A 52,344-nucleotide genomic window follows, 5' to 3' on the forward strand; every position below is an offset into this window, starting at 1 on the left:
CGTCGCTCCGAACCCACCGGACTGCGGCCCCGGCGCCTGCTGCGCCGCGGCAGGAGCCTGCGGCGCGCGCGCGGTCGCGTCCGGCGCGCGAAAACGCACCGAGTGCTTACCCAGCGTCAACATCGCGCCGTCCCACAGAGAGACCTCCCCGCTGACCGGCTGCCCGTCCACCGCGGTAAGCCCCCCGCGGGAGAGCACCACCAGACGGTAGTTACCGCCCCCCTCCTCTACGATCAGCGCGTGCTGACGCGAGACCGTCGGGTGATCCAGAATAAAGTCCGAGCCGCGGTCGCGACCGATCGTCACGGACTGGCTGTTAAACGAAGCGTTCTGCGTCTGACCGTTATGGTCGAACTCTAACCAGAAGGAGGACATGGAGGATTCTTCCGCAAGTGCAAGTCGTGGACAGGTGATCGCTGCCGGGGCTCCTCAATCAGAACCCGGTCCCGGAGACCTTAATGATCATCGCGCCCATGATCACGATCATGACCGCGCCGAAGATAAAGAGCAGCGGGAAGAGGATCTTCACAGCCGCCTGACTGGCGGCCTTCTCGATCTTGGCGGTGCGCTTGTTTCGGATCGTGTCGACCTGAATCTCCAGCACGTTCGCCAGCGGCGTACCGCGACGCTCCGACTGAATGATCGCGCCGACCATTGAGTTGAGGTACTCCGAGTTCACGCGCTCACACAGGTTGATCAACGCATCGGTACGCGCCGTACCCACGCGCATCTCCTGGAGCACAACCCCGAGCTCCTGAATCATCGGATCGTCGGGGTTCTGGATCTGCCCGCGGGCAACCACGCGGTCCAGCGCCGACATAAAGTCGAGACCGGCACGCATCGAGAGGACCAGCAGGTCAACGGTGTAGGGCAGACGACGGTCGATCTCGATGAGGCGGCTGCTGATCGCCCCGCTCAGAGAGAGCCAGGGAAAGCCCAGCGCCAGAAAGCCCGCCACACACGCCAGGCCGATGTTGGGAAGCCCCGTCATCAACTGCGTAAAGAGCAGCACGAAGACGAACGCACCGAGCCCGGAGACGCAGCACATCCCCAGAAACTCATTCGGCGTAAACGAGCCCATAAAGCCCGAGCGCATCAGCTTGTCGCGCAGCGAGGAGCGCAGCTCCTCCATGTCCACAAAGGGCAGGTTCGGCAGGCTACGGATGTAGTGTGCAAAGAGCTTCACCAGTGGAAGCACCAGCGCGTAGAGCGCGTCCTCTTCCAGCATCCGTTTGCGCCGGGTGAGGCGGTAGCCGTAGATCTCGTCCTCTTCGATCTCTTCGGGAACAAAACCCCAGACGAAGAGCGCAAAGGCCAGAAAGATAAGTCCCAGCGCGCCGAACAGAATGATCGTCGAATTCACACGTACCTCGCTCAAGTTGAGCAGACCGCAGCAGGCCCGCCTGCGGCTCGATCAAACGTCGATCTGAACAATCTTCAGGATCATCACCACGCCGATGATGTTACAAACCCCGGCCAGACCCAGGACGATGTAGCCCACGAAGGTCTCAAAGAGCGGCTGAATCAGCGTCGGGTCCATCTTGTAGAAGACCGCGATGACCACCGCCGGCATCAGACCCATGACCCACGCCTGCATCCTCCCTTGAGCGGTCTGCGTGTCGATGACTCGCTCCAGTCGGAAGCTCTCACGGATCGTGCCCGAGATCTGGCTGAGGATCTCCGGGATGTTGCCACCGACGGTACGACCGATGACCAGCGCCGAGATCGCCAGCTCCAGGTTACGCGATGGCACACGACGCTGCAGATTCACCAGCGCCTGATCCAGCGGCGTGCCGAGGCGATACTCCTTGAGCAACACCCCGAACTCCTGGCTGATCGGCGGCCCCATCGCGTTGCACACATCCTGAATCGCTTCGGGCATCGATGGGTTGGCCTTAAAGCTGTTGGCCATGTAGACCATCGCCTCTTCGACCTGCTCATCGATCGCCGCAAGGCGCTTCTTCCAGGCGCTCTTCAGGTAGATGCGCGGCGCGAAGATTCCCACGAGCACCCCGCCGATAATGCCGAGGATGGGGCTCTTGACCAGCAGGCCACCGCCCAACACGCAGATCAGCAGAAAACCGGCGTGAATGAGCACGAACTCCTGCGGGGAGACCGGCAGGAAGAGACGGTGCAGCTCTTTGCCAACGATCCGTTCGTAGACGCCACGTTCGGCGGCCAGGCGCTCGGCGATCCAGTCACCTCCGGCCCAGATCGCAAGAAACCCGGCACCAAACCCCAGCGCCAACGCTAACCATAAGTATAACACGGTGTGTTTTCCTCGCTGTAGGTGCCCTGTTCAACCCGGTCGGCCAAGGCCCCACCGGCTTGAATCGGTCGACCTGACGCCAATCCAGCCCTTTCGATGCTACGCAAACTCTAACGAGCAGCCCCCGAGTCTGCAACCGCCCACTTCACCTGAGCGCGGCAAAGCCTGCCGCTTAGAAGAAGTCTTCCGGGTTTGCCAGACCCTTGATCAAGAACTCATCGAGGAAGCTCGGCAGATAACCCGTCGCCAGGTGGTAGCCGTAGACCTTGCCCTTCTCGTTGACCCCTTTCTGGCGGTAGCGATAGATGTCTTCGAGCTTCACAAAGCCGTCATCATCAATGCCCACCACCTCGGTGATGTAGGTGATACGACGGCTGCCGTCCATGAATCGGGACTGCTGAATGATCACGTCGACCGACCCGGCGATCTGCTCGCGAATCGCGCGGGTGGGAAGCTCCATCCCGCTCATCAGGACCAGCGTCTCCAGACGCGCAATCGCCTCGGTAGGGCTGTTGGAGTGAACGGTGGTCATCGAGCCATCGTGACCGGTGTTCATGGCCTGAAGCATGTCCAGCGCCTCACCGCCACGACACTCACCGACGACGATGCGGTCCGGACGCATACGCAGGGCGTTCTTCACCAGCTCGCGGATCCCGATCTCGCCCTTGCCCTCCAGGTTGGGGGGCTTGGTCTCCAGGCTGATCACGTGCTCCTGGTAGATCTGAAGTTCGGCGGCATCCTCAATGGTGACCACTCGCTCGGTCGGCCCGATAAAGCCCGAGAGCACGTTGAGCAGCGTCGTCTTACCGGAGCCGGTACCTCCGGAGATAATGATATTTTTCTTGGAGCGGACCGCGCGCGCCAGAAACTTCGCCATCTCGTCGGTGAGGCTGCCGAAGTTAATAAGATCTTTGACCGAGAGACGCTCGTCGGGAAACTTACGAATCGTCAGGCAGGGATCTTTCAGCGCCAGCGGCGGGATCACCGCGTTGACACGCGAGCCATCGGCAAGACGCGTATCGACCAGCGGGTTGGACTCATCAATACGTCGACCACGCGGGATGACGATACGCTCGATGACCGTCATCATCGACTTCTCGTCATTGAAGATGCGGTCGGTGAGCACGATCTTGCCGTTGAGCTCGGCGTAGATGTGCTCGCGGTCGACGACCATGATCTCCGAGACACCTTTGTGTTTTACGAGATCTTCGATGGGGCCCAGACCGCAGACCTCGTCCATCATCTCCTTAAAGACCTCGTCCGGCGTATAAGGCGGCGGAATCTCACGCTGGCGCCGGCTGATCAGCTCTTTGAGCTTCTCGGAGACCTGGCGAATAACGCGCGGCGAGCTGTAATCGGTGATCTGGAAGCTGTGCAGGTCGAGGCGCTCTTTAAGCTCGTCGTGCAGCTCGGATTTAAAGCCGATGAAGGCGTTTCGAATCTTGCGGTCGTGGATCACGACCTCTTCGCCGCGAAGGCTGACGCGCTGCTCCTGATACTCCGGATTCGGCGCCAGGTCGCCCAGGAGCTCCTCGACGGTCTCAGCTTTCTTCTTGGCGTCGCGGGGAGCCACCGGACGGCGCTCCGGCCGCGAGGCGGTAGCCACCCCACCGGAGGCAGCCTGCCGGGCCGGTGCGGCCGCAGGTGCTGGCGTGGCGCGACCGTTGGGAGGGATCGTCGCGCGGTTATTACCCGGACCGTAGCCCGCCGGCGAGGGCGATGGGACCGCCCCCGGCCCGGCCGGCTCGACGCAGAATCGGTAGGGCTCAATCGCCGCGTACTCGCCCAGTCGCAGCTCGCGCACCCGCTCCACGCGCTCACCATTGACGAAAACGCCGTTGGCCGACTGATTGACCAGCATCACGCGCTCACCCATCAGCTTGATGATCGCGTGACGCCGGCTCACCGTCTTGCTGTTCAGAACAATGTCGTTGTTCTGACTGCGGCCAATACTGACCTCCATCACCGGCTTATCCAGCGGGAAGAGGTACTCCTGGCCGCGGTTATCGAGGACGCGGATCTGCTTCATGGGCCTTGCCTCTTATTCACCCTGAGGCTGTGCGTTGGAGAGCTCCGGCAGATCGTCGGCCTGAGCGCCTCCGTCAAGCAGGTGCTGGAAGACGCCCTGCACCAGGGTGCGGTGATAATCGGTTCCGGGCTCGTAGACCCGCGGGGTAATGAAGAAGGCGTTGTTGGTCTGCTGGTTGAACATGTTGCGACTCTTAAACGCCCACCCAAGGATAGGGATACGGCTCAGAAGCCACAAGCCCCGCTCGTTGGAGGTCATGCTCGTGTTGTCCTGCGCGCTCACCAGCACCGACTGACCTTCGAGCATGTTGACGGTGCTCGTGATGTCGTTGTTGCGGAGGCTGGGGACCTGACCGACGGCGTTGGCGTAGTCGAGCTCGCTGAAGCTGAGGTCGACGGTGAGCTTGACGCGGTTCTCGAAGTCGAGCACCGGCGTGATCGCGAGCTTCAGACCGTAGGGGATCGCCTCGTAGCTCGACGCATTGGCCGTGATCGCCGGGACCAGCAGCGTGCCACCGGAGTGGTAGGTCGTTTCGGTACCGGCCTCGGTCACCAGCGTGGCGTTTTGAATGGTTTTGATCATGCCGCTGTCGACGAGCAGGTCCAGGGCGAAGTTCAGGTTACCGACCAGCGAGGAGTAGGTCGTCAGGCTGCTTCCACCGGTGAGCGCCATCGGGCGCGGCGGCACACTCGATTCGGCCGGAAGCACGCCCGGGCCCAGATCGCCGGCGTCGTAGTAGAGGGGCACATCGCCCTGACCACCGGTGAGGTTGTAGCCGATGAACTGGTTCCAACGCACCCCCAGGTTGTCCTGGTTGGTGGTCGCCAGCTGAATGAAATAGACGTCGACGGCCACCATGCGCGCGCCCTCCACGAAGGCTTCGCGGTAGGTGGCGAAGTTGAGCACCTGGTTGGGGTAGAGCTCGGTGAGGCGGTCGTTCTTGCGCTGGAAGATCTCGCTGGCCACCTCGCCCTCAATGAGCACGCGACCTTTTACGACGCGAATGTCGACACCAGCGCGATCGCCGAGCACCGCCCGAACTTCTTCGGCCAGCGAGGTCGGGTTCACGCCGACGACGCGAATCAGCAGGGTGCGCTGATCGTCGCCCGAGCCCGAGAAGATGTTGACCGTGGTCACGCCTTCGCGTTTGCCGGAGATGAAGAGGTACTGAGCGTCGTTGCTGGTCTGCGCATCGGCCACATCCGGAAGGCCGATGGAGACGCGGCGAACCCCGCGTGCGTTGATCGTCAGCGTCTCACCCACCGCGATCGTAAACTCATGGTCGGGGACGACCGTCTCCTGAGCGTGCGCCGAGTCCATCGGCCACACAAGCAGGGGCATCACCACACACAAGACCGCCCACAGCGCGCCAACCCTTACAAGCGTCTTCATGGTTCTCCTTACAGCTGCATACCAGTGCATTCACTTCAGCAATCCGCACACCAGGACGGTCTGCCGGCTCGACTAGGCTATAGAACGTGGGCAGTCTCGCGCGAAGTCGCAGAAAACGCAATCGAAAAACCCGCGGGCTTCCACCTCGCAAACCCGGTGCTCGTGGTGGGCCCGATCCCCATCAAAAAAGAGGGCGCGCCTCCGGATGTGGAGGCGCGCCCTCGAGAAGGCCCAGCGTCGTGCGCTCAGGTCACTTACTGACCGCCACGCAGGAACTCGATGGTGTCGACGCACTTGCCGCCGCTCAGCTTCTGGTTCGGGCCGCAGTTGGGACGACGCTCCACCCGCTTCTGGCGATCGCGGTTGATGACTTCCAGCTCTTCAAGCACCTCGCGAAGGGTCGTCTTGGTGACGGTGACCGCTTCGATATCGTCGCGGTGACGGAGCAGCAGCATCAGCTTGCCGCGGGTCTGCGAGATCACCAGCAGTTCGGCTTCGCTCGGGGTCAGCGAGAGGGTCACCGTGCTGTACTGTCCGCGGTTGCCGCGGGCATCACCGCTGGGAATGTCAGAGACCTCCTGACCGACGGCCAGCAGCGTGACGTTCTGAAGCAGGTTCATCGTCACATAACCAATGCTGTCGTTACCGGCGGCCTCGGGGATCAGGTTGTCTTCGGTGCCCACCGGGAAGGTCCCGAGAATGTCCACGCGGTCACCCGGGCGCAGAAGACCGGACACACCGGAGATGGCATCCACCGGGATGGTCATCGCGCGCTCGCCAGCCGGGATACGGCCGGAGAGGGTGCGCGCCACCTCGGCGACGGCGAAATCGCTGGTCAGGATCATCGACCCCTCGCGGATCGACTCGCTCACCGGCATGTCCAGATAGATCTCGAGATCCTGGCTCAAGAGCGGGTTGGCCGGAAGGAATTGCCCGGGCACCGTCTTGGTGTTGACGTGCTCGCGCGTCAGCATCGTGCCGGCGGCGATATCACGCGCTGCCACGATCACCTCGCGCGGGTTCGCCATCAGCTCGTCCTTCTCCTCCTGAATCTGCGCCGTGTAGAGGTAGAGCAGGAAGGCGGCAAACGCGCCGACAATGACCGCCGCGATAAGTAGTTTCTTCTTGGCCATTCTAATTTCTCCTCGCCGAGAGCCCTGAGCATCGCAGCGCGCGCCGCGCGACTGCCGGTTAGCCTTCATCTATGCTTAACTGCATTCCCTACACCAACTCACCCGCCGGGGGCAAGTCGGACCCGAGCCCTGGACCTATCCATCTCAAACCTTTGGCCGGCCTCGATGACAACGTAGCTCGTGTGGAACGCAAGACTAACAGATGCACTCCAGAGCTTCCAGTGTCTGAGACGTGTCTAAAAGAGCAGCCATCCGGCGCGGCGGTACCACCGGGCGGCGTCTCGCAGCGTCAAGGCCAGAGGCCGGGAGCGAACCCCAAGCTCACCGGCGGCAAGCTCGCTTTTCAGCGCCTGCGGATGCTCCGCCCACCGCGGCGGCCAGTCTGCCTCGGAGCGTATCGGATCGCCGGGCCCGGCGTGATCGCGGCGCAGGGCAACAAAACGCTCCGAGGTGACGGCCTCGCCAATAAAGGGGTAGCGTCGCCCGGCGCGGCCTCGGCGCGCGGCGTTGATCACCGCCTGGGCCACGTCGCGGGCATCACCGAGATGAACAACGCCCTCCCACCCTCTGAGCGGTCGAGCAAACGCGCCCACATGCTCGGCGCGCACATCGCCCGGCCCCAACGCCGGGGACGCAATCACGGTGCAGATCTGCATCCCGGCGGCCACATAACGATAGATCTCGGACTCCACCGCGATCAACGCCTCGCGCCTCGGCGCCCCGGCCTCATCGGGTCTGGCGGGTGGCCCCTCAACGCCACCGGGATCCAACGCGCGCTCACAGCTCAACACCACCACACGCGGGACCTGAGCGGCCATCGCGGCGTCGAGCCGCATCCTCAACTCCCGCACCGCGATGCGACGGGCGGTCGGTACGTCGGGTGCGCCCCGGGCGTGGCGCGCCACGTCGGCGATGAAAAAGACGCCGCATCCTGTAAGTGACGCCTCCAACGATCGTGCGTCATGCTGCGCACGCGACGCCACACGCCAGTCCACCTCGATGTCGTGCAGATGCCAGCGGCGCGCCTCGGCGTCGATGAGCGCCCGTACCTCCACGCCCTCCTCCACCAGGCGGCGCGCGATCTGTCCGCCGACCAGCTCATCGACCCCGCAGATCGCTGCTCTGCCACCTTGTTGACTTGCCATCTGCGTCTCACTGTTCAAACTCCCCGTCGACGATACGACGCGAGGACGTCGCTCGACATCCTCGCCACAACGGAGTTGGATATGGAAGAGCCGCTCACATCACCCGACCAGGCCGAAGCGCTCTTAAGGCTACTGAGTCGCGCCGAGCGTCTGGAGGCGCTGCCCCGGACCGGATGGCACGTCTGCGGGGTGGAGCGCCCCGAGTCGATCGCCGCGCACGTGCATGGCGTCCTGGTGGTCGCCCTGTGGCTGGCCGATCACCACCCGGATCCTAAGCCCGACGCCGAGCGCGTCATGCGCATCGCGCTGGTCCACGACCTGAGCGAGGCGATGCTCACCGACCTCCCTCGCCCGGTCAAGCAGCTCATCGGCAAAGACGCCGTCGACAGGGCCGAAGATCGCGCCGCCGATCGCATCCTGGCCGCCGTGCCCGCCTGGCGCGACGCCTTCGCCGAATACCGCCAGGGTCAGACCCTGGAGGCGCGCATCGTCAAAGTCGCCGATCGCATCCAGATGCTGGCCAAAGCGCTGGCCTACCGTCAGCAGAAACGCGGCGACGTCGACCGCTTCTTCGACGACCCGGAGACCTTCAACGATCGCGGGATCGCCCCGGCCCGCGCCGTCTTCGATGCCCTTCGCACCCGTTATGACGAAGGGCGTTGGTTCGACGCGCACTTCGATTGAGCCCGTCCTTTTCACAAACCCACCGCCGGTCATCGCGCCAACGAAGCACCGTCTTTACAGGGGTGCGACATTAGGCTAGTTCGATCGGCGGTCTATCCCCCCGGCACGTTGAGGCAACGCTTTTTCAGGCTGTACGCGCAGCGCTCAACGGCTTCTACCCCTCACACTCTGGAGGCGCACATGTCGCAAATTAAGAACCTCGGCATCACCGGCTACGACGGTCTTCGTTTTGTCACGCTCGATCTGGAGCGCAGCCGCAAGTTCTACGTCGATATGCTGGACTTCACGCTCGTCGCCCGCTCCACCCCGGCCTGGGAAGAGAAGACCGGTGATAAGGCGGAAGTCTACTCGGCCGGCGACATCATCATCGAGTGCGTCGAGTCGCAGCGCGAGGACAGCTGGGCGGCCTACCACCGCAAGTTCCACACCGCTGGCATCGGCACCGTCAACTTCGCCGTCCAGGACATCGAAGAGGCCTGGAAGCGTCTTGAAGAGCGCGGCGCCACCTTCATCGACGAGATCCGCACCGAGGATGCCGATGGCGGCACCCGTCGCTCCTTCGAGATCGCCACCCCCCTGGGCAACACCACCTACGGGTTTGTCGAGAAGAAGGGCTACACCGGCTACGACGCTGACTACGAGATGGTGAACACCGGCGGCAACAACCGCTTCAACTTCACCACCATCGATCACCTCACCTCCAACGTGCGCACCCTCAAGCCCCTGGTGGACTGGTTCCGCGACGTGCTGGGCATGGAGCAGTTCTGGGACATCGCCTTCCACACCAGCGACGTTGACCCCACCCGCCAGTCGGGCTCCGGTCTGAAGTCGATCGTGATGTGGGATCCGGAAGGCGGCATCAAGTTCGCCAACAACGAACCGCAGAAGCCCTTCTTCAACGCCTCCCAGATCCAGAAGTACCTGGAAGACTTCGGCGGTGGCGGTGTGCAGCACGCGGCGTTCAACCTCGACGACATCATCGGCTCCATCAAAGAGATGGAGGCCAAGGGCGTGGAGTTCCTCTACACCCCGCCCAGCTACTACGACGCCGCCCCGGGCCGTATGGCCGAGCAGGGCGTCTCCAAGATCGATGAGGACTACGACGTGCTCAAAGATCACGGCATCCTGGTCGACGGCGCCGATGAGAAGTACCTGCTGCAGATCTTCATGAAAGAAGCGGCCATCTACTACGATCAGCCCGAAGCCGGCCCCTTCTTCATCGAGCTGATTCAGCGCAAAGGCGATCAGGGCTTTGGCGGTGGTAACTTCCGCGCCCTCTTTGAGGCCATTGAGCGCGACCAGGTCGAGCGCGGCCGCGTCTGATCGAGCACGGATCTGAGCCGCACTGCGGCTCGGAGCCCGCTCGAATCATCTGGCACAGGCCGACATCTCGATGTCGGCCTGTGCCGCTCTGGGTCCACGCCGGAGCCCCCTAATTGAAATCAATTATCAATTTCTTGTTGACGACCGACGCACCAGCGCCCATCTATGGGCGCCTGATCTGGTGCGCCGGGCGGTGGTCGCCTGAGGCGCTGTCCCTCTCTTAAGTAACGAGGATTTCCTATGATGGCACACATCCACCGACTTCATCGCCCCTCCCTGGCCCTTCTTCTGGGCGCCAGCCTCGCGCTCGCTGCCTGCGAAAAGGAAGAGGCCGAGCCGGCAGAGACCACCGAAGAGGCCGCTCCCGAGGCTACCGAGGAAGAGGCCGTCGAGGAGGTCGAGCTGACCTTTGCCTTCCAGCCCCAGGAGAACCCCGAGGGTCTGGAGCTCGACGCCGAGCGCATGGCGGAGTTCATCGAGGAGCAGACCGGCTACGAGGTCGAGATCTTCCTGCCGACGAACTACTCGGCGGTGGTCGAGGCGCTTCGCTCGGATAACGCTGACGTCGCCTACTTCAGCGGGCTGCCCTACCTGGTCGCACACGAGAACGCCGGCGCCGAGCTGCTCGTCGTCGAGGAGCGCGGTGGAAACCCCTTCTACTACTCGCAGTGGTACGCGCTGGCCGACAGCGACATCGAGTCCATCGCCGATCTCAAGGGCCGCTCGATCGCGTTCACCTCCCCGACGTCGACCTCCGGCTACCTCTTCCCGCTGGGTAAAGTCATCGATGAGGGTCACCTGACGGCCGATCAAGATCCGACCGAATTCTTCAGCAACGTCACCTACGCCGGCGGCTACCAGCAGGCGCTGCTCGCCCTGGTCAACGGCACGGTTGACGCTGCGGCCGCTTCCGATTACGCGCTTGAGCAGTACCTCGATGAGGAGCAGCGCGCCAAAGTCAAAGTCATTGAACGCCAGGGCCCGGTGCCTACTCATGGCATCGCCATCCGCGGCGACCTCCCCCAAGAGGTTAAAGATAAGGTGCGCGACGCCCTCCTGGCCCTTAACGAACCGGAGAACGCCGAGCTGCTCAAGAGCGTCTACGGCGCCGAGAGCCTCATTGAGCGCAGCCACGACGAGCACGTCGGCGAGCTGCAGCGCATGCGCGATCTGGTCGGTTTTGAGGCGCGCTTCTAAGCAAGGCGCGCCCCACACACTGCAGGACAAACCCTTTGAGCGTAGTACGGGTTGAACATCTCCATCTGAGTTATGAGCGCGCCGCGCAGCGCGTCGAAGCGCTGCGCGGCATCTCCTTCGAGGTCGACGCGGGAGAACGCGTGGCGATCATCGGTCGCAGCGGCGGAGGAAAGTCCTCGCTGATGCGCGTCCTCAGTGGACTTCTCAGCCCGAGCTCGGGGTCTGTTGATGTGGCCGGCTTCCGCATGGAGGCCGGCCACCTCCCACCGCGCGCAATGTACGAGCAGGTGGGGCTGGTCTTTCAGAACTATGGGTTGGTGCCCCAGCTCAGCGCCCTTCAAAACGTGCTCTGCGGCCGACTGCTGCATCAACGCTCCGCAACCAGCCTGCTGCACTTTCCCGGCGAAGATCGCGATCAGGCTCGCGCGCTGCTCGAAGAGCTCGGGCTCGAAGAGCGCATCAACACGCGCAGCTCTCGCCTCAGCGGCGGCGAACAACAGAGGGTGGCGATCGCGCGCCTGCTTCATCAAAACCCCCGGGTGATGCTCCTCGATGAGCCGATCGCCAGCCTCGACGTGCACTGGGCCCGGCAATCGATTGAGCGCCTGGCCGGCAGCGACGCGACGTCGTCGGAGCGCGCGCTGATCATGGTCATGCACGACTTGAATATGGCGCGCCAGTTTGCCACGCGGGTCATCGTGCTGCACCACGGCCAGCTCCTCTTCGACGGCGATCCCGACCAGGGCTGCCGCTTGCTCGAAGAGCTTGAGAGCCGCGGCGAGACCGATGGCGACCTCGGCAGCGAGCCCCACATCGCCACACCGGAGGCGGACGGCGACGAGGAGCGTGCCAGCGCCCCGGCTCCTCCCCCCCTCCCGATCGACGGGCTCTGGGGAAAGACCTCGTTTTACGTGGTGCTCATGCTCCTGATCGCGGGCCTGTATATCTGGTCGGCGATGGGCGTGGACTTTTCGGTCGCTCGCATCTTCGGAAACGTCGATCACGCCGCGAACTTCCTCTCCCGGATGCTCCCGCCAGACTTCTCGGTGAGCAAAAACGTGGGCAAAAGTCTCCTGGAGACGGTGCAGATGGCGCTGATCGGCACCACCCTGGCCGCGATCGTTTCACTGCCGATCGCCACGCTCGCGGCGCGCAACATCTCGGCGCGCCCTTTTCAGGTGGCGGCGCGCCTGGTGTTAAACCTGCTGCGCACCATACCCAGCATCATCTGGGGGCTCTTTTTTGTGGCGATCGTGGGTCTGGGACCCTTCCCGGGTATTCTGGCGTTGACCTTCTATGCGTCCGGCTACCTGGGCAAATTCTACTACGAGGGCATCGAGTCGATCGATCCTCGTCCCCTGCAGGCGCTGCGCACGGTGGGGGCGACCCCGCTGCAACGCTTTCGCTTCGGGGTCTTCCCCCAGGTGCTCCCGCTGATGCTCGGCTACACGCTCTACATGCTTGAGTACAACGTGCGGGCGGCCTCCATCCTGGGCGTGGTGGGTGCCGGCGGCATCGGGTTTTATCTGTACACCTACATCAACAACTTCCAGTACGACCGGGCGGCCACCGCCCTGCTCTTTCTGCTGGCGGTCGTCACGCTGCTCGACGCGGCGAGCTCCCGGCTGCGCGCGCGCCTCTCAAGCTAACGAGTGTTCACATTCAGGGTGGAATAGGGGTCGCGACCTCTTACCTTCAAAGAGAGGTTACGATCGTTTGATACGCGCGCCGTCAACGGGCGCGACTCGGGCGAGCGCGAGGTGCCGGGCAGCGCAACAGCTGGCCTGCAGCTCGTCCGAGGCGCGCTACGCACGGGCACCGTTTGAGCCCTTGATGTCGCCGGTGCGCGCGCCGTCAACGAATGCAGATCGCGTACATGTTTTGTGGTGAATTGAATCGCGCGAAGGTTGAGATGCGACACATCGTTTTCACAAGTTGGTCCGAGGATACGCGAGCCTCCCGGCTCCGTGAACTTCTGGCCGATCGTTGCGTCGCGCTCACCCACCTGAACCCTGAGCATATCGACGGGGAGGCAGACACCCTGCTTCAGAGCGTCGACGTGCTCATCATGGACGCCACCGAACGCTCCGAAGCCTCCTCAACCCTGGCCGAAAGGCTCGTCAGCGCGCATCCGCATCTTCGCATCGTCGCGCTGGGTGAATGCTCGCATGCGAACCTCTGCCTGCCTGCCGGAAGCTCCGCGGAGGCCATCTTGAGCGCGATCGACGAGACGCTCGAGCCCCACCCGCCACAGGAGGGAGCGCTCGGCTCGCTCCATGAAGACTCGGTGGCGGTGTTGGAGGAGGGCTCGCGTCGGCTGGATTTCGTCGCGCGGCTCGACGAAGAGGTCGCGCACCTGAGTCTTCTGGCGGAAGACGTGGCGAGAGATGCGCACTCCCCCCGCGTGCTCGCGCAGGCGGCCCGCCCCGTGCTCGACGCCGCTCAAGGCCACGGGCTCGACGAGGTCGCGCGCACCCTGGAGGTGCTCATCTCCCAGGCCTCCAACACCCCCGCGTTTCGAGAGACGGCGCCGTCGATTCTGGAGACGTTGAGAGCGCAGGTGCGCGCCGCCCAGCTCGAGAGCCCCTCCACGACGCTGAGCTCGGAGAGCCAGAGTCGCGCGCTGACCGTCGTGGTCATCGACGAGGATCCGGACTACCTGCGCCGCGTCACCGGATTTGCCGATCAGTTCATGATCCCGATTCGCACCGCGACCTCGGTGGCGGAGGCTTCTGGCAAGGTACAGACCCCTTTGCTCGCCGGCGTGATGTTGACCCCGGGGGCCGGCGACTCCCAGAAGTCGCTCTCCGAGAGCATCGCGACGTTGCAAAACGCCTCCGGGCTGCCCCATCTCCCGCTGGCTCTGGTGAGCGATGTCCCCGGAACGCTGGACCGCGTCCAGGGGCTGTGGGCCGGCGCCTCCCACGTGGCACCGCGCCCGGTCAGCGCGGTGAGCTTCTCACAGATCGCGCGGCGGCTGGCCACGCTTCGGCGTTCGCTGCAGGCGAGCGTGCTGGTGGTGGATCCACGCGGCGACTTTGCCTCGAGGGTCGCCGAGCATCTTGGTGAGCGTGATATGGCGATTCAGTATCTCCCCGACACGCGCACGATCTTTGAAGCGCTGGAGCACCACCGCCCCGACCTGGTGCTGCTCAGCACCGAGCTTAGCGAGATGGATGCCAACGACGTCTGCCGCTCGCTGCGGGCCGTCGCTAGCTGGCGCGAGATTCCCATCGTGCTTTTTTCGGGCCGATGCACACCTGAGACGCGCATCGCGGCGTACCGAGCGGGAGCCGACGACGTGATCGAGACCTCCATCTCTCCGGATGAGCTGACCGTTCGACTGAGCGTTCGCCTTGAGCGTGCCCGGCAGGCGGCCGAACGCTCCGATCGCGATCTTTTGACCGGGCTTCTCACGCGGCGGCCCTTTCTCGAACAGCTCGCCGCGCGCCTCTCCGAGGTGACCCGCCGCCAACGCCGGCTGGTCTTTGCGATCCTCGACGTCGATCACTTCAAACGCGTCAACGATCGCCACGGCCACCTGGTGGGCGACCGGGTGCTCGCCACTCTGGGACGACTTCTCCAGGACCGCTTTCGCATTGAGGATTTACGGGCGCGATGGGGGGGCGAAGAGTTCGTCGTGGTCCTGGTCGATGAGGGGCTTGAGACCTCGGCGCTGGCGCTTCGCCGCGTCCTCGACGAATTCAGCGCGATGGTCTTTGAGGGCGACCAGGGGACCTCGTTCTCGGTGAGCTTCAGCGCGGGTCTGGCCGCGTTTCCCCACGACGGCCAGGACGCCGAGACGCTCTTCAGCGTGGCCGACGCGCGACTTCTTCGCGCCAAACAGAACGGGCGTTGCCGCATTGAGGTGGGCCGCACACGCTCTCCGATCGACTGAACGCGACGTCGTCTCGAAGCCGCGCCCTACCCTCGCGTCAGGACATGCGCGGCGCGCCTTCCTGGCGTTCCCCGAGCTTGAGGTCGTGATGTGCACGCGCGCTGCTGACCCACTGCCCTCGTGACACAATCGCATGGTCGCGGGGACGTTCAGAAGCAGCTCCAAACCAGCGCGATGTGCGCGGCGAGCCCCACCCCTCAAAGACCTCGCCGGCGACGGTGTTTTTCCCTCCGATGATGTAGCGCTCGCCACTTCGCCCGTGTTGCAGCGCCTGGGCGGTGGCAAAAGCGACCTGACGCACGTCGACGATGTTCAGTGGCTGCTCGGCCAGAACATCGAGCGCCGCGAAGGGGCTTAAGTCGATCCCCGGCCCGACCATCAGGGTGGGCAGCACCATCACGATATCCATGCCATCGGCGAAATAGCGGTAGCACTCCTGTTCGACGGCGTACTTGCTCTCCTGGCGAGGGTCATCGCTGGAGCCGGGCAGATAATGACCACGCTCATCGGCGAACTTCCCCGGGGCCACACGGGCCAGCGTGCTCGCGCAGCTGACGACGACCACGCGGTCGACCCCCGCGCCACGCCCGGCCTCCAGGGTGCGTCGAATCCCCTCCACCGCCCGCCCCATCCAGGTATCCCCCGGATGCTCGGGCCGGGGTGCCACGCAATAGAAGACGTGGTTGACCCCGGCCAGCGCCTGATCAAGCGAGACCGGGTCGAAGATATCGCCCACCGCGTCTTCGACGCCCCGGAGCTGCGCGGAGGGAGGGGCCGAGCGCCATCGTCGCAGCGCGCGGGTCGGCCAGCCACGTCGGCTCAACTCGGTGACCAGGTGGCCTCCCAGCCTCCCGCCGGCCCCCAGCACCAACGCGCGCTGGGTGCGCATATCAACATCCTGCAGGGTCGTGGCGAGGGGGTGGGTCACAACAAACCTCATGAAGGGTGAGCGCCTCGTGCAGCTGGCGGGCGATCTCCAGGTCCAGCAGCGGGCTGGCGTCGATGAGGGCATCGACGGTCCAGCTCCGCGAAGGGTTGCGCTGGAGCCACCGGCTCACCTCGGCGCAACGTTCATTATAGGTCAGGGCCGATACCAGCCTCAATGGCCCTGAGGGAAGATGCGTGCGCAGCGCGCGAAACTCATCGGCGTGTTGGGCGGCGCGTAAGATCAAGGTGGGCAGCGGATCAAACTGCGCCACGCCCAGATCGGCCGGGCCCGGCGCGCCCTCATAGAACGCAAATGTCCCGGCGGCCTCTTCCACCACGCGCAGGGCTCGAAAGAGCGCCTTTTCGCCCCACAGGCCGCGACTGGCCCGTGCGCCCAAAAGCACGCCGCGCTCCAGCCAGACTGTAGCGCTGAGGCGCTCGGTGCGCACCAGAAGCTCGCCGGAGGCGCGCTGCTGGTGGAGGAGCATGAGCACCTCACTCAACCCGGCCACCCCGAGGTCGCCGCAAAGCCCCGGCGCGCTCCTGGCACACGCTCGCGCCAGCCGGGCCAGAAGCTCCGCACCGGCCAGGGGACGCGCGACCACATCCCCCACGCCCGCCTCCACAAGCCGCACCCGCAACCCCACCTCACGCGCGTCGGTCACCGCCACAATGCCCGCACCCTGCCCCTGACCTGCCAGGTCCTCCAGCGCATCGCAGAGGGCCGTACCTTCGATCACCTCGACCACCACCGCCGCGCAGCAGGCACGCAACGCTCGCAGCGCCTCCGAGACCTCTCCGCGCGACGCCCCCCGCACCTCATACCCTCCGGCCTCCAGCATCGCGCCCAGCGACTCCACAGTGCGCCCTCGGGTGCCGATCAGCCCGATCGCCAACGACTTCCCCCCCGACACTCCCATGCTCTCCCCCTGACCTGTCAGTTCGTGATTCCTTCTCGGTGCGCCCGCATCTCTGGCACGGCCGGCCCCGAGTCCCGCGCCTCCGTCGATGACTTTAAGCACCCGCTTCATCGCGCACAGCAACGCCCCACCACCAAAAAACTCCTTCCTTGATCATCCGGCAGAAATAGGGGATCGTTTCGCGGCGTTTTTACGGTATGTCCGGTGACGGATGGAACCGACATCGCACACATTTTTTCGGCGCCCCGGCTCTTTCCTTTGACTCGCCCGGCGCCTTTATCTTTGTAAGGTTTCCCCGCGATGCTCTCCGCGTCACCGCCCGTCGGTGCCTGGATCGTCCGGGCCCACAGCAGTTGAGGAGGACACTTGGATACGCTCGAAATTCTCTCCAAAGCCCAGGAACTCGGTGGCGACGAACGCCGCGAGGCCATGATGAAGACGATCATCAAAGCCCGTCAGCTCGGCTGCGATGCCACCCCCGGCGGCGGAAAGGTCGGCGGCTTCAACATCCGCTACGGCTCGCTCAAGTACGCCGTGATGGATCTGAACACCAAGGGTGAGGTCTTCCTTCATATCAAGCCCCACCCCAACAAAGATCTCTCCGACGAGCTGCGCGACCGCGCCAACAACTTCGTCAGCGGCCTGGAGGGCGTCCAGATCAAAAACGCCCCGATCAACCACTACGGCCAGATCGAAGGCGCCATCGAAGATGTGCCCGAAGACGCCATCGACAAGTTCTTGCACTTCGCCGTCGAGACGATCCGCGAGCAGTACTACCGCCCGCACCTCGAAGACTGAGTTCGTCTGGACTAAGAAAAAAACGCCGCGCATCTGCGCGGCGTTTTTTTTTGCCCGCCCCCTTCTCGCGTCGCCGGTTCAGCGCTCGCCGACCACCCGCCGCAACCTCGCCACGAGCATGCTGTGGTAGGTCGCCGGGTGCAGGTTGGCCGCCGCCAGCCGATCAATATCCCACCCCATCTCGCGCAGCGCGCCAAGGTCGCGCGCAGCAGCCGCCGGCGAGGGCCCCAGATAGACCAGACGCTCCACCCCGAGCATGTTCAGGTAGGCCAGCGCACGGCGGCCCAGCGGCTCACGCATCGGGTTGATCGTGGCCAACTCGAAACGCTCGCCAGCGGCGGCGAGCCGGCGCAGCCCTGTTTCCCATCCGCCGGCAACGAAGCGCGCGTTGGCGATCCCGTGGCCCACCGCGTTGATCTCGGCCGACTCAATCGAGGCCTGGTTCTGATCCAGCCCCACCGCCTCGCCAACCCGCGGCGCCATCAGCAAAGCGATGCTGCCAATCCCACACCCCACATCCAGAAAGCGCTCGCCACGCGCCGGCTCCAGCCACTGCCCCACCGCCTCATAGAGCACCTCCGCCGGCGCCAGCGTCGCGTGAATCCAGTCGTCGTAGCCCACCTCCATCTGCAGCCGGCCGATGGGGATGCGCACGCGATGCGGCTCTTTGAACTGGCGGCGAAACGCGCCGCTGCCCACCGCCAGCCCCACCTGCGTGGGCAACGCCTCGGCCAACCTCCCAAGCCAACCCGCCAGCGGCGCCGAGGCGCAGAAGCCCTCAAACTGTGCTTCATCACGCGCTTCCGTCAGGCGCACCTCCACAAGCCCCACCCCGTGGTTGGGCACCGCCACGCGGATCTGCTCCACCCCCGGCGCCACCTCAAAGCCCTCCACCTGCGCGGCCACCTCCCGGGCCATCTCAGCATCCCAGGGGAGCGCGCTCTGCCCTTCGAACGAACGCTCGATCACCGCCACCACGCGCTGGGTCTGCACGGTCAACGCCGGACAGCTCGACATCGTGATCAGCCCCTCACTCGCCGGGCTGTAGAGCCCCAGCTCCACCCGATCGCCGACCCGCCGGTAGCTCAACGACGTTCGATACCGAAAGGCGTCGCCGCGCGCGGTGGGCTGCGGGGTGAGGATCTCCACCTCCGGCTGCTCGTCCTGGTTCAACCCGGCGAACTTCTCGACAACCTCCGAGATCCCCCGCGCCTTAAAGCGCAGCTCCCCGTCCACGCTGATATGCCGCAGCTGACATCCTCGACAGATCGCGTCGCGCTCGCAGAGCGGGTCGCGCCGCTCGGGGGACGGCTCCAGCACCTCCACCACATCGGCATAAAGACGACGCGCCCCCTCGCGCTGCCCCTCTTGCAGCCGCACCTTGACGCGCTCTCCCGGGAGCGCGCCGGGCACCGAGAGCCAGCCGTCCTCCAGACGCACATACCCCTCTCCAGTGAACCCGAAGTCGTCGATGCGAACCTCCAGCTCCCCGCGCTCCCGCACTTCGTCTCGCGAGGGAGGCTCGCTGGCCGACCTGTCTGCTGCCTGATTCATGATGCTCTGACGTCTCGTGCAAAGTCCGGCGCGCTCGCGCGCCTTTCGAAAGTGAGTATTCTTGTCGGGGCTGTAAACCCTTGTTAAGCTTCGCCCGACATCCCTCCCACCCCCGAAGTTGCCGGAAGCTCTATGGTAGTTCAACCTCGCGTTAAGATTGGCGAGATCATCGATGATCGTTATCGCCTGGAAACCCTGATTCATGAGGGTCGTTGGGGGAGGGTCTTCCGTGCGAGCGATCTTGAGCTTGGCAATCGTCCCGTGGCGATTCGTGTCTTCCCTCGCGGCGAAGATGGCCCGGCCGACCCGACCGGATTTGCCCGCCAGGCCGCCGAGCTCCGCGCACTCAAAAGCGAAACGATCGCAACACCTTACGCGCACGGCACCGTCCAGGGATTTCCCTACATCGTGACCCAGTGGGCCCGCGGGATGCCCCTGGACACCTACCTCAAAAAGCAGGGGTTGCTCTCGCTCAAAGTCGTGCTGCCGCTGATGCAGCAGCTGCTCTATGCGCTCGACAACGCCCACCAGGTCAACCTGACCCACGGCATCCTGCGACCCGGCAAAATCATGGTCACGCCGCGGCCCGAGGGTCCGCCTGCCCTCGCCACGGTCGACTTTCAGATCTGGAAGCTCTACGAGCTCTCCAGCGGCGATGAAGCCTTCGATGAGTCGCACCTCTCCCGAAGGCTGGTCCGCTACATGGCCCCCGAGATCTTGAGCGATCGCACCATCACCCCGGCCGCCGATCTTTACACCGTCGGCCTTATCGCCATTGAGATGCTCACCGGAACGCCCGCCTACCCCGAAGATCACCGCATCGCGCTCATCGCGCGCCAGCTCGCGCCCGAGCCTCCCGAGCTCCCCTACTTTGTGGATGCCGGCGAGGGCTTTCGCACCTTCCTCTCGATGCTCGTGACCAAAGATCGCGACGCCCGCATCCAGAACGCCGCGATGGCCAGCGACATCCTGGACCAGCAGGGGGAGCGCTTCGTGCAGGAGCCTCCGGCCATTGAGCCCGAGCCGGTCCCCTCCTCGGTGGTTGCCAGCTCCGAGCCGGAGGCCGACGAGCCGTCTCTGGAGACACCGGGCCTGGAGATGCCCTCCGATCCCTTTATGATGGCCCCCGAGAGCGAAGTTGTCTCCGACGAGCACCTTATCGACGCCCCCTCGGCTGCGTCGCGCCCCGAGCCTGCGCTCTCCGACGACGCCGGCGACGTCGACGAGCTCTTCCTCTCCGAGAAAAGCGGTCTGCGCTCGCTCAGCGACGGACGCGAGCTGGGCGTCGACACCCAGTCTCCCCTCGACTTTCTCTCGGACGACGCCAGCGTCGACGACCTCTTCGCCTCGGAGTTGAACTTCGGCGAAGACGAAGGAGACAGCGCTCCGGCTCGAACCAGCGAGGCATCGCGTTCGGCGAGCATCTCGATTGAGGAACCGATCCCCGGAGGGCTCGATGAGCTGCCCTCGGAGGCGTACAATGACATCCCGGACGCGGTGGAGGTGGCACCGGAGCCCGCTGTTACGAGCACGACCTCCCCACAGCGCCGCCCCGCCTCGCCCTCCCCGGGACCGATCCAGCCTCGCCCCACCCGGGCCCGCGCCCCCCATACCCCGACCCCGGGAGCCAAAGCGTCCGGCCCTCCGCTGCTGGGGCTCGCGCTCATCGCGCTGGCGCTTGCCGGCGCGGCGGCCTTTCTGCTGATGTCCCCCACCGAGGCGCCGCAGAGCGCCCGGGCCGAGGCCCTCGAAGAGCAGGCTCCCACCGAGGCCACCCACACCGTGCGGGTGACCACCTCCCCCCCCGCGCTCCGGGTGCTCCTCGAAGGCAAATCCCAGGGATTTAGCCCCGTCGACCTCCAGCTCAAAGCCTCGCAATTCCCCCTCAAGGTCGGCGCGCGCCTCAACGCCAACGTCGAGCAGACCCGCACCCTTGAGGAGCCGACGTCCGAGCTTCATTTTGAGTTTGAGACGCCCTGATGGTTTGCGTCGAACGACGCGCCAACGAAGCGCCGAGTCCCTCGCGGCGCCGGACGCCTTCGCAACGTCCCCGCACACAACGCAGCCCTGAAGCTCCCGGGCGCGCAGCTATGGCGCATGCGTCGTGCAGGCCGCGTGCCTTTTGAAGCGCCATCATGCGATTACGGAGTGGTCAGCTTCGCGCCGAGCACCGCATCGTAGAGCTGCAACATATGGTCGTCGCTGCTCTCGCGGCTAAAGAGGGTCTCCACCCGCTCGCGCATCTTCGCGCCCTGGCCGCGCAGAAGCTCCGGAGCGCGCAGCCGCGTGCTGAGCACGCTTGTGAGCGTGGGTTGATCGCCCTCCAGCACAAGCTCCCCGGTGCTTCCCGAGACGATCAGCGAGCGCGTGGCCGGCGTATCGTACGCCACCGTTGCCACCCCGCAGGCCCCGGCCTCCAGCACGGCGTCGATGGGCGTGGAGGTCGTACCAAAACACGCCATCACATCGAGCGCCTGGTAGAAGGTCGCGTCGGTCTTGCGCTCGCCATGGACCAGCCTCACCCAGCCGCGATCCGCAAGCCGCCGCAAGCGGCGGGCCTGCCCGTCAGCGAGCTTGCCCCGGGGGGCGATCACCCAGCCGAGCGAGGGGTGGGTGCGACGCAACGCCTTGACCGCCGCCACCAGATCGTCGGCCCCGTGACGCCGGGTCACCGGCCCCACCCACCCGACGACCTGTCGCCAATGCGTGGGCAACCCGAGCGCCTCGCGGGCCTGCTGGCGCGCCGCGTCGCCATCACCGCCGGCCGGGCGATAACGCGCCACATCGACGCCCGCGCCGCCCACCGCAACCTCCAGACGCGAGGGCGCCACCAACCCCAGATCCTGCACGAGACGAAAATCAAACTCGGTGGTCACCACGTAACGATCCACCTGGGCGCCGAGGCGCTCGTACGCCTGCAGCATCACCTTGCGCCAGGGGTAGCCCACCACCGCGTTAATGCGCTCCTCGGCGGCTCGCACCCCCTCGCTGGAGGTCACCAGCGCCATCGGCCCCAGCGGAAGATGCACCGGCTCTTCTTCCAGCCAGTGGTACTCCATCGTCACAAACAACGCCGGCACTTCGGCCTGCCGAGCCGCAAACGCGCTCAGCCACGCCAGCCGATGCGAGAAGATGTGCACCAACACCGGCCGCAGCTCCAGCATCACGCCCTGCACGATAAAGTACGCCCCCATCAAGGCCGCGGCGTTGCGCGGGCTCGCCACCGGGATCGCTTTGCACTGCACCCCCTGGCGCCGAAGCGTCTCAAAGCCCCCGTCATCCGCGGCCAGCACATGAACCTCAAACCCCGCATCCGCCAGGCGCTTGAAGCGCGGGCTGTAGCGACGCGCGATCTCCGCGGAGCTTCGCCCCACAAACACTGCCGGATAAACCTTTTGTTGGGAGAACATGCTCTCGTGAATCATAGCGCCTCGTTGGGGTGTGCGGGTCGTCGCGGGCAGACGCTACGAACGCCCGCCGCCGCTGTAAAGTTAAACCGCCTCTGGCCCCTCGATTGCGCCCCTCCCCTTGCTTTGACCTCTCTCATTACCACTATTAGGGAGCCGCGATGCCTTTGTCCCTTTGATGACTGGCAACACACTGGAGTTTGGAATGACCACGATTCTTTTTGGCAGCGATCTCTCCGAACACTGCATCCCCGCCGCCCGCTGGGCCGCGCGCCTGGCGCGACTGCATCAGCAAGACGGCCGCCCGGTGCGTCTGGTGGGTGTACATGCCATCAGCCCCGAGGAGCTCTCGCTCTTACGCGTGGCCTCCGGCGGCGGCGACGGCGATGCCACCGACGCGCTCCGTGACGAGTTTCGCGAGTGGATAAGCCAGGTGGAAACCTTTGGCATCGACGTCGAGATCTCCATTCAGATCGGCGCCCCGGCCGGTGCGCTGGTGCATGCCGCACAGCTCAACAAAGCCGACTGGCTGGTCGTCGGCGTCTCCGGACGCGGCCAACTCTCCCGCCTGATCATGGGCTCGACCGCCGAGCGCCTGGCCCACCGCCCTCCCTGCCCTCTGGCGATCGTCCACCCTGAGGGCTTCGCCTGGGAGGGTGACGCCCGCGCGCTCGCCCCAACCGACTTCAGCCCCTCGGCCACCGGCGCCGTCGAGCTCGCCGCCGATATGGTCCGCAACCAGGGCGGGCACCTCAACGTCTTGCACGTCATTGAGCTGCCCCGCTCCACCCCCTCGCTCGTTGAGCCCAGCGCCTACCCGGCCGCCCTGGTCACCCACCTTGAAGAGACCCAGAAGGCCGCCCGCGCCCAGCTCGATCGTCTGGCCGACGCCCTTGATCTCGGCGCTCAACTTACCACCGAGGTTCGCCCCGGCTACCCGTCTCACGAGGTCCTAGCGACGGCCGAAGAGCTCGACGCCAACATCCTCTTTTTGGGATGCACCGGACGCTCCCGCGTCGCCGAGTGGTTCTTAGGTGGCGTGGCCCGCGGCGTGGTCCGCCACGCCCCCGGCACGCTCGTGCTCTTCCCGGCGGTCGACACCGAAGACTGACCGGCGAGCTCGTGCATCTGCCTTGCTGCCCCTCTGCCCCATCAGTAGAGTGGCGCGCCGATGAGCCCGAAGTTCCGGTCCCCGACGCAAAGCGGCCCCGCAGATGCACGAGTTTCCCACCACCCTCCTCGACCAACCACCCCGCTGGGAGCCCCCCGCTGGCCCGCTATGGCTCATGGACCGCGGTAAGGAGGGGGAGTATGTGGTCTGGCGTCACGACGCGTCAGGGGGCCTGCTAAAAGTCTCCGTGGCGTTGCGACATGCCGCCACCGCCCATCACCCCTCGCTCAACGCCCCGCAACGCTGGTGGCTGCACGACGGCGCCCTCTACCTCGGCGCCCCCTACCCCGGCGGCGAACTTCTGGCGACGGCGCGCCGGGAGCGCCTGACCTTTTCTGAGGCCGTCGACGCCATCACCCCCCTTGCGCTCGCGCTGAAGTCGGCCCACCGCCGCAGCGTGGTTCACGGCGCGCTCAGCCCGGAGCGCGTCTTCTACGAGCCGACCACCGGTCGGCTCGCCGCGGTGGGCCTGGGCGAGTGGGCCGCGCTCCCCGAGCGGCACGCCTCCCCCTCACCGCTCACCGACATCGAGGGGCTGGCGCGCGTGCTGCTCTTTTTGACCCTGCCTCATCAAGAGGCGGCCGCCGCGCGCCCCAACTTCGAGACGATCCCCTCCTTTGCCATCGGCGCCCTGGAACGCGCCATCAGCCCCGACCCGGCACGCCGTCCCCAGACCATCGACGAGTTCCTGGCCGGGCTTCGCTTTCGCACCTCCGAGGGCTTTGACCCGCTCCCGGACGCCGCCGACGCTGACGACAACCCTGTCACCATCCTCGGTGGGGTGGTGCGCGACCTCGACCACTTCGAGCATCCCCGCCAGGGGCCTGGTCTTCGCTTTACCCTGGATCACGGTGAGGACGGCTCGGTGGGTGTCTTCTTTTACGCCCGCCACCACAGCGAGGTCTACAACAGCGCCCGCAACCTCTGGGAGGGCGCGCGCCTCAACCTCCTCGACGCCTCCCCCCTGCACGACTCCCGCGGCCGCACCTTCCTGACCGCCGGCGCCAACACGCTGCCCATCGTCGAGCCCTCCTGGCCCGTCTCGGTCAGCGACGTGCTCAAAGCCCAGGGCTGCCCCCAGCGCGTGCTCGTCGACGCCCGCGACCCCGGCGATCTGACCCACCACCTGGCCTTCGGAAACCTCATCCACGGGATGCTCGAAGATCTCACCGCACCTGAACCTCTGAGCTTCGAAGCCTCTCTGGAGAGCCGCCTCCCCGATCTTCGCCTGGACCTGCTGGCCGCCGGCGTCGACGACGCCACCCTGGCCTCCCTCGAAGTGCAGGCTCGCACCCATTTTGATCATATGCGCCGGCTCACCGCGCCGCGCACCCGCAGCGCGTCGGGCCCCGGCGCCGCCCGTGTCGGCTGGAGCGGCCGCCACGTTGAGGCCACGCGCTTCTCCTCCCGCTACGGCCTGGAAGGCCGCATCGATCTCGTCGTCGAAAACCCCGACGAAGGCGTGCAGATCATCGAGCTCAAAAGCGGCAAACCCTGGGACGATCACATCGGCCAGGTCCGCAGCTACGCCCTGCTCTGGGAGGAGCTCGCCAGGGCCGAAAACCTCCCGATGACCGGTCATCTGCTCTATTCGCGCGACGGCACCATGCGCCAGGCCCCTCTTGACGACATCGATCGCGAGCGCCGCATCCTCCACGCCCGCAACGACCTCGTGGCCCACTACCGCGCCCAGGTCGACCCGGCCTTCACCTACCGCGCCCCTTACTACATGGAGGAGCCCGCGCTCTGTCGCCAGGGCGCCTGCCGTTTTCGGCGCGACCGCTGCAAAGCCCAGTCCGAACTCCTGGGCCTGGCCCCCCAGCCCGACTACGGCGTGTTCGCCTGGCCCTCTACCGATCCGGAGCTTGTGCGACAGGCCCGCGCCTACCACGCCCACATGAGCCGCCTGGTCGCCATGGAACGCTGGAGCGACCACGCCGCCCTGGGCGCCATCTTTGAGCCTCACCGCCTCTCGGAGCGCATTGAGGCCGGCCTGGCTTCAGCCGATCTTCACCTGGAGCCGGTCGAAGGCCACCCCGACCGCGCTCGCCTCCGCGGCAAAAACCTGCAGATCTTCTCGCCAGGCGACGCGCTGCTCATTCACCGCGGTGAGGTCGACGCCTCCCATATCCTGCGCGGTCGCTGCCTCTCGGTGGAGGATGACAGCCTGGAGCTTCGCCTGCGCGCCGCCCACTTCCCCGACGCTCTGAGCGGTCCGGGCTACATCGCCGATCTTCCCCCGGCGCGCCTGGGCTACCGCAGCGCACACCAGGCCCTCTACCGCGTGCTTCGCGCCCAACGACGCGATCTTCTCGAGGTTCTTGTGCGCCCCACCACGCCCGCCGCTCACAGCGCCATGCGCGGCCAGGGTGCTACGCCCAACCTCCACCCGGCCACCTTCGACGCCCTCAACCCGCCGCAGCGCGACGCCATTGAGCACGCCCTCTCCGCCCCCACCGGCGCGCTGATCCAGGGGCCCCCGGGCACCGGCAAGACCACCGTCATCGCCCACCTCACCCTGGAGGCGGCCGACCGCGACCAGCGCGTCCTCCTGGCTGCGCTCACCCACACCGCCGTCGACACGATGCTCATCAAGCTACTCGAAGCCGGTGACCAGCGCGGCCATCACCCCCACGTTTTGCGCATCGGCTCTGCGGCCAAAAGCCCGCGCGTGGCCCGGGCGCTTGAGGCCCGCGGCCTCAACCCCGCCCACTACTTCGCCGACGACCTGGCCCACGCCCACCAAAGCCTCAACCAACTCGGCGAGGCCGTGGGCCGTGCCACGATCATCGCCACCACCACCCACAGCGCGCTTCGCTCCCCGCTGATCGCCTTCTTCGAGCGCCACCGCGACCGCCCCGCCTTCGACGTGGCCATCGTCGACGAGGCCAGCCAGCTCACCGAACCTCTGGCGCTCGGGCCCATCTCACTCGCCCGCCGCTTCGTGCTGGTGGGCGACCACGCTCAGCTCCCACCGATTGTCTCCAGCGAACGCGCCCTCTCGGCCTTCATCACCGCCGAACACAGCCCCTTTGAGCTCGACGACGACCTGCAAAAGGCCGGCCTCGCCGGCCTCGACCGCAGCCTCTTTGAGCGCCTGGCCTCGGTTGGCCTGCCGGTGCACATGCTCCAGGTGCAGTACCGTATGAACCGCCCCATCATGAGCTTCCCGGCCGAGACCTTTTACGGCAACAAGCTCCAGGCCGCGCCCCACGTCGAAGACCGGCGCCTGCCCGAGGCCGACCTCCAGCACCCTGCCCTGGCAAGCTCGGATCCGGTAGCCTTTCTCGACGTGCGCGGCCACGAAGACGCCCGCACCAACCTTGAGGAAGCCCGCGCCGTGCTTGAACTTCTCGGCGATCTCATCACCCGCGCCCCCTCCCTCTCGGTCGGCGTCATCTCCCCCTTCCGCGCCCAGGTTCACCTCTTGCGCACCCTGGTCGCAGACGCGCTCACCCTGCCCGAAGGCACCTCCATCGACATCGACACCGTCGAGCGTTTCCAGGGCAGCGAGCGCGACGTCATCATCGCCAGCCTCGTCAAAAGCGAGCGCCCCGGCGATTTTTTGAGCGACCCGCGGCGCCTCAACGTCACGTTGACCCGCGCCCGCCGCAAGCTGATCATCGTCGGACACTCCGGCTGCCTCCTCCAGGATCCCCTCTTTCGGCCCTGGCTTGAGCACCCCCACACCACCTGGCACACCTGGACCCGTCCATGAGCCCCATCGCTCCTCGCAAACGTCCGCGCCTGCCGCGCGCCTGCACACTGGCTCTGAGCGTGAGCGCCGCGCTCGCGCTTGTGGCCTGCGACGCCCCGACCGACGCACAGCCCACCTCTGACTCGACCGAAGACATCACCGCTTCTGCGACCCCGCAGGCCACCTGGGCCCCTCCCGAGCCCGTCGACCTGCGGGATCCCGACGCCCTCCCCATGCACCCCACAGACGTCGGCCAGCCCACCCTCTACCCCCGCTGCCACGAGCTCTTTGAGCCGGAGGGCAGCCCCCGCGCCTGGCCCCTGGACCGCGACGAGGCCGACGCGACGCTCTTTGGCTGCGAGCCGGAGGCCGCGCTGACCTTGAGCGATCCTCCCATGCGCCTGGTCGCCTACAGCCTCCCGCGCCCCGCCGACTCCCGCGCCACCGATCTGCGCCTGGTCGCCTACAACAACGCTGGAGAGCTCCTCTGGCACCGGCGCATCGACCGCCAGCAGCAGGGAGATAACTTCACCGCCAACTTCCGCGGCTCTTTTCTGACCCGCGTCGACCAGAAGTTCATCTGCGCCGGCACCCGCTGGCAGGGGGGCACCCAGGCCCTCTGCGCCCGCCAGGACTCCGGCGAAGTCATCTTTGAAGGCACCATGAACTTCTGGTCGGGCATCGATATGCTCGGTGTGGGCCCCGCGCTTGTGGGCGCCGACATCAACGGCCTGACCCTGCGCTACCCCTTCACCGGGGTGGAAATGCGCCACCGGGCCTTCGGCGCCCGGGGCGGCCGCACCGCCTTCTACGCCTCAAGCCCCACCCACGTCTTCTTTGTCCCGGCCGATGGCGAGCCTGTGCTGAGCGCCTGGAACCTGCAGACCCTGGAGATCGACTGGCAGCTGCCCCTCCCCGCTAAGCCGCAATCCAACTCCGGCCAGAGCTTCCCCTCGCTCGACCTCCTCGTCTTCAAGATCGACGACACCCTCTACGCCCTTAACACCGGTGACGGGACGCAAAAGCTCGCGATGACCGTCGGCGTCGATAACCCCTCCCTGGCCACGACCGAAGACGCCCTCATCGTCCTCGTGCGCCGCAGCGACGCGCCACCGCTGCTCACCATCCTTGACCCGCAACGAGGCGTCGCCACCCGCGCTGCGCTCGCACCCCGCGGCGCGCTCGCCGTGGGCACCGACGGCCCGCGCATCCTCACCCGCAGTGTGCGCGCGCTGCGCGAAGTCACCCTGAAGACGCCCGCGCCGCGGGCCAACTCCGATGACTGAGCCGGCCTCACCACCGCGCTGGCGCGAGCCCCTGGGCATCTTCGTCCTGGCGCTTTTCGGGGTCATCGCGCTCAGCCTCCTAAGCCCCCTTGTGCCGCTACTCTCGCAGAACCTGGTGGCCATCGTCGGCCTCGTCTTCTTTGGCCTGGCCCACCTTACGATCCGCCGCATCGGCGCATCGCCGGCCGACTTCGGCGTCGATCTCGATCGTATCCCCCTGCGCCAGATCCTCTTCGGCCTGGGGGTAAGCGCCATCGTCTTCCCGCTCTTCGCCCTGGGAAATCACCTCTGGGAACGTCACGCCCTGGAGCGCGACTTTCACCCCTCGATCCACAACCTGCGCCAGTGGTCCCCCTCGCTGGAGCGCCGCCCGCCCGAACTTCAAGATGATGGCGCCCGCGTCTGGGTCCAGCGCCGCACCCTCTACGTCGAGGTCGCCAACTTCGATGCCGACGCGCCACCTTCCCCTCTGATCGCGCGCGCCGACCAGCCCACCTCCTGGCAGAGCCTGGGCGCCGGCGCGGCTCGCCAGACCGACGACGCTCGCCACACCTGGGAGCTCACCCCCACCGCCCCGCTGACCCGCTTCGCCCTTTCTCCCCTCGACCCACACGCCCGCCCGCAAACCCTCTCTTCCATCGAGCTCTCCCTTCACAACGCCCCCATCACCTCCGCCTCCGAGCGCGCCGCCCCCGGAGAGCCCCTCACCCTCAAGCGCGGCTTAAGCTGGCTTGTGCTCTGGGCCCTCACCCACCTGCTCCTCGTCGCCCTCCCCGAGGAGGTCTTCTACCGCGGCTACCTCCAGACTCGCCTCGGCCAGCTCCTGCGCGACGATCACGACCAGCCTCGCATGTTTTTGGGCCTCTCCCTGGCCAACTGGCTCACCAGCGCCCTCTTCGCCCTGGGTCACCTCCTGGTCCCGGTGGGCGGCGCCATCATCGCCTCGCGCGCGGCGGTCTTCTTCCCCTCGCTGGTCTTCGGCTGGATGCGCGAGCGCTCCGGCTCCATCATCGCCCCCACCATCTTTCACGCCTGCGCCAACATGATGGTGCTCCTGGTCTCCGTCCACTACTTCTGAGACCCCACCGCACCGGCCACCTTGCGCGCGCTTCGGCCTTGGTGGCACACTCCCGCCCACCGTGATGGCGGCCCACCTTCAACCTCCTCTCTCCCCGCGCTGGTATGGCCCTACTGACCGACGACGCTCACCGACGCCTCGACATCCTGCGACGCACGCGCATGGGCCTCGACGACGACCTCGACGATCTTCGCGCCGAGCTGGCCGAGGCCCTCGACGACTTCGAGGGACGCCTGGCCCGCACCTGCCGCCACATCCCCCTCTGGCTCGCGCTCCCGGCCGCCGAGCTCCGCGCCCCCTTTAAACTCAAAAGCCCCGACACGCTGGCCGGGACCCTCGTGGGCCCCCGCGCTACCGCGGTGGCCGCCGCCGAGATCGAGCACTTCATTCACACCTGGTTCCCCGACCAGGACGCCGACCCCACAAGCCACGACCCCGAGCAGGTCGCCGAGACCCTCGCCAGCCTCAACGCCCTCATCGACGACGCGCGCCAGGCCACACGCGCCCTGGCCGAAGAGGGCCCCCTGGCCCTGGAGCGTCTCCTCGAAGCGATTGTCTTCGACCTGGAGAGCCGCCGCGAAGCCGACGTCGAAGCCCTCGAGTCCATGATCTCCGAAGGCGACATCGACCGCGGACGCGCCGCCCAGGCCGAGATCGCCGAGCTCTGGGAAGATCAACGCCGACGCGTCAACGAACTTCAGGGCGTCTGGGACGATCTTCTCATCCTGCACCGCGAAGGCATCGACACCACCCTCGAAGGCCTCTCCGAACTCGACGATCTCTGCGCCCGCGCCCGCGAAGGCCTCGTCGGCGCCGGCCTCCTCAACACTCCCTCCTCCCCCGTCCTCCCCGAAGACGAGCATCAGCACGAAAACGAGTCCGAGACCGAGATCGAGCCCGAGATCGAGATCGAGCCCGAGACCGAGCCCGAGATCGAGCCCAAGACCGAGATCGAGCCCGAGACCGAGATCGAGCCCGAGATCGAGATCGAGATCGAGCCCGAGTCCGAGTCCGAGATCGAGCCCGAGATCGAGTCCGAGATCGAGACCGAGATCGAGATCGAGATCGAGACCGAGATCGAGCCCGAGACCGAGATCGAGCCCGAGATCGAGATCGAGCCCGAGATCGAGTCCGAGACCGAGATCGAGACCGAGACCGAGATCGAGCCCGAGCCCGAGATCGAGCCCGAGACCGAGATCGACCTCCCCGGCCCCACCGCCCCGATGATCGACGAGGTCGTCCCCCAACTGCTCTCCCGCGACGACGACGCGACACCAGTCGACCTCGCCACCCCCACCACCGTCGACAAACCCGACGCTTCCGAACCCGACGATCGCGACGATCCCGACCAAGACGCCCCCTCGATCTTCGAAGACTCCGCCGCCCCCAGCCGCCCTCCCGAAGATCGCGTCCGCGTGCGCTGCTACCGCATCCGCGAGGGCTGGCAGATTCTCACGGGCGGAGAGATCGCCGCCACCCTGGGTCCCCCCGGGGTCTTCGTCGGCGGTCTGGCCATCCTGTGCATCCTCTCGCTCTTCGAGATCACCCAGAACCCTCTGGAGGTGCACCCCTGGGCTCAGCCCGCCGCCTACGCCGCCCTGGGCCTGATGGCCCTTCTCCCGCTGGTCCGCAAGTGGCGACCGATGTGGCACGGCGCACGCTTCCGCATCATCGCGCGTGGCGAGGTCGAAGAAGAAGCGGACCTCCGTGCGACCGACGCGCGGCTGATCCTCGACCGCACCTCCTGGCCCATCGCCGATCTTCGCAACGTCGAGCTCAACCGCTGGGAGTCTACCGAAGATCTCACCCTGGGCTGGGTCCTCACCATCGACCCGCCTTACCACGCCCCGGTTCACCTGATGACCTTCGACCCGGAGCCCGAGGTCTGGCGCGCCTCCCGCGTCCCCCGCATCGAATGCCCCGAAGACGCCTGGCAACTTCCCCCGGCCGAGTTCGACGCCATTCACACCACGCTGCTGGAGCATCGCCCGCAGACCTCTGCGGCCTCCTGATTCTCCGGCATCGCCTCCCGACAAACACACACCACCATCAAAATAAAAGCGCCGCCGGCACTACAGCCGGCGGCGCTTCTTTGGTCTTAACCTCGCACGCCTTCGCGCGCGTCACTCACCTGAGGGCTCACTCGCCCCACTGACCGCGCAGGATCTTCTCAGACTCCTCTTTATGGCGCGTCTCATCGGCGACCATATCGTCGAGCGTCGACGCCAGACCGTAGTCCCCGTAGGCCTCGGCCTGCTTCATGCGCTTGACGTAGCGCTTGACCGTCTCCGTCTCGGCCTTGACCACATTCTCCAGCATCTCCCGCGGATCGGTCGTGTACGTGACCTCCGCCGCCCGGGTCACAGGCGTTCCTCCGAGTGCCGTGATCTTGTCGGCCAGAAACTTCGCGTGCTCAAACTCATCGGCAACTTCTTCCAGAAAGAAGGCCTGAAGCTCTTTACGGTGAATGCCGCTCACCGCCGCCGCATAGGTGTTGTACATGATGATGGCCTGGTACTCATGGGCCAGGTCTTCGTTAAGTCCTTCCAGAATGGTGGCTTTATCGACGGTCTCGCTCATAACAACTCCTTGGTGTTCTCGTGTGTACGAATCAACCGGACGAGCGCGAACCTAAGCAGCATTCTCGACAAATCAACCCCGCACACCACACCGGCCCTCACACCCGTCGCGTCGCCTCCGGAACCAACGGCGGCAAGGGCAGATCGAGCACGTCGCAGACCGCCCGCAACATCTCCACCTCCTCCACCCTCACGCGCCCATCCCCCAGCACACAGAACGCCGCGGCGTTGATCACATGCCGCTTGATCTGCAGCGACGCCAGCGCGAAGCGGTCGAGCACCGCGCCCACCTGCTGCAGATTCACCGCCCCCTCCTGAAAGTGAAGCTCTCGTGCAAACGTCGGCGGCAGCGCCCCGCACCCCGCATCAAACGCCGCCCGCGCCTCACTGACATGGTCATGTCCCATGATGACCAGAGCGCTCAACAAAAGCTGCAACTCCGGCAACATCGCCCGCATCGCCACAAACTGCGTCGCGCGACGCCCCGGACGCCCCAGCGCCACCTCCAGGCGATGCATCAACACCTTCTGCACCACGAACTCAAAGAGGGTTACGCGCTGATCCGCATAGATCATCGCGCCGACCACCTCCCGAAACGTCCTGTACTGCTCGGGGGTCATCCGCCTCAACGTCGGAAAAAGCAGGTCCACCAGCGGCAGGCGAAACTCCGCATCCAACGCCGCGACATGCTCCCAGAGCCGACGCACCTCCCGGAGCATCGTCTCCGAGGTCTGCCGGTGAAGAAGCTCGATCTGCGGGCGTCGCCCCTCCTCGCTCTCGTCCATCAGGAGCGCAAACACCAGCGCGCTGGCCCCCATCACATCACTGCGGGCCTCCATGATCGGGCGCGGCAACTCCCCCAGCAACGACGAGCAGTACACCAGCCGCTCCGGGCTGGGGTTACCGATCAGATCCACGATCTCCTCGGCCCCCACCGCGTAGCTCAGCTCCCGCGACTGGCCGCTCCAATCGTTGCCCCCGCCCGAGCTCTGCGACTGCATCCCCAGGCTCGCTCCCGACGACGAAGGTGACGCACCGGCCCACGCCGCGGCCATCATCATCGCGCCCTCCGGCGTCGCTCCCCCCGCAGCGCCCGACATCGGGGCGCCCGCCATCGCCAGCCCCGCCCGCGCCTGACCACGCTCCAGCTGCGCACGGATCGCGTCGAGCTGCGAGGCGTCATACCCCGGATCCCACCGCCGAATTCGCTCCTCCAGAGGCGGGTGCGACTCGAACCACCCCGTCATCGTCATCGTAAAGCGGCTACTCACCGCCCCAAAACACATATGGCTGACCTCTTCGGCGTGCGGAGAGAAGAGCCCCGAGCCGGCCTGGTGCGCGGCGATCTTCTTCAACGCCCCGGCAAGCCCCGCCGGGTTGCGTGTAAACTGCACCGCCGCTGCATCCGCCAGATACTCCCGCTGGCGCGACACCGCGCTCTTGATCATGCGCCCGAACATCACGCCCAGCCAGCCCCCCACCGCCAGCAGAAGCCCCACCGCCCCAATCGCCAGGAGCGCCGGCCCCCCGTTTTTGCTGCTTCGCCGACTCCCCCCCCGCCAGATCATCTCCAACATCCCCCGACCCGCGATCGAGATGAGCAGAATCCCGTGCACCACCCCGATCAGCCGGATGTTCAGCCGCATATCCCCGTTGAGAATGTGCGAGAACTCATGCGCGATCACCGCCTGCAGCTCATCGCGCGTCAGCGCCTCCAGCGCCCCCTGGGTCACCGCCACCGCGGCGTCATTGATCGTGTAGCCGGCCGCAAACGCGTTGATCCCCACCTCATCGGGCAACACATAAACGAGCGGCACCGCCAGCCCCGAGGCCAGCGACATCTCCTCCACCACATTATAAAGCCTGCGGCGCAGCGGATCCTCACTGCGCGCATCCACCTCCACCCCGCCAAGCTCCAGCGCCACGCTGCTCCCCCCCTCACCGAGCTGCGAGACCTTATAATAACTCCCCAGCCCCACCACCAACGCCGTCACCAGCAACGAGAACCCCACCAGCTTCCACTGAAAATAATCCAGCGTCTCGGTGGTCATATAACGCCCGTTGACCATTACCATCTCGGTCTTCAGGGCCCCCCCGGTGATATGAAAATCCAGCAGATACACCGGCACGTACATCACCGCAGTCAACGCGATGACAGCCATCGCGAAGAGCACGATCAAATACGTCGTGTTGCGCCTGGCCGAATCCTGCTGCTCAAAAAAGTCCATCGTTGACCACCCGCATCACGTCGTTTGTTGCCTGCTGCTCACATCACCATCCCCCCTCTTCCACCTTGCTTAGCCAAAGCTCACGCGCACGGCCTCGCGCTCGGTCGGGTTCTGGATCTCAAAGAGCATCGCCGGCTGAAAGCCCAGCGTCGGCGCAAAGAGCACCGCCGGAAAACTCTCCCGCGCCGTGTTGTACGTGGTGACCGCGTCGTTAAACGCCTGACGCGCAAACGCGATGCGGTTCTCCGTGGAGGTCAACTCCTCCATCAACCCGCTCATGGTCGTGTCGCTCTTCAACTCCGGATAAGCCTCCGAGAGCGCAAAGAGCTTACCCAGCGAGCCGGTCAGCGCCGCCTCCGCGCCCATCAAGCCCTGAATCGCCTGCGCGTCACCCGGGTTCTGAGCGGCGCGCTGGTTGGCCGACTGCGCCGCGTTGCGCGCCTGAATCACCGCCTCCAGCGTCTCGCGCTCATGGGCCATAAAGGACTTGGCCGTCTCCACGAGGTTCGGGATCAGGTCATAGCGGCGTTTCAGCTGCACATCGATCTGCGAGAACGCGTTGCGAAAGCGGTTCCGCAGCGTCACCAGGCGGTTGTAAATCCCCACCCCGAACACCACCAGAAGCACAAGCCCGACAAAAATCACGCCTACAATCACCAACGCTGCTGCCATTCCAACCTCCACCGCGCCTTCCGCGCGCGTTTATGAACAGGGCATATCCCCACCGAGGACGGGCCCACGTTATTACGTCTTTCGTCACGAACGTGCGCCCGAAATTAGCGCTGCGCCCCCCCGCATGTCAACGAATCCCCCCCGGTGGCGCCCCTTAATGCGCGTGCCCGGACCGGCTCCCGTGATGATGGTGGTGGTCGCCCTCATGCGCCTGCCCGTGATCGTGGTGGTGCCCGTGCACATGCGACGCCTCCTCCCCGCCGTGGCTGCAGCTCAGCGCCTCGATCAACCCTTTGAGGTGCTCCGCATGCAGCGCCTCCCCGGGCTCAATCACAGGCTCCCTCAATCGAGCGCGACGCTGGCCAACCTCCTCCCCGCTCGCGCGCGCTTCCAGCAGCGCCTCGCGATACGCGGCAAGCGGCGGGTTGTCGTACCCGCCACCGTCGGCATCCAGGAACACCGGGTTCGAAAACGCCATCGGCTTCACCGAGCTCGCCAGGACCGGCACCATCGAGCGCCCGTTCACCCCGCGCGCGACCACCACCACGTAGCTGTCGCGTTCGACCTCCAGCTCAACCTCCACCTCCTGCCGCCAGCGATAGTGCGGCTGAGCCCCCTGGGCCACGAGCTCTCGGTGCGACGCCTCATCCCACACCACATCCACCTGCTGCGTCGGCGCCAGCGCCTCCTCCACCGCTTCTCCCGGCGCCCCAACCAGCCCCTCGGCCGGCACGTTCATATAGATGTCCAGGCGATCCACATCCACCCAGTCGGCCAGCTGCAAGGTCACCCGCAGCGTCGCGCTCCCCGACTGCGCATCGAGCACATCGCCCGGCCTGGCGACCTCCTCCCCACTGCTGACCTCGACCTTCATGAAGGGTCCGGTCGTCCCCACCAGTGCCCCATTCTTGATGCGCGCCACCAGATGGTCGATCGCCATCGTCTGCGCGCTATCCCGCCCCTCATCCACCATCACAAAGCTGCGCGGGCTCGCGGCGAGGCTCCCGTACACCCCGTGCGTATCACTGACCGCCGTTGCTGTCGGCGAAAACCCGCGCCCCACCATCGCCAGCCACCAACGCATCGAGCTCCAGAAGTCATCTTCGCTAAACCCGTTGAGCACCTCGATCGCGTCAAAATCATCGGTCCACAGCCCGGTGTCTCCGCTGACCTCATCCACAAACGCATCCGTCATCCGCCGGGCTGCAGGGTCGGCAAAACTCTGTCCGGTAATCACGTCCGCCTCTAGCAGGCCAATCGCCCCCATCGGCTTCTTCGGATGGTTGAGTTGAATGACCTGCTCCCCCGGGTGCTCCCGCGTCCGATCCACGACCTCCTGCAGCGTCAGGTGCAGCCCCCCATCATTGCTCCAGTCCAGCGGCCCGCCGCGACGCGCCTGTGCGTCGCGCTGCAAGGGAAACGCGTTGATATGACCCAGGTTCGACGTGGTGATCTCGCTGCCTACCACACTTGCAATCTGCGCCTGCGCCCCCAGCCTCACAATCGCCGCCCCAAAGTCGCTGATCGCGTCATGATCGCTGCTCACCATCACATCGAGCCCCCCCGCCATAAAGTCCAACACGCGCTGCTCCTCCGAGACGTTGGAGTCCGGCGAATACATCGCGTGAATATGAAAGTCCGCGCTCAGCGCACCGGTGGTGTCGATGACCTCGGCGATCTCCGCCTCCACCACAACCTCCTCGCCAGCGCTCACGCTCACAACCTCCCCGCCCGTCGCCGTCGCATCCGTGGGCCACACCGACCACGTCATCCCCCGATTCACGCTCACCCGGTAATCGCCAGGCGCCATCTTCAGCGTCGCCTCACCGCTTACCCCGAGCTCCTCGATGCGCAACCACCCGTAAGGCGGCGCCAGCCCCGCGTCGCGCTCCCGGCTGTCTTCGCGCTTATCCCCGCACCCATTCACACACGCGATGACCACGCGCGCCGGCACCGGCTCCCCCGCCGCATCCCGCACCTGAATCGACATCACCCCGGGCTCGCTCAGCACCACCTCACCCAGCGCAACATCCTCATCGGCAACCTCCACCCCCGAGACGCGCGTGAGCACACCATCCTCCCGAAAGCGCAACTCCCAGCTCCCCTCCGGAAGATCAAAAGCAAATCCCCCATCCTCGCCAGTCCACCCGGCCACAAACGTGCGATCCGCGTCGCGCAGCGCGCTGATCTTCACCCCTGAGACGCCCTCCCCCTGCGCGTTCACCACCCGGCCGCGCACCTCCCGGGCGCTCAAGGCCAAATCCTCAAAGATCGCATCCGTCACCGAGCTCACCGCCCCCGCTCCCGGGTACAGCCTGTAGCCAACATGGGTCACCGCCCCCGGCTCGATCGCCTGATACCCCCGGGTCACCGGCCAGCGCGAACGCGGCGCCGCCAGCGTCTGCAAGAGATCCGTCGCGCCATGAAGAAGCCCCGCCGCCCCACTCACCGCCAGCATCCCCGCCCCCACCGGCACCCCCTCGCGCTCCAGATACTCCCAGGCGTCGGGGACCACCGCGTACCCTCCTTCGCGATTGAAGTACCCGAGGTAACTCACCGGATCCGCGCTCAAACTGTCACTGCCCAGCGAGCGATACCCCCACCCCTTCGGCCCGCCCAGCGGATTGAAATAACTTCCCGTCGACCCCGACAACACCAGATGCGCCGCCACCACATACTCCGCGGCCGCCCCCTCGTTGCGCATCGCCGTGATCACCCGCAACGACCGGCTCTCGGGCACCAGCGCGTAATACACCGTCACCGTCAGCGGCAGCTCTCGCACCGGATCGAAGTCCAGCGCGTCGAGCAACCCCGGCGCAAACTCATCGACCATCGAGCTCACGTTCAAAAAGTCCAGCGGCACAGGCTTCCCGGTCACCGCCACCACCGCACGACCCTGGGAGCCATCCTCCAACACCTCCACCACCTCCGGCCGAAAGGTCTGCCCGATGTTGAGCAAGAAGCAGATCTCCCCGAGCACGCTCTCTGCCCCTTCTTCCGCCCGGCTCACCGCGATCGGGTTCCCATCCCACGAGCAGGGACCGACCACCCGCTCCCCGAAGCCTATCTGGTAGCGCCCGAAGTCGTTCTCCAGGATCCAGTCGCCCACCAGCCCCTGCGCAACATCCCCACCGATGCTCTCCTCGGGGCTCTGCACCTGCACCGCCCGCACAAACCCCTCCCCGGGCGCCTCCAGCACCGCGTCCACGTCGATCTCCGCCCGCTCCAGCACCTCCCCACCGGCATCCACATCGTCTCCCCCGCCCACGTCGGCGACATCCGGCTCACCAACCTCCACGTCGGGCTCCCCCTCACCGTCCACCACCTCCGGATCGCTGCACCCCACGGCCAGCGCCCCGCTCAACGCCAGCCCCACCCACACACGCCCCCTCCCCAACGCTCGCCAGTTGATCATCGCCTCACCTTATCCTTCGCCCGACGCTCGCATCATCGCCAGCGCTGTGGTCCTATGCTCCGACCGGCCCCTCAGGTCGGCGCCTCACCGGAACGTGCTCGTCATTTTCGCGTCTCTCGCCATCTCGCTCGCACTCGCCGGCGCGTCACCGCGCCCCCACGGCGGCTCACCGGCCTTCGTGTCACACCATTGTAACGTATCTTCAACCTCCCTGCCGAGTCCCCACGTTCCACACCGAGAGCCCCCCTTCATCCCCCTCACGTCGCCTCCACCATGCCCTCTCCCACCCTGCGTATCTGGTCCGAGCACCTCCCCCTGGCCGAACTCACAAGCCCTCCGCTGCTGCAGCTGCTCGCCAGACACCGCATCCACCCCATCGCCGCGATCCGCCCCGACGCCGACCTCCACCTGGCCGCCACCTTCATCCGCCGCGCTCGCGCGCTGGGTCTCGAGCCCGGCATCTGGCCCCTGCTCAGCCCCGAGCAAGGCTACTGGCCCAACACAACCACCCTCCCGATCTTTGCCCCCTACACCCGTGACCTCGTATACGAGCTGATCCAGAGGGACGCCACCCCCGCCCTGGTCGCGATCGACCTGGAGCCCCCTCTCGACGCCCTCAAACGCCTCCATGAGCGCGTGCTCCGCCCTTTCGTCCCGACGTCACCCTCGTTACACCTTCCGCGTCCGCACCGGGCGCTCGACCTCCCCGCCGCACACACCCTGCTCCGGGATCTGAGCACCGAGCTCCACCGCCTCAACATCCCCACCCTGGGCATCACACTGCCCACCGCCGCCCATGATCTCCGAGACGGCCACAACCTCTGGCAACGCATCGCACGCACCCCCTGGATGCACATCGACTGGCCACTCGCCGGCATCATGACCTACGGCTCGATGCTCTCCGGCTACTCCCGCGGCCTGCTCACCCCGGCCGACGCCCGCTACATCCACTGGCGCCTGCTGCGTCACCTTCACACGCACTTCGGCCACCGCGCCCACGCCTCCATCGGCCTCACCGGCACCGGCGTGCTCGGCGACGAGCCCGCCTACACCTCCCCCACCGAGCTCGCGCTGGACCTCGGCGCCACCCTCCACGCCGGCGTCCACGATGTCGCCGTCTTCTGCCTCGAAGGCATCCTTCGCGACAGCAACCCCGAGCGCTGGTTCTCCGCCCTCACGCGCGCCGTACCCGCTCCCCCTTCCCCCAGCCTCCGCACCCGCTCCCTCCAGGCGCTCGCCAGCACCACACGCGCCCTCCTCCTCAAAGCACTGCCTGCCCCCTCCCGCTGATCCCCCCCACAACGCCACCCGCCTCTACGTTGCGGATGAATCACCCCTTCAAAACCTCGGTCGCCTACCCCGCAAGTAGGATCTACCCCTCGAAAACCTCGGTCACCGAGAAAAAATGGGGTCAAGTGACCCCGAATCTCTCACCGACCGAGACTTTCGTGGGGTTAAGTGACCCCGAATCTCTCACCGACCGAGACTTTCGTGGGGTTAAGTGACCCCGAATCTCTCACCGGCCGAGACTTTCGTGGGGTCAAGTGACCCCGAATCTCTCACCGACCGAGGTTTTCGAGGCATTCACCCTCTCCACAACGTCGTCGCTTAGGTTTGCGTAGCGCCTCACCCTCTCCACAACCTCACCGATCACGGTTGCGCGGCGCCTCAAGCTCTCCGCAACCTCACCGTCCGGGTCTGCGGAGCTCTTCACCCGCTGCGCAACCTCACCGACGTGCTTTGCAGCGCGACCCTCCCCCTCCACACCCCGCTCCTATGCCCACCGCGTCGCCACCCGGGTTGCACACCCTCGCCACGCTGTGAAATGGTGCGCACAGTCAACGCTCAGCATGTCCGGCTCTCGCGCCCATCGCGCGCTATCCGGCCTGGTTCCCCCCTCCCCAGGAGTCACCGATGAAGATCCTCGTCATCAACTGCGGCAGCTCATCGATCAAAGCCGACGTTCGCGAACACGCCACCGGCGCCTATGTCGCCCGCATGGACATTGAGCGCATCGGCCAACCCAACGCCACGCTGCGCTTTGACGGCGAAGACGCCTCCACCGACCTCGGTGAGGTCGACCACGAGCAGGCGCTGAAAAAAACCATCGATCTCCTCCTCAAGCGCCTCGATGACCCCGCCGCCATCGCCGGCGTCGGACACCGCGTCGTTCACGGTGGCGCGCGCTTCACCCACCCGGTCCGCATCACCTCCGAGGTCGAAGACGCCATCGACGAGCTCGCAAGCCTCGCCCCCCTGCACAACCCCGCCAACCTGGCCGGCATCCGCGCCGCGCGCAAACTCCTCCCCGACGTCGACCACGTCGCCGTCTTCGACACCGCGTTTCACGCCACACTGCCGCGGCGAGCCCGCACGTATGCGCTCCCCTTCGAGATGGCGGAAGATCCGGGCCTGCGACGCTTTGGCTTCCACGGCATCAGCCACGCCTACGTCGCCCAGCGCGCCGCCGAGTTCCTCGACGCCGACGTGCGCGACCTGCGCCTGATCACCTGCCACCTCGGCAACGGCGCCAGCCTCTGCGCCGTGGAGTTCGGCCGCTCCATCGAAACCTCCATGGGGCTCACTCCCCTGGAAGGCCTCGTCATGGGCACCCGCACCGGCGACATCGACCCCGGCCTGCTCATTCACCTGATGCGGGAGCACGGCTACACCGCCGATCAGCTCGACGAACTCCTCAACCGCAAAAGCGGCCTGGCCGGGCTCTCCGGCGTTGGCAACGACCTGCGTGACATCGAGGCCCGCGCCGCCGACGGCGACGACCACTGCCGACTCGCCATCCAGGTCTTCGCCCACCGCGTGCGCAAGTACATCGGCGCTTACGCCGCGGTCATGGGCGGCGTTGACGCCATCGTCTTCGCCGGCGGCATCGGCGAAAACAGCGCGCTGATGCGCCATCGCATCGCCCAGCGCCTCGACTTCCTCGGCGCTCGCCTCGATGAAGACCGCAACCGCGAGCTTCAACTCGCCGGCGAACAGCCCGTTCAGATGTTCTCCACCCCCCACGCCCGCACGCGCCTTCTCGTCGCGCGCACCGATGAGAGCCGCGCCATCGCCGAGGCCGTCTCCAAGCTCATCCTCAAATCCGACGAACTCACCCTCGATCAACGCCCCATCCCCGTGGCCGTCTCCGCACGGCACATCCACCTCACCCAGGACGCCGTCGAAACCCTCTTCGGTCCCGGCTACCAACTCACCCCCCGCAACGACCTCTCCCAACCCGGTCAGTTCGCCGCCGAGGAGACCGTGCGCGTCGTCGGCCCCAAAAACGAGTTCCCCGCCGTGCGCATCCTCGGTCCCACACGCTCACTCAACCAGCTGGAGATCTCCCGCACCGACGAGTTCGCCCTGGGCATCGACGCCCCGGTGCGCGCCTCCGGCGACGTCGCCAACAGCCCGGGCATCCTGCTGGTCGGCCCCGCCGGACAGGTCAAACTCGACCAGGGTGTCATCTGCGCCTGGCGCCACATCCATATGACTCCGGACGACGCCGAGCACTTCGGCGTCCAGGACCGCGACGTCGTCGAAGTCGCCGTCGCAAGCGGCGATCGCGACCTCACCTTCGGCGATGTCCTGGTGCGCGTCTCCGAAAAATACCGCCTGGAGATGCACATCGACACCGATGAGGGCAACGCCGCAAACCTCGGCCGCGGCGCCACCGGCACCCTCATCTCCACCGAAGGCCGCGCCCAGCTGCGCCGCCGCAACACCCGCTACGACGCCGTCGATCCGGCCGCAGAATAACCCCCTCCTACCGGCTCCAACCTCGCCACCTTCGGCGATCGGGCGCTGCGCTCTCGCGCAGCGCCCTCCCACCCCTTCGCGCTCCTTAGTGAGCGCCCACAAATCGCCTTTGCCCCCCTCTGAAGGTTGATGTACTACAGATCCGTCCAATGACGACCGTTCGCGAGAGCGTCCCATGACTGGCTTTATCGAACTCTCCCCGGCGACCTTCTTCGCCGCCGTCATCGTCCGCAATGACGACAGCCGCATGCTCTCACGCATGGGCCACGATCACGTCGTGCGCGCCATCCCCACGCAGTCGCGCCTCGACATCGACACAGACGACATCGCGTCTCTGGCCTTTGAGCTCACCTTCCCGGCCCGCGACCTCATCGTCGACGCCGACGAAGACCGCCCCCGCGTCGGCCTCCCGGGTACCGTTAGCCTCAAAGACCGAAACGCCACCGCCGACAACATGCTCGCGAAAAACCAGCTCGACGCCGCACGCCACCCCGAGCTTCGTTTTGCCTGCCACCGCATTGAAATCGGCACCGACACGCGGATGCACGCCAACCTTACCGTGCGCAACACCCGCTGCGACTTTATACTCCCTCTCGATCTTCACGTGGATCCCGATCACATCCGCGCCCGCGGCCAGGTCCAGCTCTCCCACGCCGACCTCGGCCTCACCCCCTACCGGGCTCCCCTCGGTGCCCTTCAAAACCGACCGGAGCTGACCTTCGTCGTGGAACTCGACGCCGACCTCAACCCCGCGCGCTAACCCTCCCACAGCTCGACAGCCTCACGGTGGAGTCTCTATGTCTGAAGGACGCGACAGAATCCTCAAAGCCGCCGAAGACCTCTTCGGCACCTACGGCTTCGACCGCATCAGCGTGCGCGACATCGCCGAGCGCGCCGAGGTCAACAAAGCGCTGATCTTCTACCACTTCAACAGCAAAGATGAGCTCTTCGAGACCGTCCTCCTCCACTACTTCGAGAGCCACACCGAAGCCCTGCGCGACGCCTGGGAGGCCACCGGCACGTTACGAGATCGCGTCCACAACATGATCGACGGCTACGTCGACTTCATCGTCGAGCACCGCAACTGGCCCAAACTTGTCCAGCACGTCGCCGCCACCGAACACAGTGAACACATCCCCACGGTGCGACGGGGATTAACCCCGATGATCGCCTGGGCGAACGAGACGTTTGGGGAGATCGCGCCCGATGAGGGGCCCCTCTCCGTACGCAACCTCTTTGAAACCGTCGCCGGCTCCGTCCTTCACCACTTCACCTACGCCTCGGTGCTCGCCCCGATGTGGCAGGACAAGCCCCTGGCCGAAGAACACATCGCCGAGCGACGCGCCCACCTTCACTGGCTCGTCGACGTTCTCCTCGACGCCGTCGAATCCCGCGCCCACCTCTGAGCCCCCCCCGGCCCTCAGTCGCGCCGCCCCAGCGGCGAGTCAAACCACCCGATGAGCTCCTGCATCCGCTCGCGGTACACCGCGTTTCGCACGTAGTAGGCCATCCGCTCGAACTTCGAAAAATCCACCCCGCCGCTGGTATCCGGCCCCGGCCCCTTCTTCAGCTTGCGAAACGCCTCCGCCCTGCGCGGGTCTTCGCGACGCGCCACCAGAAAGCGCGCCACCGCCTCGGCCTGCCAGTCTCGGATCTGCCAGCCGCCGCCGTCGCTCTCAATCAGCCCCATCACAAAGATATCATCCTCCTCCGGATGGAAGATGTTCAGGTAGAGCTGCGGCGCCTTCCCGCCTCGCCAGGGCAGATACTTCGTATCCAGGAAGGGAAACGTCAGCTTATAGCCGGTGGCCATCACCACCACGTCGTACTCCCCCTGGCTCCCGTCCACAAAATGCACCGTCTTGCCCTCAAAACGCGAGACGTTGCTGCGCACTCTCACGTCCCCATGCCCCAGATGGTAGAGCAGCTGCGAGTTCACAATGGGGTGACTCTCATACAACTTATGGTCCGGCTCCGGGATCCCGTACTTGCGCGGGTCCGGCGCGATCCGACGCAACAACAACGTGTCCACACGCTGCTTCAACCACATCGGCATCTTTAACTTGCCGCTGCCCGCCCCGAAATCCGCCGCTGGCACCCCCAGAATATACTTCGGCACGATGTGATAGCCCCGACGCATCGACAGATCCACCGACGTCGCCTGGTGCACCGCGTCGATCGCGATATCACACCCGCTGTTGCCCGCGCCCACAATCAACACCCGCTTCCCCTTAAACACCTCCGAGGTGCGATAGTCGCAGGAGTGGAACATCTCCCCCTCAAACTCACCCTCAAACTGCGGCCAGTTCGGATCGTTGAGGTGCCCGTTGGCGATGCACACCGCGTCGTACAAAAACGCCTCCCCCGTATCCAGCGTCACACGCCAGCCCTCCCCCTGACGCTCCACCTCCTCCACACTCGCCCCGAAGCGGATCCGCTCATAGAGCCCGAACTCCTGCGCGAAATCCCGAAAGTACTTCAGAATCGTGCGATGACACGGGTAATCCGCCACCTCTTCCCCCAGCGGAAAGTCATCGAACTGCGTCGACTTCTTCGAGGAGATCAGATGCGCCGACTCGTACATATTGCTGTACTCCGAGTCGATGTCCCACACCCCGCCCACATCATCCGAACGCTCAAACTGATCGTAGAGCACGCCGTTACGCGCCAGCGCGCGCGCCGTCGCCAGACCCGCGGGCCCCGCGCCGATCACACACACACGCTGCCCTCGGTCCACAACCTCACCCTTCGTACCCTGAGGCAAGTCCGCAGCGATCGCCGCACCCTTTGCAACCTTCGTTTCCACGACGTCCTTTACCTTCAAGCCCGGCTCACTCATGATCATCCCTCACGTTGACGGATTTCGCTTCGGTCCGATAAAACACTAACCGAACGGTCAGATGCGTCAAGCCCCCTACAGCGCCGTGAGGCAACCTGACATGCGCGAGAGCATCGACGCCATCGAGCTCAACTTCGATCCCTCCAGCCTGATGGCCCTCAACGTCATCCTGGGGCTGATCATGTTCGGCATCGCGCTCTCCCTGCGCGTCGACGACTTCCGCTACGTCCTCAAACACCCCCGCGCGCCCCTCGTCGGCATGCTCGCCCAGTTCGGCCTGCTGCCCGCGGCCACCTGGGGCCTGACCCGCCTCCTTGATCTTCCAGCCTCCGTCTCGCTGGGCATGATCCTCGTGGCGTCCTGCCCCGGCGGAAACATCTCCAACTTCATCGCCCACCTCTCCCGGGCCAACACCGCCCTCTCCATCTCGGTGACCGCCCTCTCCACCACCGCCGCGATGATCTTCACCCCCCTCAACGTCGCGTTCTGGGGCTCCCGATCCGCCGACACCCGCGCCATCCTCACCGAGTTCAGCCTCCAGCCCCTCGACATGCTCCTCAATGTCTTCATCCTCCTGGGGCTGCCCCTGACCCTGGGCATGCTCCTGCGCCACTACGCCCCCTCCATCGCCGACAAAGCCGAGCGCCCCTTTAAAGTCCTCTCTATCCTGCTCTTCGCTCTGCTCATCATCGTGGCCTTCCGCTCCAACATGAGCGCCTTCATCGCCGTCATCGGCATCATCTTCATCCCCGTCGCCCTCCACAACGCCACCGCCTGGATCGTGGGCTACGCCGCCGGCCGCGTCGCCGGCCTCCCCTTAGAAGACACCCGGGCGCTCGCCATCGAGGTCGCCATTCAGAACTCCGGCCTGGGCCTGGTGCTCATCTTCGCCTTCTTCGGCGGCCTGGGCGGCATGGCCGTCATCGCCGGCTGGTGGGGCATCTGGCATATTATCGCCGGCCTCTTCATGGCCGCCCTCTGGTCGCGCCCCCAGAGCCCCCGTGCCGCATCCTGAACCTCGCTTCCTTTCATCCCCTCACGATGCCCCGCTTCCTTTCCCCTTCACGACGTTGAGATGGCTGTCCCTATGGCAAAGTCCAAGAAGAACTCCTCTGCAAACGCCACCATCCTCATCACCGGCGCGGCCGGTTTTGTCGGCGACGCCCTGCTGCGCGCGCTCCTCGACGACACCGCAGCCTCTCGCACGATCGTCGCCACCGACATCCGCCCCCTGGCCGAGGATCTTCCCGATGAGGCGCGCCTCATCCGCGCTGACCTCGACATCCGCGACGCCAACGCCGTCGACACCCTCATCGCCCGACATCAACCCGCCATCGTCGTGCACCTCGCTGCCATCGTCACCCCTCCCCCCGGCGACACCCGCAAGCTCCAATACGAGGTCGATGTCATCGGCACCCGCAACGTCGTCAGCGCCTGCGCAAAGCACGGCGTCAAACAGCTGATCTACACCTCCAGCGGCGCCGCCTACGGCTACCACCCCGACAACCCGCCCTCACTCAAAGAGAGCGACCCGGTCCGCGGCAACGAGGTCTTCGCCTACGCCCACCACAAGCGCATGGTCGAAGACGATCTCGAGCGCGCGCGTCAGGACTTCCCCCACCTGGGCCAGCTGATCTTCCGCGTCTCCACCGTGCTCGGCCCTCAGACCGACAACCAGATCACCGGACTCTTCGAGCAGCCCGTCGTCCCGGGCATCCGCGGCGCCGACTCCCCCTTCTGCATCGTCGCCGACTTCGACGTCGTCGACGCCATCCGCCACGGCATCAACACCGGCAAGACCGGCATCTACAACCTCACCGGCGACGGCGTCCTCTCCCTCGCTGAGATCGCCCGGCGCATGAACAACCGCTACCTCCCCCTGCCCGAGTCCCTGGTACGCACCGCCCTGGCGGCGCTCTCCAGCCGCGGCATCGGGCCCTACGGGCCCGAGCAGGTTCTCTTTATCAAGCACCGCCCCGTCCTCGACAACACCGCCCTCAAACGCGACTTCGGCTTCACCCCCGCGCTGACCACCGACGAAGCCTTTGAGCGCTACCGCAAAGCCCGCACCCTCGATGGACCGGCCACCGTGCTCATCACCGGCGCCGGCGGCGGATTGGGATTTGAGCTCGCCCGCGCCCACGCCCGCCGCGGCGACCGCCTCGCGCTGCTCGAGCGCGACCCGGCCGCGTTGGAGCGCACCTTTATGATGGTCCGCGCATCAGGCGCTCAGGCCCTGGCCATCAACGCCGACCTGCGCGATCCCGCCGATTGCCAGCGCGCCATCGCGCAGACCTCCGAAGCTTTCGGCGGCATCGACCTCCTCTACAACAACGCCGCCATCCCCTCCCGCGCGCTCTTCGCAGACACCACCAGCGCCCGCATCGAAGAGGTCATCGACGTCAACCTCATGGGTGCGGTACGCATCACCGAGGCTGCGCTGCCCTATCTTACGCGCTCAAAAGGCCGCATCTGCGCCATCTCCAGCGTCGCCGGCTTCGCGCCCCTGACCGGACGCACCGCCTACGCCGCCAGCAAACACGCGCTGCACGGCTTCTTCGACTCCCTGCGCACCGAGCTCGTCGACCAGGGCGTCTCCGTCACGCTGGCCTGCCCCGCGTACATCAAGACCGCCTTTCGCAAAGACGCCCGCGACAACGCCTCTGAGCTCAACCCCTCCGAGGTCGCCGACGCCATCATCGACGCGACCATCCACCGCCGCCGCATCGCCCTCATCGGCGCCACCGCCCGCCAGGCCTACTGGCTGCACAAGTTCGCCCCGTCGATCTTCGAGCGACTGATGCGCCGCAGCGTCAAAGACGAGTTCCCCACCTGAATCACCCTCAACAACCCTCCCCCCAAACGAGCTGTAAATCGCTATGAGCCCCCCCCTCAACATCCCCCATCGTCGCCTTGGAAAAACCGGCCTCACCGTCTCCCGCATCTGCCTGGGCACGATGATGTTTGCCGATCGCACCGACCTCAATGAGGCTCGCAACATCGCCGACCTCTGCCTGGAGCGCGGCGTCTTCTTCTGGGACACCGCCGACATGTACAGCCGCGGCGGCTCCGAGACGATGGTCGGCCAGCTGATGGCCGGCCGCCGCGACCAGATCGTGCTCGCCACCAAAGCCTGCCGCCCCATGAGCGAGCTGCCCAACGACCGCGGCCTCTCCGCGCGTCACCTCATCAAAGCCTGCGAAGACTCCCTGCGGCGGCTCAACACCGACTACATCGACATCTTCTACCTCCACTTCACCGACCCCCACACTCGCCCCGAAGAGACCCTGCGCGCGCTCGAAGACCTCACCCGCAGCGGCAAGATCCGCTACAGCGGCGTCTCCAACCACCAGGCCTGGGAGATCGCCGACCGCATCGGCATCGCCCGCGCCCACGGCTGGCAACCGGTCGACGTCGTCCAGCCCCTCTACAACATCCTCAACCGCGACATCGAGCGCGAGCTCATCCCCATGGCTCAGAACTACGGCATGGGCGTGGTCACCTACTCCTCGCTGGCCCGCGGCGTGCTCACCGGCAAGTACCGCTGGGACGCTCCCGCCCCCGAAGGCTCTCGCCTGGCCCGCGGTGACGTGCGCATGCGTCAGGCCGAGTGGCGCGAAGACTCCCTCCACGTCGTCGACAAACTCCGCCCCCTGGCAGACGCCCGCAACATCCCCTTAAGCCAGCTCGCCACCGCCTGGACGCTGGCCAACCCACTGGTCGACTCCGTCATCATCGGACCGCGCACCCTGGCCCAGGCCGAAGACGCCCTTCAAAGCGCTGGCCTCACCTGGGACGACGAGCTGGAAGACGCCATCGACGCCCTCGCCCCACCCGGCACCCACGCCGGCCGCCACATCCCCGACCAGGACGTCTTCCCGCTGCGCGGTCGCCCCCGCACATGACGTCCCGGCGCTGCCTCAGTTCACGCTCAGGTACTGACGGCAGCGCTCCGCAAGATCATTGCGCGGCTGAATCTGTACGCAGCGGCGGAAGTGCTCCACAGCGCGCCCGTCGCCGCGTGCCTGCATCAACTTCCCCAGGTTGAAGTGCGGCTCCTGGTAGTTCTCCGGGCACTTCTCAATGGCCAGGCGGTAGTAGCGCGCCGCCTCACTCGCATTGCCCATCGCCTCATACACCAACCCCTGGTTGTTATCCGCCAGACACATCTGCGGGGCGAGGAAGGCGGCCATCCGGAAGTGCTCCAGAGCCTCGGCGAGCCGACGCTGGTTGTAATAAGCCCACCCCAGGTTGTTATGCGCGAGCTCCGGCGTGGTGTAGAGCGTCTCATCGATCAGGACCAAAAACTCCCGCTCGGCGTCCTCCCACCGCTCCATCGCCAGATACACCGACCCCAGGTTATTGCGCGCAAAGTGGAAGCTCGGCTCCACCCGCAGAACCTCCTCAAAATGATTCACCGAGCGACGGTAGTCGCGCCTCCCCATGTAGATGATCCCCATCAGGTAATGCGCCTGAGCGTGGTCCGGGTTAATCTCCAGCGCGCGCGTCAGCTCCCGAATCGCGTGGGTCACCTCGTTGGACTGAAAGTAGCCGGCGCCCATCTCATAATGAAACTGAGCGCTCTTCTCGATCTGCTCCTCCTCCGACGGCCCCCCGGTCGCGCACCCCATCATCAGCAGCGCACCGACCCACATCACGACAAGCATCCCTCTTCGCCACATACCTGCTACCCTCAAGGCCTGGTCTCACACCTGCACCGTGGCACCCCATCGGCGCCCTCTCTGAGGTGCTGACGCTAACACGAGCCACGCGCGCCCCCAAATTTTCCTCACGCCGCCCCCCTGAGCCCTTATGACCCTCTCCCACGCTGACCTCGCCCTGATCGTCGAAGAGCTCGCCACCCTGGCCATCCCCGGCGTCATCCAGAAAGTTTTTCCGGCTGGCCCGCGACAGCTCACCCTCCAGGTGCGCGTCCCCGGACAGACCCACCATATCTTTCTGAGCGCCGCCCCGGCCGACGCCCGCGCCCACCTCGTCGCAGAACGCCCCAGAGTCGAAGGCCGCCCCGAAGCCTTTGTGATGTTACTTCGCAAGTGGCTCCACGGCGCCTGGATTGAGGGCATCGACCTCGACCCGGCCGACCGCGTCCTCACCTTCCACCTCTCCGCAGTCGACCCGGACTGGGAGCCGCAGCCCGAAGACGACAAAGCCCCCCGCCGCGCTCTGCGCCTGATCGCCGAGCTCGTCGGACATCACCCCAACATCGTTCTCACCGAAGACGACACCGTCTTAGGCACCGCCCACGCCCGCACCTTAGGCGATCGTCCGCTACGCCCCTCCACGCCCTACCTCCCGCCCCCGGCACCTCCCGAGCTCGGCCCCCCACCCACCAACGAGCTCGCCGCGCTCCCCCCCGACGGCAGCCGCTCCGCCTTCATCGATCATCACACACGCACCGCACGCAAGCGCGACGCGCGCGAGAGCCTCTTCACCACCCTCTCCCGCGATCTTCGCTCCCGCGCCAAAAGCCTGCGCCGGCGCGTCAAACATATCGAGCAGGACCTCCAGCGCATCGACGAGGCCGCCGACTTCAAGAAGTTCGGCGAGCTCTTGCAAAGCGCCTACGGCAAGGTGGAGCGAGGTGCCGCCGAGGTCCGTGTCCCCGACTACTACGTCGAAGGCATGCCCGAGATCACCATCGAGCTCGACCCCGCTCACGACCTCCAGTGGAACATCGACCGCTACTTCCACCAGTACCGCCGCTACAAAGAGGCCCGCGACGACGTCGAGACCCGCTACCTGGAGTCCGCCGACCTCCTCGAAGCCCTCGAAGAGGCCCGCCAGGGCCTTCAGGAGCTCGCCGACGCGGATCTCGATACCCTGACCGCCTTTAAGGAGAAGCTCCGCGGCGAGGGGCTCCTCAAAACCACCCACCGCCAACGCGCCGCGCGCAAAGCGCTCGCGCCGCGCCCTCCCTACCGCGAGTTTCGCTCCCGCCGCGGCGACATCATCCTGGTGGGTCGCGGCGCGCGTCATAACGACGCGCTCACCACCCGCATCGCGCGCGGACGCGACCTCTGGCTGCACGCCCGCGACTGGGCCGGTGCCCACGTCGTGGTGCGCCGCGACCGCGGCGAAGACACCGACAGTGAGACCCTGCTCGACGCCGCCACACTCGCCGCCTACTTCTCCCGCGGCCGCGAAGACTCTCTGATCGACGTCACCTACACCGACGCCCGCCACGTCCGAAAACCCCGGGGCGCCGCTCCCGGCCTGGTCACCATCGCCGCCGGCTCCACCATCGCCGTCAGCATCGACGAGGAGCGCCTCCAGCGTCTGCTCGACAGCGAGATCGACGAGCACGCCGACTGACCCCACCCCCCACGCGTCACGCCAAACGCACACACGCAAAAAAGCCCGCGAGCTCTCACTCGCGGGCTTTTTCAATCATGACGCCTGGACCAAAGCGCGTCGCTCAGCGAATCACGAAGGGATACGTGATCGGCAGCTCGCTCTTCGACTCGGGGAAACGCATCGAGTTCACCACGCGCTCAATGCACCCGCCAAGGTCAGTACCGGCCATCGGACCGCCCTGCACGCTGGCACCGGTGACGTTGCCGGCCGGCTGCACGGCGAAGCGCACGCGCGCCGTCCCGCTGAGGCCACCGGAGTTGGAGTCACGAGCACACCCGGCGATCTGCGAGTTGTACTTACGAATCGTCCCCGCCACCTGGGAGCGCGACAGGCTATCCGGCACGTTCTTCGCCGCTGCCGGGGCGCTACCGCCGGAACCGCTCGACGAGCTTCCCGAACGATCCAGCTGACCGATGATCGAGTCCACGCCACTTCCCGACGAGCCGGTGTTGCGCGACGCCGTGCGCTCCGGCTCCGGCTCGGGCTCACTGCGGCGAGTGCGGGTACGCGAGCTGGACCGCTCCTTACGAGCCGGGGCCTCCGCGCGGGCTTCTTCTTTCTCTTCA

The 52,344-nt window shown here is 66.0% G+C and carries 39 protein-coding genes; 20 read left to right on the forward strand and 19 right to left on the reverse strand.

The genetic code is table 11. The annotated features are described in order from the left end of the window. The 7 genes from FRC96_RS10380 to FRC96_RS10410 all read right to left on the reverse strand — a co-directional run. A partial coding sequence (locus FRC96_RS10380; protein ID WP_146974428.1) for an FHA domain-containing protein occupies positions 1-375 on the reverse strand: 375 nt, incomplete at its 3' end. Between the two features lie 58 nt (positions 376-433). After that, positions 434-1,363, reverse strand: coding sequence for a type II secretion system F family protein (locus FRC96_RS10385; protein WP_146974429.1), 930 nt, complete (start codon positions 1,361-1,363; stop codon positions 434-436). Between the two features lie 51 nt (positions 1,364-1,414). Beyond that, positions 1,415-2,269, reverse strand: coding sequence for a type II secretion system F family protein (locus FRC96_RS10390; RefSeq protein WP_146974430.1), 855 nt, complete (start codon positions 2,267-2,269; stop codon positions 1,415-1,417). A 172-nt stretch (positions 2,270-2,441) separates the two neighbouring features. Continuing rightward, a complete protein-coding gene (locus FRC96_RS10395; RefSeq protein WP_146974431.1) occupies positions 2,442-4,298 on the reverse strand; it encodes an ATPase, T2SS/T4P/T4SS family in 1,857 nt (618 codons plus the stop codon). Between the two features lie 12 nt (positions 4,299-4,310). Then, positions 4,311-5,690: a pilus assembly protein N-terminal domain-containing protein gene (locus tag FRC96_RS10400; RefSeq protein ID WP_230470107.1), complete on the reverse strand. Its 1,380-nt coding sequence runs from the start codon at positions 5,688-5,690 to the stop codon at positions 4,311-4,313. A gap of 254 nt (positions 5,691-5,944) precedes the next feature. Continuing rightward, on the reverse strand, positions 5,945-6,823 hold the full coding sequence (gene cpaB, locus FRC96_RS10405; protein ID WP_230467138.1) for a Flp pilus assembly protein CpaB: 879 nt from the start codon (positions 6,821-6,823) through the stop codon (positions 5,945-5,947). Positions 6,824-7,059: 236 nt separating this feature from the next. Then, complete coding sequence (locus FRC96_RS10410; protein WP_230470108.1) at positions 7,060-7,968, reverse strand: hypothetical protein; 909 nt, start codon at positions 7,966-7,968, stop codon at positions 7,060-7,062. 81 nt (positions 7,969-8,049) lie between these two features. Here FRC96_RS10410 and FRC96_RS10415 point away from each other — a divergent pair, with 81 nt between their 5' ends. The 5 genes from FRC96_RS10415 to FRC96_RS10435 all read left to right on the forward strand — a co-directional run bounded on the left by FRC96_RS10415 (position 8,050) and on the right by FRC96_RS10435 (position 15,070). Further along, on the forward strand, positions 8,050-8,652 hold the full coding sequence (locus FRC96_RS10415; RefSeq protein ID WP_230470109.1) for an HD domain-containing protein: 603 nt from the start codon (positions 8,050-8,052) through the stop codon (positions 8,650-8,652). A gap of 180 nt (positions 8,653-8,832) precedes the next feature. After that, positions 8,833-9,975: a 4-hydroxyphenylpyruvate dioxygenase family protein gene (locus FRC96_RS10420; RefSeq protein WP_230470110.1), complete on the forward strand. Its 1,143-nt coding sequence runs from the start codon at positions 8,833-8,835 to the stop codon at positions 9,973-9,975. Between the two features lie 240 nt (positions 9,976-10,215). Beyond that, on the forward strand, positions 10,216-11,172 hold the full coding sequence (locus tag FRC96_RS10425) for a phosphate/phosphite/phosphonate ABC transporter substrate-binding protein (protein WP_146974436.1): 957 nt from the start codon (positions 10,216-10,218) through the stop codon (positions 11,170-11,172). Positions 11,173-11,207: 35 nt separating this feature from the next. Further along, positions 11,208-12,821: a phosphonate ABC transporter, permease protein PhnE gene (gene phnE / locus FRC96_RS10430; RefSeq protein ID WP_146974437.1), complete on the forward strand. Its 1,614-nt coding sequence runs from the start codon at positions 11,208-11,210 to the stop codon at positions 12,819-12,821. A 263-nt stretch (positions 12,822-13,084) separates the two neighbouring features. Further along, the gene (locus FRC96_RS10435) at positions 13,085-15,070 is read left to right on the forward strand and encodes a GGDEF domain-containing response regulator (RefSeq protein ID WP_230470111.1); all 1,986 of its coding nucleotides are present in this window, start codon (positions 13,085-13,087) and stop codon (positions 15,068-15,070) included. Between the two features lie 37 nt (positions 15,071-15,107). Here the strand turns inward: FRC96_RS10435 and FRC96_RS10440 are convergent, their stop codons facing one another. Together FRC96_RS10440 and FRC96_RS10445 are read right to left on the reverse strand one after the other, a co-directional pair. Beyond that, complete coding sequence (locus tag FRC96_RS10440; protein ID WP_230470112.1) at positions 15,108-15,998, reverse strand: NAD-dependent epimerase/dehydratase family protein; 891 nt, start codon at positions 15,996-15,998, stop codon at positions 15,108-15,110. Continuing rightward, on the reverse strand, positions 15,961-16,917 hold the full coding sequence (locus FRC96_RS10445; RefSeq protein WP_230470113.1) for a DUF4388 domain-containing protein: 957 nt from the start codon (positions 16,915-16,917) through the stop codon (positions 15,961-15,963). The genes FRC96_RS10440 and FRC96_RS10445 overlap by 38 nt, the downstream gene beginning before the upstream one ends. Positions 16,918-17,283: 366 nt before the next feature. Between FRC96_RS10445 and FRC96_RS10450 the strand changes: the two genes are divergently transcribed. Next, complete coding sequence (locus FRC96_RS10450; protein ID WP_115603418.1) at positions 17,284-17,715, forward strand: hypothetical protein; 432 nt, start codon at positions 17,284-17,286, stop codon at positions 17,713-17,715. 78 nt (positions 17,716-17,793) lie between these two features. Here FRC96_RS10450 and FRC96_RS10455 read toward each other — a convergent pair whose 3' ends face one another. Further along, positions 17,794-19,269 carry a class I SAM-dependent RNA methyltransferase gene (locus FRC96_RS10455; protein ID WP_146974441.1) on the reverse strand — a complete coding sequence of 492 codons (1,476 nt, stop codon included), beginning with the start codon at positions 19,267-19,269 and terminating at the stop codon, positions 17,794-17,796. Positions 19,270-19,401: 132 nt separating this feature from the next. Here FRC96_RS10455 and FRC96_RS10460 point away from each other — a divergent pair, with 132 nt between their 5' ends. Next, on the forward strand, positions 19,402-21,249 hold the full coding sequence (locus tag FRC96_RS10460; protein ID WP_146974442.1) for a serine/threonine protein kinase: 1,848 nt from the start codon (positions 19,402-19,404) through the stop codon (positions 21,247-21,249). Between the two features lie 161 nt (positions 21,250-21,410). On the opposite strand, the gene FRC96_RS10465 is transcribed toward FRC96_RS10460, so the two are convergent. Beyond that, positions 21,411-22,694 (reverse strand): glycosyltransferase family 4 protein, encoded by a 1,284-nt coding sequence (locus tag FRC96_RS10465; RefSeq protein WP_146974443.1) that lies wholly within the window; start codon positions 22,692-22,694, stop codon positions 21,411-21,413. Positions 22,695-22,881: 187 nt separating this feature from the next. Here FRC96_RS10465 and FRC96_RS10470 point away from each other — a divergent pair, with 187 nt between their 5' ends. From FRC96_RS10470 to FRC96_RS22040, 5 genes are all read left to right on the forward strand, one after another. Then, complete coding sequence (locus FRC96_RS10470; protein ID WP_230470114.1) at positions 22,882-23,787, forward strand: universal stress protein; 906 nt, start codon at positions 22,882-22,884, stop codon at positions 23,785-23,787. A 103-nt stretch (positions 23,788-23,890) separates the two neighbouring features. Beyond that, complete coding sequence (plbH, locus tag FRC96_RS10475) at positions 23,891-27,565, forward strand: PLuB system helicase-like protein (RefSeq protein ID WP_146974445.1); 3,675 nt, start codon at positions 23,891-23,893, stop codon at positions 27,563-27,565. Further along, a complete protein-coding gene (plbQ, locus tag FRC96_RS10480; protein WP_146974446.1) occupies positions 27,562-28,830 on the forward strand; it encodes a PLuB system PQQ-binding repeat protein in 1,269 nt (422 codons plus the stop codon). Before plbH ends, plbQ begins: the two co-directional genes overlap by 4 nt. Further along, positions 28,823-29,908: a myxosortase MrtP gene (mrtP, locus tag FRC96_RS10485; RefSeq protein WP_146974447.1), complete on the forward strand. Its 1,086-nt coding sequence runs from the start codon at positions 28,823-28,825 to the stop codon at positions 29,906-29,908. Before plbQ ends, mrtP begins: the two co-directional genes overlap by 8 nt. Positions 29,909-30,012: 104 nt before the next feature. After that, a complete protein-coding gene (locus FRC96_RS22040) occupies positions 30,013-31,920 on the forward strand; it encodes a hypothetical protein (RefSeq protein ID WP_230470115.1) in 1,908 nt (635 codons plus the stop codon). A gap of 127 nt (positions 31,921-32,047) precedes the next feature. Here FRC96_RS22040 and FRC96_RS10495 read toward each other — a convergent pair whose 3' ends face one another. The 4 genes from FRC96_RS10495 to FRC96_RS10510 form a co-directional block, all read right to left on the reverse strand. Continuing rightward, complete coding sequence (locus FRC96_RS10495; RefSeq protein ID WP_146974448.1) at positions 32,048-32,488, reverse strand: ferritin-like domain-containing protein; 441 nt, start codon at positions 32,486-32,488, stop codon at positions 32,048-32,050. A gap of 97 nt (positions 32,489-32,585) precedes the next feature. Beyond that, positions 32,586-34,715 (reverse strand): M48 family metallopeptidase, encoded by a 2,130-nt coding sequence (locus FRC96_RS10500; RefSeq protein ID WP_146974449.1) that lies wholly within the window; start codon positions 34,713-34,715, stop codon positions 32,586-32,588. A 69-nt stretch (positions 34,716-34,784) separates the two neighbouring features. Continuing rightward, positions 34,785-35,387, reverse strand: a complete 603-nt coding sequence (locus FRC96_RS10505; RefSeq protein WP_146974450.1) for a LemA family protein — start codon at positions 35,385-35,387, stop codon at positions 34,785-34,787. 154 nt (positions 35,388-35,541) lie between these two features. Then, positions 35,542-38,802, reverse strand: a complete 3,261-nt coding sequence (locus FRC96_RS10510; RefSeq protein WP_146974451.1) for a CehA/McbA family metallohydrolase — start codon at positions 38,800-38,802, stop codon at positions 35,542-35,544. 273 nt (positions 38,803-39,075) lie between these two features. Between FRC96_RS10510 and FRC96_RS10515 the strand changes: the two genes are divergently transcribed. Continuing rightward, positions 39,076-40,092: a hypothetical protein gene (locus tag FRC96_RS10515; protein WP_146974452.1), complete on the forward strand. Its 1,017-nt coding sequence runs from the start codon at positions 39,076-39,078 to the stop codon at positions 40,090-40,092. A 250-nt stretch (positions 40,093-40,342) separates the two neighbouring features. On the opposite strand, the gene FRC96_RS10520 is transcribed toward FRC96_RS10515, so the two are convergent. Further along, positions 40,343-40,567, reverse strand: a complete 225-nt coding sequence (locus tag FRC96_RS10520) for a hypothetical protein (protein ID WP_146974453.1) — start codon at positions 40,565-40,567, stop codon at positions 40,343-40,345. Positions 40,568-40,716: 149 nt separating this feature from the next. On the opposite strand from FRC96_RS10520, the gene FRC96_RS10525 reads away from it, so the two are divergent. The 3 genes from FRC96_RS10525 to FRC96_RS10535 all read left to right on the forward strand — a co-directional run bounded on the left by FRC96_RS10525 (position 40,717) and on the right by FRC96_RS10535 (position 43,970). Continuing rightward, entirely contained in the window at positions 40,717-42,564 is a 1,848-nt protein-coding gene (locus FRC96_RS10525; RefSeq protein ID WP_146974454.1) for an acetate/propionate family kinase, read from the forward strand. A gap of 175 nt (positions 42,565-42,739) precedes the next feature. Next, a complete protein-coding gene (locus FRC96_RS10530) occupies positions 42,740-43,324 on the forward strand; it encodes a YceI family protein (RefSeq protein WP_146974455.1) in 585 nt (194 codons plus the stop codon). A 37-nt stretch (positions 43,325-43,361) separates the two neighbouring features. Beyond that, positions 43,362-43,970, forward strand: coding sequence for a TetR/AcrR family transcriptional regulator (locus tag FRC96_RS10535; protein ID WP_146974456.1), 609 nt, complete (start codon positions 43,362-43,364; stop codon positions 43,968-43,970). 14 nt (positions 43,971-43,984) lie between these two features. Here FRC96_RS10535 and FRC96_RS10540 read toward each other — a convergent pair whose 3' ends face one another. Continuing rightward, the gene (locus FRC96_RS10540; protein WP_230470116.1) at positions 43,985-45,301 is read right to left on the reverse strand and encodes a flavin-containing monooxygenase; all 1,317 of its coding nucleotides are present in this window, start codon (positions 45,299-45,301) and stop codon (positions 43,985-43,987) included. Between the two features lie 163 nt (positions 45,302-45,464). Here FRC96_RS10540 and FRC96_RS10545 point away from each other — a divergent pair, with 163 nt between their 5' ends. Genes FRC96_RS10545 through FRC96_RS10555 form a run of 3 tightly spaced genes read left to right on the forward strand, consistent with a single transcriptional unit; the run spans position 45,465 to position 49,308 of the window. Next, entirely contained in the window at positions 45,465-46,418 is a 954-nt protein-coding gene (locus FRC96_RS10545; protein WP_230470117.1) for a bile acid:sodium symporter family protein, read from the forward strand. Between the two features lie 60 nt (positions 46,419-46,478). Then, positions 46,479-48,239, forward strand: a complete 1,761-nt coding sequence (locus FRC96_RS10550) for an SDR family oxidoreductase (RefSeq protein WP_146974458.1) — start codon at positions 46,479-46,481, stop codon at positions 48,237-48,239. A gap of 43 nt (positions 48,240-48,282) precedes the next feature. Next, the gene (locus tag FRC96_RS10555; protein WP_146974459.1) at positions 48,283-49,308 is read left to right on the forward strand and encodes an aldo/keto reductase; all 1,026 of its coding nucleotides are present in this window, start codon (positions 48,283-48,285) and stop codon (positions 49,306-49,308) included. Between the two features lie 15 nt (positions 49,309-49,323). Here the strand turns inward: FRC96_RS10555 and FRC96_RS10560 are convergent, their stop codons facing one another. Then, the gene (locus tag FRC96_RS10560) at positions 49,324-50,070 is read right to left on the reverse strand and encodes a tetratricopeptide repeat protein (protein ID WP_230470118.1); all 747 of its coding nucleotides are present in this window, start codon (positions 50,068-50,070) and stop codon (positions 49,324-49,326) included. A gap of 145 nt (positions 50,071-50,215) precedes the next feature. Here FRC96_RS10560 and FRC96_RS10565 point away from each other — a divergent pair, with 145 nt between their 5' ends. Continuing rightward, the gene (locus FRC96_RS10565) at positions 50,216-51,736 is read left to right on the forward strand and encodes an Rqc2 family fibronectin-binding protein (protein ID WP_146974461.1); all 1,521 of its coding nucleotides are present in this window, start codon (positions 50,216-50,218) and stop codon (positions 51,734-51,736) included. Positions 51,737-51,839: 103 nt separating this feature from the next. Here the strand turns inward: FRC96_RS10565 and FRC96_RS10570 are convergent. Continuing rightward, on the reverse strand, positions 51,840-52,344 hold a 505-nt coding region (locus tag FRC96_RS10570; protein WP_146974462.1), incomplete at its 5' end, for an AgmX/PglI C-terminal domain-containing protein.

This window comes from Lujinxingia vulgaris (assembly GCF_007997005.1).
Taxonomy (GTDB): Bacteria; Myxococcota_A; Bradymonadia; order Bradymonadales; family Bradymonadaceae; genus Lujinxingia.

Coding starts and splice junctions, on each gene's coding strand:
- FRC96_RS10515 (WP_146974452.1), top strand. CDS start 39,076: ATGCCCTCTCCCACCCTGCGTATCTGGTCCGAGCACCTCCCCCTGGCC.
- FRC96_RS10435 (WP_230470111.1), top strand. CDS start 13,085: ATGCGACACATCGTTTTCACAAGTTGGTCCGAGGATACGCGAGCCTCC.
- FRC96_RS10525 (WP_146974454.1), top strand. CDS start 40,717: ATGAAGATCCTCGTCATCAACTGCGGCAGCTCATCGATCAAAGCCGAC.
- FRC96_RS10445 (WP_230470113.1), bottom strand. CDS start 16,917: ATGGGAGTGTCGGGGGGGAAGTCGTTGGCGATCGGGCTGATCGGCACC.
- FRC96_RS10545 (WP_230470117.1), top strand. CDS start 45,465: ATGCGTCAAGCCCCCTACAGCGCCGTGAGGCAACCTGACATGCGCGAG.
- mrtP (WP_146974447.1), top strand. CDS start 28,823: ATGACTGAGCCGGCCTCACCACCGCGCTGGCGCGAGCCCCTGGGCATC.
- FRC96_RS10565 (WP_146974461.1), top strand. CDS start 50,216: ATGACCCTCTCCCACGCTGACCTCGCCCTGATCGTCGAAGAGCTCGCC.
- FRC96_RS10400 (WP_230470107.1), bottom strand. CDS start 5,690: ATGAAGACGCTTGTAAGGGTTGGCGCGCTGTGGGCGGTCTTGTGTGTG.
- FRC96_RS10395 (WP_146974431.1), bottom strand. CDS start 4,298: ATGAAGCAGATCCGCGTCCTCGATAACCGCGGCCAGGAGTACCTCTTC.
- FRC96_RS10505 (WP_146974450.1), bottom strand. CDS start 35,387: ATGGCAGCAGCGTTGGTGATTGTAGGCGTGATTTTTGTCGGGCTTGTG.
- FRC96_RS10455 (WP_146974441.1), bottom strand. CDS start 19,269: ATGAATCAGGCAGCAGACAGGTCGGCCAGCGAGCCTCCCTCGCGAGAC.
- FRC96_RS22040 (WP_230470115.1), top strand. CDS start 30,013: ATGGCCCTACTGACCGACGACGCTCACCGACGCCTCGACATCCTGCGA.
- FRC96_RS10465 (WP_146974443.1), bottom strand. CDS start 22,694: ATGATTCACGAGAGCATGTTCTCCCAACAAAAGGTTTATCCGGCAGTG.
- FRC96_RS10460 (WP_146974442.1), top strand. CDS start 19,402: ATGGTAGTTCAACCTCGCGTTAAGATTGGCGAGATCATCGATGATCGT.
- cpaB (WP_230467138.1), bottom strand. CDS start 6,823: ATGGCCAAGAAGAAACTACTTATCGCGGCGGTCATTGTCGGCGCGTTT.
- FRC96_RS10425 (WP_146974436.1), top strand. CDS start 10,216: ATGATGGCACACATCCACCGACTTCATCGCCCCTCCCTGGCCCTTCTT.
- FRC96_RS10470 (WP_230470114.1), top strand. CDS start 22,882: ATGACCACGATTCTTTTTGGCAGCGATCTCTCCGAACACTGCATCCCC.
- FRC96_RS10550 (WP_146974458.1), top strand. CDS start 46,479: ATGGCTGTCCCTATGGCAAAGTCCAAGAAGAACTCCTCTGCAAACGCC.
- plbH (WP_146974445.1), top strand. CDS start 23,891: ATGCACGAGTTTCCCACCACCCTCCTCGACCAACCACCCCGCTGGGAG.
- FRC96_RS10415 (WP_230470109.1), top strand. CDS start 8,050: ATGGAAGAGCCGCTCACATCACCCGACCAGGCCGAAGCGCTCTTAAGG.
- FRC96_RS10410 (WP_230470108.1), bottom strand. CDS start 7,968: ATGGCAAGTCAACAAGGTGGCAGAGCAGCGATCTGCGGGGTCGATGAG.
- FRC96_RS10420 (WP_230470110.1), top strand. CDS start 8,833: ATGTCGCAAATTAAGAACCTCGGCATCACCGGCTACGACGGTCTTCGT.
- plbQ (WP_146974446.1), top strand. CDS start 27,562: ATGAGCCCCATCGCTCCTCGCAAACGTCCGCGCCTGCCGCGCGCCTGC.
- FRC96_RS10535 (WP_146974456.1), top strand. CDS start 43,362: ATGTCTGAAGGACGCGACAGAATCCTCAAAGCCGCCGAAGACCTCTTC.
- FRC96_RS10510 (WP_146974451.1), bottom strand. CDS start 38,802: ATGATCAACTGGCGAGCGTTGGGGAGGGGGCGTGTGTGGGTGGGGCTG.
- FRC96_RS10495 (WP_146974448.1), bottom strand. CDS start 32,488: ATGAGCGAGACCGTCGATAAAGCCACCATTCTGGAAGGACTTAACGAA.
- FRC96_RS10555 (WP_146974459.1), top strand. CDS start 48,283: ATGAGCCCCCCCCTCAACATCCCCCATCGTCGCCTTGGAAAAACCGGC.
- FRC96_RS10560 (WP_230470118.1), bottom strand. CDS start 50,070: ATGCTTGTCGTGATGTGGGTCGGTGCGCTGCTGATGATGGGGTGCGCG.
- FRC96_RS10500 (WP_146974449.1), bottom strand. CDS start 34,715: ATGGACTTTTTTGAGCAGCAGGATTCGGCCAGGCGCAACACGACGTAT.
- FRC96_RS10530 (WP_146974455.1), top strand. CDS start 42,740: ATGACTGGCTTTATCGAACTCTCCCCGGCGACCTTCTTCGCCGCCGTC.